The sequence below is a fragment of the Streptomyces sp. NPDC002324 genome (assembly GCF_053593335.1).
Window position 1 is genome coordinate 277,601 of record NZ_JBSFCF010000004.1, and the last position, 52,324, is coordinate 329,924.

69 protein-coding genes and 4 tRNA genes (2 of these 73 cut by a window edge) are annotated in these 52,324 nt (G+C 70.3%); 22 read left to right on the forward strand and 51 right to left on the reverse strand.

The annotated features are described in order from the left end of the window. From rpoB to ACWCRJ_RS08830, 9 genes are all read right to left on the reverse strand, one after another. A protein-coding gene (gene rpoB, locus ACWCRJ_RS08790) for a DNA-directed RNA polymerase subunit beta (protein WP_450938604.1) crosses the window boundary here: on the reverse strand, positions 1-800 show its beginning. It extends 2,686 nt beyond the left edge of the window; the window shows 800 of its 3,486 coding nt (coding positions 1-800); the start codon lies at positions 798-800; the stop codon falls past the left edge of the window. A 646-nt stretch (positions 801-1,446) separates the two neighbouring features. Beyond that, the gene (gene rplL, locus ACWCRJ_RS08795; protein ID WP_107118189.1) at positions 1,447-1,830 is read right to left on the reverse strand and encodes a 50S ribosomal protein L7/L12; all 384 of its coding nucleotides are present in this window, start codon (positions 1,828-1,830) and stop codon (positions 1,447-1,449) included. A 120-nt stretch (positions 1,831-1,950) separates the two neighbouring features. After that, on the reverse strand, positions 1,951-2,481 hold the full coding sequence (gene rplJ, locus ACWCRJ_RS08800; RefSeq protein WP_020113849.1) for a 50S ribosomal protein L10: 531 nt from the start codon (positions 2,479-2,481) through the stop codon (positions 1,951-1,953). A gap of 292 nt (positions 2,482-2,773) precedes the next feature. Further along, complete coding sequence (locus ACWCRJ_RS08805; RefSeq protein ID WP_450938605.1) at positions 2,774-3,709, reverse strand: hypothetical protein; 936 nt, start codon at positions 3,707-3,709, stop codon at positions 2,774-2,776. A gap of 189 nt (positions 3,710-3,898) precedes the next feature. Continuing rightward, the gene (gene rplA / locus ACWCRJ_RS08810) at positions 3,899-4,624 is read right to left on the reverse strand and encodes a 50S ribosomal protein L1 (RefSeq protein ID WP_450938606.1); all 726 of its coding nucleotides are present in this window, start codon (positions 4,622-4,624) and stop codon (positions 3,899-3,901) included. A gap of 106 nt (positions 4,625-4,730) precedes the next feature. Next, on the reverse strand, positions 4,731-5,165 hold the full coding sequence (gene rplK, locus ACWCRJ_RS08815; RefSeq protein WP_005481290.1) for a 50S ribosomal protein L11: 435 nt from the start codon (positions 5,163-5,165) through the stop codon (positions 4,731-4,733). A gap of 179 nt (positions 5,166-5,344) precedes the next feature. Continuing rightward, positions 5,345-6,220, reverse strand: coding sequence for a transcription termination/antitermination protein NusG (nusG, locus tag ACWCRJ_RS08820; RefSeq protein WP_450938607.1), 876 nt, complete (start codon positions 6,218-6,220; stop codon positions 5,345-5,347). A gap of 76 nt (positions 6,221-6,296) precedes the next feature. Beyond that, positions 6,297-6,584, reverse strand: a complete 288-nt coding sequence (gene secE, locus ACWCRJ_RS08825) for a preprotein translocase subunit SecE (RefSeq protein WP_005481294.1) — start codon at positions 6,582-6,584, stop codon at positions 6,297-6,299. A 114-nt stretch (positions 6,585-6,698) separates the two neighbouring features. Beyond that, positions 6,699-6,771: transfer RNA gene (locus ACWCRJ_RS08830), tRNA-Trp, on the reverse strand. Between the two features lie 251 nt (positions 6,772-7,022). Between ACWCRJ_RS08830 and ACWCRJ_RS08835 the strand changes: the two genes are divergently transcribed. Further along, positions 7,023-8,249 (forward strand): pyridoxal phosphate-dependent aminotransferase, encoded by a 1,227-nt coding sequence (locus tag ACWCRJ_RS08835; protein WP_450938608.1) that lies wholly within the window; start codon positions 7,023-7,025, stop codon positions 8,247-8,249. Between the two features lie 123 nt (positions 8,250-8,372). Continuing rightward, positions 8,373-9,413 (forward strand): adenosine deaminase, encoded by a 1,041-nt coding sequence (locus ACWCRJ_RS08840; protein WP_450938609.1) that lies wholly within the window; start codon positions 8,373-8,375, stop codon positions 9,411-9,413. Positions 9,414-9,422: 9 nt separating this feature from the next. On the opposite strand, the gene ACWCRJ_RS08845 is transcribed toward ACWCRJ_RS08840, so the two are convergent. The 6 genes from ACWCRJ_RS08845 to ACWCRJ_RS08870 form a co-directional block, all read right to left on the reverse strand. Then, positions 9,423-10,478: a UDP-N-acetylmuramate dehydrogenase gene (locus ACWCRJ_RS08845; protein WP_450938610.1), complete on the reverse strand. Its 1,056-nt coding sequence runs from the start codon at positions 10,476-10,478 to the stop codon at positions 9,423-9,425. Positions 10,479-10,553: 75 nt separating this feature from the next. Continuing rightward, the gene (locus ACWCRJ_RS08850; RefSeq protein WP_450938611.1) at positions 10,554-10,982 is read right to left on the reverse strand and encodes a MaoC family dehydratase; all 429 of its coding nucleotides are present in this window, start codon (positions 10,980-10,982) and stop codon (positions 10,554-10,556) included. Between the two features lie 7 nt (positions 10,983-10,989). After that, positions 10,990-11,442 carry a MaoC family dehydratase N-terminal domain-containing protein gene (locus tag ACWCRJ_RS08855; RefSeq protein ID WP_005481302.1) on the reverse strand — a complete coding sequence of 151 codons (453 nt, stop codon included), beginning with the start codon at positions 11,440-11,442 and terminating at the stop codon, positions 10,990-10,992. A gap of 137 nt (positions 11,443-11,579) precedes the next feature. Continuing rightward, on the reverse strand, positions 11,580-11,744 hold the full coding sequence (rpmG, locus tag ACWCRJ_RS08860) for a 50S ribosomal protein L33 (RefSeq protein WP_003948671.1): 165 nt from the start codon (positions 11,742-11,744) through the stop codon (positions 11,580-11,582). A 91-nt stretch (positions 11,745-11,835) separates the two neighbouring features. Further along, positions 11,836-11,908, reverse strand: a tRNA-Met gene (locus ACWCRJ_RS08865). A gap of 46 nt (positions 11,909-11,954) precedes the next feature. Beyond that, a tRNA-Thr gene (locus tag ACWCRJ_RS08870) sits at positions 11,955-12,027 on the reverse strand. Between the two features lie 356 nt (positions 12,028-12,383). Here ACWCRJ_RS08870 and ACWCRJ_RS08875 point away from each other — a divergent pair. Continuing rightward, positions 12,384-13,649, forward strand: coding sequence for an amidohydrolase family protein (locus tag ACWCRJ_RS08875; protein WP_450938612.1), 1,266 nt, complete (start codon positions 12,384-12,386; stop codon positions 13,647-13,649). Between the two features lie 149 nt (positions 13,650-13,798). Here ACWCRJ_RS08875 and ACWCRJ_RS08880 read toward each other — a convergent pair whose 3' ends face one another. Further along, positions 13,799-14,833: a hypothetical protein gene (locus tag ACWCRJ_RS08880; RefSeq protein WP_450938613.1), complete on the reverse strand. Its 1,035-nt coding sequence runs from the start codon at positions 14,831-14,833 to the stop codon at positions 13,799-13,801. A 120-nt stretch (positions 14,834-14,953) separates the two neighbouring features. Here ACWCRJ_RS08880 and ACWCRJ_RS08885 point away from each other — a divergent pair, with 120 nt between their 5' ends. Continuing rightward, entirely contained in the window at positions 14,954-15,610 is a 657-nt protein-coding gene (locus tag ACWCRJ_RS08885) for an SDR family oxidoreductase (protein ID WP_450938614.1), read from the forward strand. Positions 15,611-15,635: 25 nt separating this feature from the next. Here ACWCRJ_RS08885 and ACWCRJ_RS08890 read toward each other — a convergent pair whose 3' ends face one another. Both ACWCRJ_RS08890 and ACWCRJ_RS08895 read right to left on the reverse strand, forming a co-directional pair. Beyond that, positions 15,636-15,842, reverse strand: a complete 207-nt coding sequence (locus tag ACWCRJ_RS08890) for a hypothetical protein (RefSeq protein ID WP_450938615.1) — start codon at positions 15,840-15,842, stop codon at positions 15,636-15,638. A 102-nt stretch (positions 15,843-15,944) separates the two neighbouring features. Continuing rightward, positions 15,945-16,026 (reverse strand) — tRNA-Tyr (locus ACWCRJ_RS08895). A 166-nt stretch (positions 16,027-16,192) separates the two neighbouring features. Here ACWCRJ_RS08895 and ACWCRJ_RS08900 point away from each other — a divergent pair. Continuing rightward, entirely contained in the window at positions 16,193-16,681 is a 489-nt protein-coding gene (locus ACWCRJ_RS08900; RefSeq protein ID WP_318812825.1) for a YajQ family cyclic di-GMP-binding protein, read from the forward strand. 19 nt (positions 16,682-16,700) lie between these two features. Here the strand turns inward: ACWCRJ_RS08900 and ACWCRJ_RS08905 are convergent, their stop codons facing one another. Both ACWCRJ_RS08905 and ACWCRJ_RS08910 read right to left on the reverse strand, forming a co-directional pair. Next, positions 16,701-18,059, reverse strand: a complete 1,359-nt coding sequence (locus ACWCRJ_RS08905) for a tyrosine-type recombinase/integrase (protein ID WP_450938616.1) — start codon at positions 18,057-18,059, stop codon at positions 16,701-16,703. Continuing rightward, positions 18,052-18,675 (reverse strand): helix-turn-helix transcriptional regulator, encoded by a 624-nt coding sequence (locus tag ACWCRJ_RS08910; RefSeq protein ID WP_450938617.1) that lies wholly within the window; start codon positions 18,673-18,675, stop codon positions 18,052-18,054. The genes ACWCRJ_RS08905 and ACWCRJ_RS08910 overlap by 8 nt, the downstream gene beginning before the upstream one ends. Before the next feature lie 136 nt (positions 18,676-18,811). On the opposite strand from ACWCRJ_RS08910, the gene ACWCRJ_RS08915 reads away from it, so the two are divergent. The 13 genes from ACWCRJ_RS08915 to ACWCRJ_RS08975 all read left to right on the forward strand — a co-directional run bounded on the left by ACWCRJ_RS08915 (position 18,812) and on the right by ACWCRJ_RS08975 (position 26,379). Beyond that, entirely contained in the window at positions 18,812-19,027 is a 216-nt protein-coding gene (locus ACWCRJ_RS08915) for a helix-turn-helix transcriptional regulator (protein WP_450938618.1), read from the forward strand. Between the two features lie 150 nt (positions 19,028-19,177). Further along, positions 19,178-19,393, forward strand: coding sequence for a hypothetical protein (locus ACWCRJ_RS08920; protein ID WP_450938619.1), 216 nt, complete (start codon positions 19,178-19,180; stop codon positions 19,391-19,393). 229 nt (positions 19,394-19,622) lie between these two features. Continuing rightward, positions 19,623-21,974: a DUF3987 domain-containing protein gene (locus ACWCRJ_RS08925; RefSeq protein WP_450938620.1), complete on the forward strand. Its 2,352-nt coding sequence runs from the start codon at positions 19,623-19,625 to the stop codon at positions 21,972-21,974. Positions 21,975-22,128: 154 nt separating this feature from the next. Continuing rightward, a complete protein-coding gene (locus tag ACWCRJ_RS08930; RefSeq protein WP_450938621.1) occupies positions 22,129-22,515 on the forward strand; it encodes a helix-turn-helix domain-containing protein in 387 nt (128 codons plus the stop codon). Then, a complete protein-coding gene (locus ACWCRJ_RS08935; RefSeq protein ID WP_450938622.1) occupies positions 22,512-22,736 on the forward strand; it encodes a hypothetical protein in 225 nt (74 codons plus the stop codon). Before ACWCRJ_RS08930 ends, ACWCRJ_RS08935 begins: the two co-directional genes overlap by 4 nt. Next, entirely contained in the window at positions 22,733-22,903 is a 171-nt protein-coding gene (locus ACWCRJ_RS08940; protein WP_450938623.1) for a hypothetical protein, read from the forward strand. Before ACWCRJ_RS08935 ends, ACWCRJ_RS08940 begins: the two co-directional genes overlap by 4 nt. Then, positions 22,900-23,208, forward strand: a complete 309-nt coding sequence (locus ACWCRJ_RS08945; RefSeq protein WP_450938624.1) for a hypothetical protein — start codon at positions 22,900-22,902, stop codon at positions 23,206-23,208. Before ACWCRJ_RS08940 ends, ACWCRJ_RS08945 begins: the two co-directional genes overlap by 4 nt. Beyond that, a complete protein-coding gene (locus ACWCRJ_RS08950) occupies positions 23,205-23,402 on the forward strand; it encodes a hypothetical protein (protein WP_450938625.1) in 198 nt (65 codons plus the stop codon). Before ACWCRJ_RS08945 ends, ACWCRJ_RS08950 begins: the two co-directional genes overlap by 4 nt. 41 nt (positions 23,403-23,443) lie before the next feature. After that, positions 23,444-23,923: a hypothetical protein gene (locus ACWCRJ_RS08955; RefSeq protein ID WP_450938626.1), complete on the forward strand. Its 480-nt coding sequence runs from the start codon at positions 23,444-23,446 to the stop codon at positions 23,921-23,923. 26 nt (positions 23,924-23,949) lie between these two features. Further along, positions 23,950-24,210 carry a hypothetical protein gene (locus ACWCRJ_RS08960; protein WP_450938627.1) on the forward strand — a complete coding sequence of 87 codons (261 nt, stop codon included), beginning with the start codon at positions 23,950-23,952 and terminating at the stop codon, positions 24,208-24,210. A gap of 68 nt (positions 24,211-24,278) precedes the next feature. Continuing rightward, a complete protein-coding gene (locus ACWCRJ_RS08965) occupies positions 24,279-24,764 on the forward strand; it encodes a hypothetical protein (protein WP_450938628.1) in 486 nt (161 codons plus the stop codon). 121 nt (positions 24,765-24,885) lie between these two features. Next, the gene (locus ACWCRJ_RS08970; RefSeq protein ID WP_450938629.1) at positions 24,886-25,407 is read left to right on the forward strand and encodes a hypothetical protein; all 522 of its coding nucleotides are present in this window, start codon (positions 24,886-24,888) and stop codon (positions 25,405-25,407) included. A 309-nt stretch (positions 25,408-25,716) separates the two neighbouring features. Continuing rightward, the gene (locus ACWCRJ_RS08975; protein WP_450938630.1) at positions 25,717-26,379 is read left to right on the forward strand and encodes a hypothetical protein; all 663 of its coding nucleotides are present in this window, start codon (positions 25,717-25,719) and stop codon (positions 26,377-26,379) included. 44 nt (positions 26,380-26,423) lie between these two features. On the opposite strand, the gene ACWCRJ_RS08980 is transcribed toward ACWCRJ_RS08975, so the two are convergent. From ACWCRJ_RS08980 to ACWCRJ_RS09005, 6 genes are all read right to left on the reverse strand, one after another. Further along, positions 26,424-26,708 (reverse strand): hypothetical protein, encoded by a 285-nt coding sequence (locus tag ACWCRJ_RS08980; protein ID WP_450938631.1) that lies wholly within the window; start codon positions 26,706-26,708, stop codon positions 26,424-26,426. A gap of 175 nt (positions 26,709-26,883) precedes the next feature. Further along, on the reverse strand, positions 26,884-27,111 hold the full coding sequence (locus ACWCRJ_RS08985; protein WP_450938632.1) for a hypothetical protein: 228 nt from the start codon (positions 27,109-27,111) through the stop codon (positions 26,884-26,886). Next, on the reverse strand, positions 27,108-27,308 hold the full coding sequence (locus ACWCRJ_RS08990; protein ID WP_450938633.1) for a hypothetical protein: 201 nt from the start codon (positions 27,306-27,308) through the stop codon (positions 27,108-27,110). Before ACWCRJ_RS08990 ends, ACWCRJ_RS08985 begins: the two co-directional genes overlap by 4 nt. Beyond that, positions 27,308-27,772, reverse strand: a complete 465-nt coding sequence (locus ACWCRJ_RS08995) for a hypothetical protein (protein ID WP_450938634.1) — start codon at positions 27,770-27,772, stop codon at positions 27,308-27,310. Before ACWCRJ_RS08995 ends, ACWCRJ_RS08990 begins: the two co-directional genes overlap by 1 nt. Before the next feature lie 87 nt (positions 27,773-27,859). After that, positions 27,860-28,708 carry a helix-turn-helix domain-containing protein gene (locus ACWCRJ_RS09000; RefSeq protein ID WP_450938635.1) on the reverse strand — a complete coding sequence of 283 codons (849 nt, stop codon included), beginning with the start codon at positions 28,706-28,708 and terminating at the stop codon, positions 27,860-27,862. Further along, complete coding sequence (locus ACWCRJ_RS09005) at positions 28,705-29,445, reverse strand: DUF6879 family protein (RefSeq protein ID WP_450938636.1); 741 nt, start codon at positions 29,443-29,445, stop codon at positions 28,705-28,707. Before ACWCRJ_RS09005 ends, ACWCRJ_RS09000 begins: the two co-directional genes overlap by 4 nt. Positions 29,446-29,676: 231 nt before the next feature. On the opposite strand from ACWCRJ_RS09005, the gene ACWCRJ_RS09010 reads away from it, so the two are divergent. Then, the gene (locus ACWCRJ_RS09010; RefSeq protein WP_450938637.1) at positions 29,677-30,174 is read left to right on the forward strand and encodes a hypothetical protein; all 498 of its coding nucleotides are present in this window, start codon (positions 29,677-29,679) and stop codon (positions 30,172-30,174) included. Here ACWCRJ_RS09010 and ACWCRJ_RS09015 read toward each other — a convergent pair. Together ACWCRJ_RS09015 and ACWCRJ_RS09020 are read right to left on the reverse strand one after the other, a co-directional pair. Then, complete coding sequence (locus ACWCRJ_RS09015) at positions 30,146-30,352, reverse strand: hypothetical protein (RefSeq protein ID WP_450938638.1); 207 nt, start codon at positions 30,350-30,352, stop codon at positions 30,146-30,148. The two genes, ACWCRJ_RS09010 and ACWCRJ_RS09015, sit on opposite strands and share 29 nt — an antisense overlap. Next, positions 30,349-30,573, reverse strand: coding sequence for a hypothetical protein (locus ACWCRJ_RS09020; protein WP_450938639.1), 225 nt, complete (start codon positions 30,571-30,573; stop codon positions 30,349-30,351). The genes ACWCRJ_RS09015 and ACWCRJ_RS09020 overlap by 4 nt, the downstream gene beginning before the upstream one ends. Before the next feature lie 768 nt (positions 30,574-31,341). Here ACWCRJ_RS09020 and ACWCRJ_RS09025 point away from each other — a divergent pair. Beyond that, complete coding sequence (locus ACWCRJ_RS09025) at positions 31,342-31,782, forward strand: excalibur calcium-binding domain-containing protein (protein ID WP_450938640.1); 441 nt, start codon at positions 31,342-31,344, stop codon at positions 31,780-31,782. 130 nt (positions 31,783-31,912) lie between these two features. Here the strand turns inward: ACWCRJ_RS09025 and ACWCRJ_RS09030 are convergent, their stop codons facing one another. The 11 genes from ACWCRJ_RS09030 to ACWCRJ_RS09080 all read right to left on the reverse strand — a co-directional run bounded on the left by ACWCRJ_RS09030 (position 31,913) and on the right by ACWCRJ_RS09080 (position 38,515). After that, a complete protein-coding gene (locus ACWCRJ_RS09030; protein WP_450938641.1) occupies positions 31,913-34,108 on the reverse strand; it encodes an FtsK/SpoIIIE domain-containing protein in 2,196 nt (731 codons plus the stop codon). A gap of 85 nt (positions 34,109-34,193) precedes the next feature. Further along, positions 34,194-34,367 (reverse strand): DUF6257 family protein, encoded by a 174-nt coding sequence (locus tag ACWCRJ_RS09035; RefSeq protein ID WP_450938642.1) that lies wholly within the window; start codon positions 34,365-34,367, stop codon positions 34,194-34,196. A 16-nt stretch (positions 34,368-34,383) separates the two neighbouring features. Then, on the reverse strand, positions 34,384-34,632 hold the full coding sequence (locus ACWCRJ_RS09040) for a hypothetical protein (RefSeq protein ID WP_450938643.1): 249 nt from the start codon (positions 34,630-34,632) through the stop codon (positions 34,384-34,386). Between the two features lie 96 nt (positions 34,633-34,728). Further along, positions 34,729-35,055: a hypothetical protein gene (locus tag ACWCRJ_RS09045; protein ID WP_450938644.1), complete on the reverse strand. Its 327-nt coding sequence runs from the start codon at positions 35,053-35,055 to the stop codon at positions 34,729-34,731. Next, a complete protein-coding gene (locus ACWCRJ_RS09050; RefSeq protein WP_450938645.1) occupies positions 35,052-35,225 on the reverse strand; it encodes a hypothetical protein in 174 nt (57 codons plus the stop codon). The genes ACWCRJ_RS09045 and ACWCRJ_RS09050 overlap by 4 nt, the downstream gene beginning before the upstream one ends. Next, positions 35,222-36,208 (reverse strand): DUF2637 domain-containing protein, encoded by a 987-nt coding sequence (locus ACWCRJ_RS09055; RefSeq protein ID WP_450938646.1) that lies wholly within the window; start codon positions 36,206-36,208, stop codon positions 35,222-35,224. Before ACWCRJ_RS09055 ends, ACWCRJ_RS09050 begins: the two co-directional genes overlap by 4 nt. Beyond that, positions 36,205-36,399: a hypothetical protein gene (locus tag ACWCRJ_RS09060; RefSeq protein ID WP_450938647.1), complete on the reverse strand. Its 195-nt coding sequence runs from the start codon at positions 36,397-36,399 to the stop codon at positions 36,205-36,207. The genes ACWCRJ_RS09055 and ACWCRJ_RS09060 overlap by 4 nt, the downstream gene beginning before the upstream one ends. A 73-nt stretch (positions 36,400-36,472) precedes the next feature. Then, a complete protein-coding gene (locus ACWCRJ_RS09065; protein WP_450938648.1) occupies positions 36,473-36,841 on the reverse strand; it encodes a DUF6907 domain-containing protein in 369 nt (122 codons plus the stop codon). Then, entirely contained in the window at positions 36,838-37,386 is a 549-nt protein-coding gene (locus ACWCRJ_RS09070; RefSeq protein ID WP_450938649.1) for a hypothetical protein, read from the reverse strand. The genes ACWCRJ_RS09065 and ACWCRJ_RS09070 overlap by 4 nt, the downstream gene beginning before the upstream one ends. Further along, entirely contained in the window at positions 37,383-38,009 is a 627-nt protein-coding gene (locus tag ACWCRJ_RS09075; protein ID WP_450938650.1) for a hypothetical protein, read from the reverse strand. Before ACWCRJ_RS09075 ends, ACWCRJ_RS09070 begins: the two co-directional genes overlap by 4 nt. Positions 38,010-38,023: 14 nt before the next feature. Continuing rightward, positions 38,024-38,515 carry a hypothetical protein gene (locus ACWCRJ_RS09080; protein WP_450938651.1) on the reverse strand — a complete coding sequence of 164 codons (492 nt, stop codon included), beginning with the start codon at positions 38,513-38,515 and terminating at the stop codon, positions 38,024-38,026. Positions 38,516-38,665: 150 nt separating this feature from the next. Here ACWCRJ_RS09080 and ACWCRJ_RS09085 point away from each other — a divergent pair, with 150 nt between their 5' ends. Beyond that, on the forward strand, positions 38,666-38,956 hold the full coding sequence (locus ACWCRJ_RS09085) for a hypothetical protein (RefSeq protein ID WP_450938652.1): 291 nt from the start codon (positions 38,666-38,668) through the stop codon (positions 38,954-38,956). A 214-nt stretch (positions 38,957-39,170) separates the two neighbouring features. On the opposite strand, the gene ACWCRJ_RS09090 is transcribed toward ACWCRJ_RS09085, so the two are convergent. Further along, positions 39,171-39,437, reverse strand: a complete 267-nt coding sequence (locus ACWCRJ_RS09090) for a GlsB/YeaQ/YmgE family stress response membrane protein (RefSeq protein ID WP_059079086.1) — start codon at positions 39,435-39,437, stop codon at positions 39,171-39,173. A gap of 150 nt (positions 39,438-39,587) precedes the next feature. Here ACWCRJ_RS09090 and ACWCRJ_RS09095 point away from each other — a divergent pair, with 150 nt between their 5' ends. Beyond that, a complete protein-coding gene (locus tag ACWCRJ_RS09095) occupies positions 39,588-40,844 on the forward strand; it encodes an APC family permease (protein WP_450938653.1) in 1,257 nt (418 codons plus the stop codon). Positions 40,845-40,864: 20 nt separating this feature from the next. Here ACWCRJ_RS09095 and ACWCRJ_RS09100 read toward each other — a convergent pair whose 3' ends face one another. The 11 genes from ACWCRJ_RS09100 to ACWCRJ_RS09150 form a co-directional block, all read right to left on the reverse strand. Then, positions 40,865-41,263 carry a YccF domain-containing protein gene (locus tag ACWCRJ_RS09100; RefSeq protein ID WP_450938654.1) on the reverse strand — a complete coding sequence of 133 codons (399 nt, stop codon included), beginning with the start codon at positions 41,261-41,263 and terminating at the stop codon, positions 40,865-40,867. After that, positions 41,260-42,123, reverse strand: coding sequence for a zinc metalloprotease HtpX (gene htpX / locus ACWCRJ_RS09105; protein WP_450938655.1), 864 nt, complete (start codon positions 42,121-42,123; stop codon positions 41,260-41,262). The genes ACWCRJ_RS09100 and htpX overlap by 4 nt, the downstream gene beginning before the upstream one ends. A 160-nt stretch (positions 42,124-42,283) precedes the next feature. Then, positions 42,284-43,864: an NADH-quinone oxidoreductase subunit N gene (locus ACWCRJ_RS09110; RefSeq protein ID WP_450938656.1), complete on the reverse strand. Its 1,581-nt coding sequence runs from the start codon at positions 43,862-43,864 to the stop codon at positions 42,284-42,286. Then, entirely contained in the window at positions 43,861-45,468 is a 1,608-nt protein-coding gene (locus ACWCRJ_RS09115) for a complex I subunit 4 family protein (protein WP_450938657.1), read from the reverse strand. Before ACWCRJ_RS09115 ends, ACWCRJ_RS09110 begins: the two co-directional genes overlap by 4 nt. Positions 45,469-45,474: 6 nt before the next feature. After that, positions 45,475-47,469, reverse strand: coding sequence for an NADH-quinone oxidoreductase subunit 5 family protein (locus tag ACWCRJ_RS09120; protein WP_450938658.1), 1,995 nt, complete (start codon positions 47,467-47,469; stop codon positions 45,475-45,477). Beyond that, a complete protein-coding gene (gene nuoK / locus ACWCRJ_RS09125) occupies positions 47,466-47,888 on the reverse strand; it encodes an NADH-quinone oxidoreductase subunit NuoK (RefSeq protein WP_450938659.1) in 423 nt (140 codons plus the stop codon). The genes ACWCRJ_RS09120 and nuoK overlap by 4 nt, the downstream gene beginning before the upstream one ends. Then, positions 47,888-48,556 carry an NADH-quinone oxidoreductase subunit J family protein gene (locus ACWCRJ_RS09130; RefSeq protein WP_450938681.1) on the reverse strand — a complete coding sequence of 223 codons (669 nt, stop codon included), beginning with the start codon at positions 48,554-48,556 and terminating at the stop codon, positions 47,888-47,890. The genes nuoK and ACWCRJ_RS09130 overlap by 1 nt, the downstream gene beginning before the upstream one ends. A 47-nt stretch (positions 48,557-48,603) precedes the next feature. Continuing rightward, on the reverse strand, positions 48,604-49,296 hold the full coding sequence (locus tag ACWCRJ_RS09135) for a NuoI/complex I 23 kDa subunit family protein (protein ID WP_450938660.1): 693 nt from the start codon (positions 49,294-49,296) through the stop codon (positions 48,604-48,606). Between the two features lie 2 nt (positions 49,297-49,298). Next, the gene (locus tag ACWCRJ_RS09140; protein ID WP_450938661.1) at positions 49,299-50,267 is read right to left on the reverse strand and encodes a complex I subunit 1/NuoH family protein; all 969 of its coding nucleotides are present in this window, start codon (positions 50,265-50,267) and stop codon (positions 49,299-49,301) included. Then, positions 50,264-51,898 carry an NADH-quinone oxidoreductase subunit C gene (locus tag ACWCRJ_RS09145; RefSeq protein WP_450938662.1) on the reverse strand — a complete coding sequence of 545 codons (1,635 nt, stop codon included), beginning with the start codon at positions 51,896-51,898 and terminating at the stop codon, positions 50,264-50,266. The genes ACWCRJ_RS09140 and ACWCRJ_RS09145 overlap by 4 nt, the downstream gene beginning before the upstream one ends. Continuing rightward, positions 51,895-52,324, reverse strand: the 3' portion of a protein-coding gene (locus ACWCRJ_RS09150; RefSeq protein WP_450938663.1) for an NADH-quinone oxidoreductase subunit B. The gene runs 305 nt beyond the window's last position; the window shows 430 of its 735 coding nt (coding positions 306-735); the start codon falls outside the window, past its right edge — the gene reads right to left on this strand; it ends in the stop codon at positions 51,895-51,897. Before ACWCRJ_RS09150 ends, ACWCRJ_RS09145 begins: the two co-directional genes overlap by 4 nt.

Here is a 52,324-nt window from a genome sequence, read left to right on the forward strand (position 1 = left end):
CGGTAGATGTCGAGCAGCGCGTCGTCCTGCCCCTGGGTGTGGTCCTTCTCCAGAGTGGCGCGCATGGACTCGTACTCGCCGAACTCCTCCAGGATCTGCTCGGTGGTCCAGCCGAGTGCCTTGAGGAGGACGGTCACGGACTGCTTGCGCTTGCGGTCGATACGCACACCGACCATGTCGCGCTTGTCGATCTCCATCTCCAGCCAGGCACCCCGGGAGGGGATGATCTTGGCGGAGAAGATGTCCTTGTCGGACGTCTTGTCGATGGAGGAGTCGAAGTAGACACCCGGCGAACGGACCAGCTGCGACACCACGACACGCTCGGTGCCGTTGATGACGAAGGTGCCCTTGTGGGTCATGAGCGGGAAGTCGCCCATGAAGACCGTCTGGGACTTGATCTCGCCGGTCTCGTTGTTGGTGAACTCGGCGGTGACGAAGAGCGGGGCCGCGTACGTGAAGTCGCGGTCCTTGCACTCGTCGATGCTGTTCTTCGGCGGCTCGAAACGGTGGTCGCGGAACGTCAGCGACATCGACCCGGAGAAGTCCTCGATCGGGGAGATCTCCTCGAAGATCTCCTCCAGACCGGACTTGGTGGGGACGTCCTGTCCGTTCTCCAGAGCCTCCTCGACCCGACTCTGCCAGGCGGTGTTGCCGAGCAGCCAGTCAAAGCTCTCGGTCTGCAGCGCGAGCAGGTTGGGAACCTCGAGAGGCTCCTTGATCTTTGCAAAAGAGATGCGCAGCGGGGCAGTGCTGGCGGCGGGGTTCGTATTCGCGGTCGAGGCGTTGCGCGAGGCGGCCAAGAGGGGGTCCTTCCGAGGGCTCGGACTCACTACGCGCGTACCGGCCCCTCTTATGCGCAAAGAGAGCAGGGTGTTCCTGATCTGACGGAAAGGCCAGGTCGGGAATGATCTGTTCGTCGATGCTCAAGCGAGGGCATGCCCCTGGTGACGGGCAGGGGACAGCTAACAGGCAGCGCAAAGGGTCAGTGTAGCCAGTTGGCACACTGATGTCCAGTGCGGGTTTTTTGAGACCCTCGTTGTTCTCGACACCTATGCAAGCCCACGCCCTCAACGCACGTTGATACTGCCCTCTTCGCCGTCGATCCATGCCTCGGAGTTCGGATCGGTGTGACGACGCGTCCTGAGAATTGCGCGCTGCGTGCAGTTCGTCAAGGCCTCTCATGCCCGATCCGGGTGCCGCGATCGTCACTCGCGGCTCGTCACCCGGGGCGGCGGAGGCACGACGAAGATCACCATACTCGTCGCCACCGACAGTGCAAGGCAGCCGTCCGCCGACGTCCCGGAACGCCGAAAGGCGACCACCCAGTTGGGTGATCGCCCTTCGGTACGTTCGCGTTACAGCCTCGAACAAATTTTTGACTCTTGTCTCGAAACCGTCCCGCACGGATCCTCGCGGATCCAGGAGTGCCGGCGGACCAGCGAGGCCTTACTTGACCTCGACGGAGGCGCCGGCGGCCTTGAGGGACTCGGCAGCCTTCTCGGCGGCCTCCTTGGCGACCTTCTCGAGAACGGGCTTCGGAGCGCCGTCCACGAGGTCCTTGGCCTCCTTCAGGCCCAGCGAGGTCAGCTCACGCACGACCTTGATGACCTGGATCTTCTTCTCGCCGGCGCCGGTGAGGACGACGTCGAACTCGTCCTGCTCCTCAGCGGCCTCGGCCGGGGCGCCGGGGACGGCGGGGCCGGCAACGGCGACGGCCGCGGCGGCGGTGACGTCGAACTTCTCCTCGAACGCCTTCACGAACTCGGAGAGCTGGATGAGGGTCATGCCCTCGAACTCGGCGAGCAGTTCGTCCTGGGTGAGAGCCACGATGGCTTCCTTCCACTAATTCGGCAGGTGCCGGATGTACATGTCTGGCGGGCGTACGACGGCCCGCTACGACCGCTGTTCCGAGGCGGACTGCCTCAGGCGGCGGTCATTTCGCGAGCCGAGTTACTCGGCACCGCCCTGCTCTTCTTGCTTGGCACGGAGCGCGTCCACGGTGCGGACGAGCTTCGAGGGAAGCGCCTGGAAGAGCTGCGCAGCCTGAGACTGCTTGCCCTTGAAGGCACCCGCCAGCTTGGAGAGCAGAACCTCGCGGGACTCGAGGTCCGCGAGCTTCTTGATCTCGTCGGCGGACAGCGCCTTGCCGTCAAGGACACCGCCCTTGATGACGAGGTTCGGGTTGTCCTTGGCGAAGTCACGAAGACCCTTCGCCGACGTCACCGGGTCACCGGTGATGAAGGCGACCGCCGTCGGACCGTTGAACAGGTCGTCGAGCGTCGAGATCCCGGCCTCGTTGGCCGCAATCTTGGTCAGCGTGTTCTTCACCACGGCGTACTGGGCGTCCTCACCGAGTGAACGACGCAGCGTCTTGAGCTGCGCCACGGTGAGACCCCGGTACTCGGTCAGCACGGCGGCGTTCGAGCTACGGAACTGCTCCGTGAGCTCGGCCACCGCGGCAGCCTTGTCGGGCCTTGCCATAGAGCGTCGGCCTCCTTCCGGGTGATGAGGACCGCTCAGAAGGGGCTGGAGAAAACGAAACGCCCCGGCGCAGGCGCTCGGGGCGTGGCTCGACCGGACGAATCCCGTACGAGACGGAACCGGACCAGGAGCAACTTCCACAGTCACCTGCGCGGGTCGTCCGCAGTTCAGCGGATCCTTCGGCCACCGCGCCCTCTTGTGAGCACACGGCAACGACCAGCGGTCTTTGGCTTCCTCGGAAGAGTACGGGACCGTGTCCCTGTCGGGCAAATCCGCTCCCGGAGGCCGCCGCTCAGCCCTCGCCGGCCCCGTCCACCCGCTCGGCGAGGTCGACCGTGTCGTCGGCCGCCGGGGGCTCGACGGTCACCGGCCGGTCGACGTCCAGGAGGGTGACGGTCAGGTCGAGCGGGCCTCCGTCGACCATGCGCCCCTCCCGCAGGGCGTAGGTCTCGCCCCTGAGCCGGTACCGCTTGGCCCGGCCGTCGTCGTCGACCCACAGGTCCACGGTGAGCGTCTCCTCGATGCCCAGCATCATGAACTGGTCCAGACTGGTCGTCCGCAGCTCCCGGGTCGCCTTGTCCCGGGCGGCAGCCTGAGCGGCCCGCAGGCTCTTCGTGGTGACCGTGCCCCGGTAGTGCGTGGCCTCGCTGCCGTCGACCGTCTCGGCACCGACCTCGCCGACCTTCTTCGCGCCGGTGAGGAGCGTGGACTGCGCGAGCGGGCTCGCCTCCAACGGACCGGGCAGGACGCGGTAGGTGTTGTTGTCCGCCGCGCCGCGTCCCCACACGGCCGGCCCGGCGCTGATCCATTTCTTGTCCGCCGGGGCGCCGATGGCGGCCGCGTCCCCCTCGGCGTAGATCACTCCGTCGGCGAACCGCACCGCCAAGGCCTTGTCCTCGCTCGGGCCCCACCCGGTCAGTTCCATGCGCATCGCGGTCGGCCGCGCGGTCATCGCCGCCTCGACCCGTATCTTCCCGTGCTCCGGCAGGGTCCCCGACACCCGGTAGCGCAGCGACGCGATGTCCGTCGTGCGCTCCGCGGCCCGGGCCACGGCCTCGGCGGGCGTCGCGGGCTTCGCCTCGGCTTCCGCGGGCGTCTTCGGCTTCGCCTCGGCCTCCGCCCCCGCCTCCGTGCCGCAGGCCGTGGTGGCGCCGCCCAGCAGCGCGGCCACGACGGCGATGCCGACGCCTCTACGACGACGTACGGAGCCGTGTTCGGCCAACCTCATCTGTCCCCCTGGAACCTCACGCCCCACCCATGTGGGACGGCAGGGACACTAGCGCCGCCGGGTGACGACTGTCGTGCGCGTTTCCGGCTACCGCCCCGGCGAGAAAGAGACGAGCCCCGCAGCCTCGAAAGGCTGCGGGGCTCGTCCTCGGGTGTGCGACCGCGACGCGGCTGCCGGTGAGCGTCAGGCTCAGACGGCGGCCGGGTCCTCCTCGACGAGGAGGTTGCGGGTGCGGTTCGAGTCGATCGGGATGCCGGGGCCGATCGTGGTGCTGATCGCGGCCTTCTTGATGTAGCGGCCCTTGGCGGCCGACGGCTTCAGACGGAGGATCTCGTCCAGCGCCGCGGCGTAGTTCTCCACCAGCTTGGTGTCGTCGAACGACGTCTTGCCGATGATGAAGTGCAGGTTCGAGTGCTTGTCGACGCGGAACTCGATCTTGCCGCCCTTGATGTCGTTGACGGCCTTCACGACGTCCGGGGTCACGGTGCCGGTCTTGGGGTTCGGCATGAGACCACGGGGACCGAGCACGCGGCCGAGGCGGCCGACCTTGCCCATGAGGTCCGGGGTGGCGACGACGGCGTCGAAGTCCAGACGGCCCTTCGCCACCTCGTCGATCAGTTCGTCGGAGCCGACGATGTCGGCGCCGGCGGCGGTCGCGGCCTCGGCACGGTCACCGGTCGCGAAGACCAGGACCCGGGCGGTCTTACCGGTGCCGTGCGGGAGGTTCACGGTGCCACGAACCATCTGGTCGGCCTTGCGCGGGTCGACACCCAGACGGAAGGCGACCTCGACGGTGCCGTCGAACTTGGACGTGGAGGTCTCCTTGGCGAGACGGACGGCCTCGAGCGGGGCGTAGAGCTTGTCCCGGTCGACCTTGGCGTCCGCAGCGCGGAGAGCCTTGCTGCGCTTGCTCACAACTGCTCCTGTGTGTGCTTGAAAAGGAGTCGTGGTACGGGCCGAGCAGGCCCTGCCACGCGCGGCTGCCGTGTACGGCCGCCGCGTGATGCTACGAAGGTGGGACTCAGCCCTCGACCGTGATGCCCATGGAGCGGGCGGTGCCGGCGATGATCTTCGACGCGGCGTCCAGGTCGTTGGCGTTCAGGTCGGGGAGCTTGGTCGTGGCGATCTCACGGACCTGCGCCTCGGTGATCTTGGCGACCTTGGTCTTGTGCGGCTCGCCGGAGCCCTTCTCGACACCCGCGGCCTTGAGGATCATCTTCGCGGCCGGCGGCGTCTTGGTGACGAAGGTGAAGGAGCGGTCCTCGTAGACCGTGATCTCCACCGGGATCACCCAGCCACGCTGCGACTCGGTCGCGGCGTTGTAGGCCTTGCAGAACTCCATGATGTTGACGCCGTGCTGACCGAGCGCGGGGCCGACCGGCGGGGCGGGGTTCGCCGCACCGGCGTTGATCTGGAGCTTGATGAGCCCCGTGACCTTCTTCTTCTTGGGAGGCATTGCTCTCCGGGTCCTTTCGATTCGAGTGCGCCCCCATCCAGGTCGCGTCCCGGATGAAGGCATACCGCACAACGATAACGGGTATGGATGCGCGGCCAAAAACCGAGCAGGTCAGACGAGCTTTTGACAGCCCGTCTGACCTGGTCGGAAGCGGTGGTCCAGGAAGGAGCCGGTGACGGCTAGTTCTTCTGGATCTGGTCGAACGACAGCTCGACCGGCGTCTCGCGGCCGAAGATCTCCACAAGACCCTTGACCTTCTTCGAGTCCGCGTTGATCTCGTTGATGGTCGCCTGCAGCGTGGCGAACGGGCCGTCCGTGACGGTGACCGAGTCGCCGACCTCGAAGTCCAGCACCTGGACCTCGACCTTGCGGGCGGGAGCCGGCTTGCCCTCGGCCTCGGCCGCCTCACGGGCGGCCTTCTCCTCGGCCTCCGGCGCGAGCATCTTGACGATCTCGTCCAGGGTCAGCGGGTACGGGTCGTAGGCGTTGCCCACGAAGCCGGTGACGCCGGGGGTGTTGCGGACGACGCCCCAGGACTCGTTCGTCAGGTCCATGCGGACGAGGACGTAGCCGGGGAGCTTGTTCTGGCGAATCGTCTTGCGCTCGCCGTTCTTGATCTGCGCGACCTCTTCCTGCGGCACCTCGGCCTGGAAGATGAAGTCCTCGACGTTCAGCGAGACGGCACGCTGTTCGAGGTTGGTCTTCACGCGGTTCTCGTAACCGGCGTACGTGTGGATGACGTACCACTCGCCGGGCAGGGTCCGCAGTTCCTCGCGCAGGGCCTCGACGGGGTCGACCGGCTCGGTCTCCTCCTCGACGGTCTCTTCGGCGTCGTCGTCCTCGGAGTCCTCGACGTCGGCGTCCTCGTCGTCGGAGTCGTCCTCGACGTGCACGGCCTCTTCCTCGGCCGACTCCCCCGCCTCGGCCTCGGCAGCCTCGAACTCGTCGACGCCGTCCTCGGAGTCTGCTCCCTCGACGATGTCGAGTTCGTCATCCACGGACTCGGCACCTTCACCGCGAGGCTCCATGGCGTCCTTCAGGTTCGGGTCAGACACGTGGCTGCTTCTTCCTGGATCATGGGGGTGGAACATGCGAAAGGGGCGCCAAGTCGCGGCGCCCTTCGCTTTCGGCTCAGCCGAAGACGTACTTGGCGGCCTTGTCGAGGCCGAAGTCAATCACGGTGACGAGACCGATCATGACGACGACGAAGACGATGACCACCGAGGTGTAGGTCGTCAGCTGGGAGCGGGTCGGCCAGACGACCTTGCGCAGCTCCGCGACGATCTGCCGGTAGAAGAGCGCGAGGCGCTTCAGCGGGCCCTTCTTGGCCCGCTTGCCGCCCTTGCGGGTCTTCTTCTTGTCCTCGGGCACCTCGTCCTGGGCATCAGGCGTGTCGATGGAGCCCACGGCGTCCGTCATTCATCCTCACCTGATTCCGGTCCGGGTCGTGGCCGTGCCGCGCCCGGTCTGAGCCGCACGGCGGAACATTGCTGTACGTACATGCGCACACATCCTGGCGTGAGGAGTGTGTAGCAGGGCCGGAGGGACTTGAACCCCCAACCGCTGGTTTTGGAGACCAGTGCTCTACCAATTGAGCTACGACCCTTTGTGGTTCTCCCCCAACGTACCGCATCCGAGCGAGTGCACGGTGTGCACCTGACGGGCGCGGCCGGTGAAGGCCAACGAGGACAGAGCATACGTGGTCCGAGAGCTGTCGTCGAACAGAAAGCGTCCGTAGGGACGTTGTCCGTCGAAGATCGACCGTTTCCGGCCGCGGAGGCGGGCGGTTGTTCCGTCGCTGTTCAGTCTGTGAAACCCGCGTGCCCGGCGCGTTTCCGGTCTGAAACGATGGGGCCCATGAGCGCTGCAACCCCTCCCACCGAGCGCCGGGTCTCCGCGCGCATCGGCGCGATCTCCGAGTCCGCCACCCTCGCCGTGGACGCCAAGGCCAAGGCCCTCAAGGCCGCCGGGCGCCCGGTGATCGGCTTCGGCGCCGGCGAGCCCGACTTCCCGACTCCCGACTACATCGTCGAGGCGGCCGTCGAGGCCTGCAAGAACCCGAAGTACCACCGGTACACGCCGGCCGGCGGTCTGCCCGAGCTGAAGGCCGCGATCGCCGCGAAGACCCTGCGCGACTCCGGCTACGAGGTCGACCCGTCGCAGGTCCTCGTGACCAACGGCGGCAAGCAGGCCATCTACGAGGCCTTCGCCGCGATCCTCGACCCGGGCGACGAGGTCATCGTCCCCGCTCCGTACTGGACGACGTACCCGGAGTCGATCCGTCTCGCCGGCGGTGTCCCGGTCGAGGTCGTCGCCGACGAGACCACGGGCTACCGGGTCTCCGTCGAGCAGTTGGAGGCGGCCCGCACGGAGAACACGAAGGTGCTCCTCTTCGTCTCCCCCTCCAACCCGACCGGCGCGGTCTACACGCGCGCGCAGATCGAGGAGATCGGCCGCTGGGCCGCCGAGAAGGGCCTGTGGGTCCTGACCGACGAGATCTACGAACACCTGGTCTACGGCGACGCGGAGTTCCACTCCCTGCCGGTGGTCGTGCCCGAGCTGGCCGACAGGACCATCGTGGTCAACGGTGTCGCGAAGACGTACGCGATGACGGGCTGGCGCGTGGGCTGGGTCATCGGACCGAAGGACGTCGTCAAGGCCGCGACCAACCTCCAGTCGCACGCGACCTCGAACGTCTCCAACGTGGCCCAGGTCGCCGCGCTCGCCGCCGTGTCGGGCGACCTGTCGGCCGTCGAGGAGATGAAGGAGGCCTTCGACCGGCGCCGCAAGACGATCGTGCGGATGCTCAACGAGATCGACGGCGTCCTGTGCCCGGAGCCCGAGGGCGCGTTCTACGCGTACCCCTCGGTGAAGGCTCTGGTCGGCAAGGAGATCCGGGGCAGGCGCCCGCAGGACACGGTCGAGCTGGCCGCGCTGATCCTGGAGGAGGCCGAGGTGGCGGTCGTCCCCGGCGAGGCCTTCGGCACCCCCGGCTATCTGCGTCTGTCGTACGCCCTCGGTGACGAGGATCTCGTCGAGGGCGTCTCGCGCCTCCAGAAGCTGCTGGCGGAGGCCCGGGACTGACGTCCGTCCCCAGGGGGGCCGCCCACCGATGTCGGTGGGCGGCCCCCCTGTCGTTTGTGCGAGCAAGACCACGTTCGAGGATTCCGCTACCGGGACGGCACGGGCGTGCGGCAGGATCGGGCGATGGAGCGTGTACGTGATCTCTCTGAACTGCCCAAGGCCCATCTGCATCTGCACTTCACCGGATCGATGCGGCCCATGACCGTGCTGGAGCTGGCCGACAAGTACGGGGTGCGGCTGCCCGAGGCGCTCACCGAGGCGCTGACCAGCGGGGAGCCGCCGAAGCTGCGGGCGACGGACGAGCGGGGGTGGTTCCGCTTCCAGCGGCTGTACGACGCGGCGCGCTCGTGCGTCAGGGGGCCCGAGGACATCCAGCGGTTGGTGCGGGAGGCCGCGGAGGAGGACGTGCGGGACGGCTCGGGCTGGCTGGAGATCCAGGTGGACCCCACGTCGTACGCGCCCCGGCTGGGCGGACTGATCCCGGCGCTGGAGGTCATCCTGGACGCCGTGGACACGACCGTGCGGGACACCGGGCTCGGGATGCGGGTGGTGGTGGCCGCGAACCGGATGAAGCACCCGCTGGACGCGCGCACGCTGGCCCGGCTGGCGGTGCGATACGCCGACCGGGGCGTGGTGGGCTTCGGGCTCTCCAACGACGAACGCCGGGGCATGGCGCGGGACTTCGACCGTGCCTTCGCGATCGCCCGCGAGGGGGGCCTGCTGTCGGCGCCGCACGGCGGCGAGCTGACCGGCCCCTTCTCGGTGCGTGACTGCCTGGACGATCTGCACGCCTCGCGCATCGGGCACGGGGTTCGCGCGGCGGAGGACCCGCGGCTGCTGAAGCGCCTCGCGGACCGGGGCGTGACGTGCGAGGTCTGCCCCGCCTCGAACGTGGCGCTCGGCGTCTACGAGAAGCCCCAGGACGTCCCCCTGCGCACTCTGTTCGAGGCGGGTGTGCCGATGGCGCTCGGCGCCGACGACCCGCTGCTGTTCGGCTCCCGCCTCGCGGCCCAGTACGAGATCGCCCGGCACCACCACGGCTTCACGGACGCGGAACTGGCGGAGCTGGCCCGGCAGTCGATCCGGGCGTCGGCGGCGCCGGAGGACGAGCGGGCGAAGCTGCTGTCCGGGGTGGACGACTGGCTGGCCCGCCCGGCCGGATAGCGGCTCGGGTCAGAGGCTGACGCCGACCGTCACCGGCTCGTTGACCAGGGTGATGCCGAAGGCGTCCCGGACTCCGGTCACGACCTCGCGGGCCAGCGCGAGCAGGTCCTCGGTGGTGGCCGCGCCCCGGTTGGTGAGGGCCAGGGTGTGCTTGGTGGAGATCCGGGCGGGGCCGGTGCCGTACCCCTTGGTGAAGCCCGCCTTGTCGATCAGCCAGGCGGCGGAGGTCTTGGTGTGCCCGCCGCCGGCGGCGTACGCGGGCGGGGTCACGTCCGCACCGAGCCGCTCCCGCACGCGCGCGTGGAACGCGGCGAACTCCTCGTCGGTGAGGATCGGGTTGGTGAAGAACGACCCGGCGGACCAGGTGTCGTGGTCCTCCGGGTCGAGGACCATGCCCTTCCCGGCCCGCAGCTTCAGCACGGTCTCGCGGGCCCGCGCCAGGGGCACCCGGTCGCCGGGCTCGACACCGAGCGAGCGGGCCGTCTCGGCGTACTTGACCGGTCCCGACAGGCCGCCCGCGTCCTCCAGTTCGAACCGGACGCGCAGGACGACGTACCGCTCGGGCTCGTCCTTGAAGCGGCTGTGGCGGTACGAGAAGGCGCACTCGGCGCTCGGGACGGTGACCGTCTCGCGGGTGCGGCGGTCGTAGGCGACGACCTCGGTGATGGTGGAGGCGACCTCCTGGCCGTACGCCCCGACGTTCTGGATCGGTGTGGCGCCGGCGGAGCCGGGGATGCCGGCCAGGCACTCGATGCCGGCCAGCCCGGCCTCGACGGTGCGGGCGACCGCGTCGGTCCACACCTCGCCGGCGGCCAGTTCCAGCCTCGTCGCGTCGAGCCTGTAGCCCTTCGTGGCGATGACCAGCGCGGTCCCGGGGAAGCCCCGGTCCCCGACGACCAGGTTGGAGCCGCCCCCGATGAGCAGCAGCGGCGTACCGGTGTCGTCGGCCTCGCGGACCGCGGCGATCACCTCGTCGTCGGTGGTCGCGGTGATCAGCCGCCGCGCGGGCCCGCCCAGCCGGAAGGTGGTCAGCGGGGCGAGGGGGGCGTCGTGGAGTTCCTGCACGGGCTCAAGAGTACGAGACCCCCGCACCCGGGAGGGGCGGGGGACCGTGCCGGTGCGGCTCGGCCGCGCGGGCCCTCAGGCCAGTCGTACGACCGCTCGGGACATGCCGAGGATCTTCTGGCCGGCGCTCATGGCCGTGAGGTCGACGCGGACGGTGTTGTCGTCGAGCTTGGCGCCGATCTTGGCGCTGACCTCGATGGTGGCGCCCTCGTCGTCGTCGGGGACGACGACGGGCTTGGTGAAGCGGACGCCGTACTCGACGACCGCGCCCGGGTCGCCGGCCCAGTCGGTGACGACGCGGATCGCCTCGGCCATGGTGAACATGCCGTGCGCGATGACGTCCGGGAGGCCCACCTCCTTGGCGAACCGCTCGTTCCAGTGGATCGGGTTGAAGTCGCCGGAGGCGCCCGCGTACCGGACGAGGGTGGCTCGGGTCACACCGAAGGTCTGCGCGGGCAGTTCGGTGCCGACCTCGACGTCGTCGTAGGAGATCTTCGCGGTCATCGGGTCCTCACGCCTCCTCGGCCGCGCGGGCCACGAGCTTGGTCCAGGCGGTCACGACGTGTTCGCCGGACTCGTCGTGGACCTCGCCGCGGATGTCCAGGATGTCGTTGCCCGCCAGGGACTTGATCGCCTCGATGGTCGAGGTGACCGTGAGCCGGTCACCGGCGCGCACCGGGCGCCGGTGGGCGAACTTCTGGTCACCGTGCACCACCCGGCTGTAGTCGAGGCCCAGCTGGGGGTCCTGGACGACCTGTCCGGCCGCCTTGAAGGTGATCGAGAACACGAAGGTCGGCGGGGCGATCACATCGGCGTACCCGAGCGCCTTGGCGGCCTCCGGGTCGGTGTAGACGGGGTTGGTGTCCCCCACGGCCTCCGCGAACTCGCGGATCTTCTCCCGGCCGACCTCGTAGGGGTCGGTGGGCGGGTAGGAACGCCCCACGAAGGACTGGTCGAGCGCCATCGGCTCGGCACCTCCTGGTTGCTCGGCGGATATGGCGGTACGGCGGTACTGATACGGCGGTACTGACCGGTACGGGTGGTGCAACGACGCGAGGCCGCCCCCGATCTCTCGGGGACGGCCTCGCGTACGAGCCTGATTTATCGCGTTTCGCGGTGCGCGGTGTGCGCGTTGCAACGCGGGCAGTGCTTCTTCATCTCCAGTCGGTCCGGGTTGTTACGCCGGTTCTTCTTGGTGATGTAGTTCCGCTCCTTGCACTCCACGCAGGCCAGCGTGATCTTCGGGCGGACGTCGGTGGCAGCCACGTGAGTGCTCCTTGACGAACGGATGGGACAGGGTTGAACGCATAAAAGAGTAGCCGATCGAAGGACCGACCCCGCAATCGGCTACCGTCAGTAGCGGTGACCGGACTTGAACCGGTGACACAGCGATTATGAGCCGCTTGCTCTACCGACTGAGCTACACCGCTGTGATGCGATCGGTTCCCGCCTCGCGGCGGGAACCTTTCACACCAGAGCCCCAATACGGAATCGAACCGTAGACCTTCTCCTTACCATGGAGACGCTCTACCGACTGAGCTATTGGGGCGAGCGATGAAGACATTACACGCCCCACCGCCGATCGCCCAAATCCGTTTCCGCGCCCGCATCCATGGGCCGTCCACCGGTCGCGCGGGGATCTTCCGGGAGCCGTCCGGCGCTCGCCCGGAGCCCGCGTCCATGCCGTTTCCCCAGGCCACATGAGCCCCGCACGCCCCTTCGCCACCGGCCTTCCCCGGCGTCCCTCCGGCAGCCGCACCACACCGGTACGACTATTGCGCTCCTCCGCGACGGGGCGGGGCGGCCCGCCTAGGCTCGTCTCACTCTGCGTGATCTTGTGTCCCCTGCTGTTCCTCCCCCATGTGCGTCACCGCGCAGCCGTCGTCGAGCCACCGGGAGAGTGCGATGCCCGACAGCCAGCCGCAGCCGTCCCACTCCTCCGGCCCGCCGTCCGGCCCGGACGAGGCAGGCGCCCTGCTGCTGTGCGGGGCGCGGCTGACCGACGGCCGTGTGGTGGACGTACGGCTGGGCGGCGGGCGTATCGAGGCGGTCGGCACGGCCGGCAGCCTGGGCGCGGGGCCCGCCGCGTCCGGGGCGCCCGCCACCCGGGTGGATCTCGGCGGCCATCTGCTCCTGCCGGCCCCCGCGGAGCCGCACGCCCACGGCGACACGGCCCTGTCGGCCGACTTCGAGGGCCCGGTCCCCTACGACGGCCAGGACGTCCAGCGGCGGGCCACGGAGGCCGCGCTGCTGCAGCTCGGGCACGGCGCCACGGCGGTGCGCTCGCATGTGCACGTGGGCGACGTCCAGGGTCTGGAGGCGTTGGCGGCGGTGCTCCGGGCGGGGCAGGCGCTGCGCGGGCTCGCCGAGCTGACGACGGTGGCGATGCCCCGGGTGCTGACCGGGGTGGCCGGCGCGGACGGGCTCGCGATCCTGCGGGACGCGGTGAAGATGGGCGCCTCGGTGGTCGGCGGCTGTCCGGATCTGGACCCCGATCCCACCGGATACGTGGAGGCGGTCCTGGAGATCGCCTCCGAGCACGGCTGCCCGGTCGACCTGCACACCGACGGCGACGACCCGGCCCGGCTCGCCCGGCTCGCGGCCATGGCGGGCGGTCTGCGGCCCGGCGTCACCCTGGGCCCCTGCGGCGGGCTCGCCCGGCTTCCCGGCCAGGCCGCCGCCCGCGCCGCCGACCGGCTCGCGGCGGCCGGTGTGACCGTCGTCTGCCTTCCGCAGGGCGGCTGCGGCACCGTGGACGGCCGGGACACCGCCCCCGTACGGCTCCTGCGGGCGGCCGGGGTGCGGGTCGCGGCGGGCAGCGGGGCACTGCGGGACGTGTCGAACCCCGTCGGGCGCGGGGACCCCCTGGAGGCCGCGTTCCTGCTCGCCTCCCGCTACGGACTGCGGCCCGAGGAGGCGTACGACGCCGTCAGCGGGGCAACCCGCGCCGGGCTCGGTCTGCCCGAGGTGCGGGTCGAGGCCGGTTTTCCCGCCGAACTGCTCGCCGTGCGGGGCGCCCGGCTCGCGGGAGTGCTGTCGCTCGCGTACAGCCGCATCGTCGTGCACCGGGGGCGCGTGGTGGCGCGGACCAGCGCGGTACGGGAGTACTGCGGCTCGGTGACGGGCACGGCGGTGGATCTGCCTCGGCAGGGGCGGGGCGAGCCGTCCTGAGGGTGTGCGTGGCCGCGCCGGGGCGTGCGGGTGGGCGGCGGGGCGGGTGGGCGGCGGGGCGGGTGGGCGGCGGGGCGGGTGGGCGGCGGGGCGGGTGGGCGGCGGGGCGGTGCCCGACCGGGCGGACGCCCGACCCGCCGCCGGTGTGATCAGACGCCGAACAGACCGCCGCCGATCGGGTCGCTGAACTCGCCGGACGGGATCTCGGCGGCACCCTTGGGAGCGCTGACGTCACCGGCCTTGCCGAAGGTGAGGACCAGGGAGGCCTTGGCGCCCTTGGGATCGTCGGCGAGGGCGGCGAGGTCGGTCTCGATCCGGGTCAGGTCACCGTTCTTGAGGGTGAAGTCGACCGCGACGTTCTTGTCCGGGGCGTCCTTCATGTCCTTGGCCGTGGGGAGTTCGGCTCCCGGCGGCAACTCGCCCTCCAGCGGCTGGAGCTTGTCGACGATGCCGGTGAGCAGGTCGCGGAAGTTGGCCTTGGCGGTGACGACCTCGGTGCCGTCCTTGCCGTCCTTGGTCTTGAAACCGACCTCGCGGGCGACGACACCGCGGACGGCGTCGAGGATCTTCTTCTGGGTCCTGGCGTCGATCTCGTCGGAGCCCTTCGAGCCACCGGCTCCCTCCTCCCCGGCGGCGTCCTGCAGCTCGGCGGTGTTCACCTTCACCCAGTCGCCCTCCAGGGCGGGCCGCAAGTGCTTCTCGCTCTCGGGGAGTTCGTCGGCCGTCGGGAACGGGATGCCCATCGCGTCGCCCATGGCCTTCATGTCGGCGCGGTAGTACGTGTAGTCGCCGACGACCCGGTACTCGACGAGCACACCGTCGTCACCGGAGATCTTCATGCCGACTCCGGCGATGTCCTTCTCACCGGACTCGGCCAGCGCCTTCTTCGACTTGACCGACACGTCGACGCGCAGCCCGGTGAAGAACTCCGCCATCTCCGGCGGCACTTCCTCGCTGTCCTCGCCCATCAGCGCGGTGAGGTCGTCCGGGTCGGCGTCGAGCCGCATCCCGAAGGCCAGCGACTTCTGCTCGCCCAGCCGCTCGACGGCACCGTCGACCTTCTGGCCCGCGGTGAGGTTCTCGACGGTTCCGCACGCGGCCACCGTGACGAGCACGGCCGCGGCGCAGCCGACACCGGTGCAGGCGCGGCGTACGACGTTCTTGTTGCGTGTGGCGATACGCATGGCGGTGATGTTTCCCCCCGTGGTTCCGGCGTCCGCCGACACGGCGAACATGGGTGAGACACCTGGGACGGCGGGATGGTTGCGCGGCAAACGCGTCCGTTCGGGCGTACGGTCGAAGTCATGCGCATTGTCATCGCCGGAGGTCATGGTCAGATCGCGCTGCGGCTGGAGCGACTGCTCGCCGCGCGCGGTCACGAGGTCGCGGGGATCATCCGCCGCGCCGAGCAGGAGGACGATCTGCGCGCGGCCGGTGCCGAACCCGTGCTGTGCGATCTGGAGTCGGCGTCGGTCGAGGAGGTCGCCGCCCATCTGCGGGGCGCGGACGCCGCCGTGTTCGCGGCGGGCGCCGGGCCGGGCAGCGGGGCGGGCCGCAAGGACACGGTCGACCGCGCGGCCGCGGTCCTGTTCGCCGATGCCTCGGTGCGCGCGGGCGTGCGCCGCCACCTCGTCGTCTCGTCCATGGGCGCGGACCCGGCGCACGAGGGCGACGAGATCTTCGACGTCTACCAGCGGGCCAAGGGCGAGGCCGACGCGTACGTCCGCGGGCTGGAGGCGCTGGACTGGACGATCCTGCGCCCCGGCATGCTGACCGACGACGCCGGCACCGGCCTCGTCCGTCTGGAGGCGTCCACCGGCCGCGGCCCGATCCCCCGTGACGACGTGGCCGCCACTCTCGCCGAACTCCTGGAAACCCCCGCGACCGCCGGTCTGACCCTGGAACTCGTCAGCGGCTCGGCGCCCGTCTCCGTGGCCGTGAAGTCGGTGGCGGGCAACTGAGGCACCGACAGGGACGTGCCGGAGGTCAGAACAGCGGTAGCTGACCGGGGAATTCGGGTACGACGAAGCCGTCGAGCGCGGGCTGGGCCGCCCCGATCCAGGCCGGCCTGCGCGACCCGGGGCACGACACCAGGTCCCCGCTCGCTCCGGGCGGATCGTGCCGCGCGAACCGCCCCGCCACGACGGCGATCTCACGACGGCACTCGGGGCAGTTCCTGCGACGCGATGACATGCGGTCAGTGTGCCTCGCCGCACTGACACCCGAAGAAGCCCTCCGGCACACGAAGAAGCCCCTCCGAACTGCTCTCACAGTCCGGAGGGGCTTCCCTCCACGTGGCGGCGCCAGGATTCGAACCTGGGTAGGCTAAGCCGACGGATTTACAGTCCGTTCCCATTGGCCACTCGGGCACACCGCCTGGGATGCTGCCCTTCGAACCGCTTTTCGGCGGTGCTCTGTGGCAACGACGTAAACGATACCTGATGCCCAGGGGTGCTCCGCCACCTGATTGATCAGTACTCGCGGTGGCCGGGGTGGCTAGGCTTGTCGCCCCCCGATACCCCGATTTCAAGGAGCCACAGGACATGGCCGACTCCAGTTTCGACATCGTCTCGAAGGTCGAGCGGCAGGAGGTCGACAACGCCCTCAACCAGGCCGCCAAGGAGATCTCGCAGCGCTACGACTTCAAGGGCGTCGGCGCCTCGATCTCGTGGTCCGGCGAGAAGATCCTGATGGAGGCGAACTCCGAGGACCGGGTCAAGGCCATCCTCGACGTCTTCCAGTCCAAGCTGATCAAGCGCGGGATCTCCCTGAAGTCGCTGGACGCGGGCGAGCCCCAGCTGTCCGGCAAGGAGTACAAGCTCTTCGCGTCGATCGAGGAAGGCATCTCCCAGGAGAACGCCAAGAAGGTGGCGAAGATCATTCGCGATGAGGGCCCCAAGGGCGTCAAGGCCCAGGTCCAGGGCGACGAGCTGCGCGTCAGCTCCAAGAGCCGGGACGACCTGCAGGCCGTGATCAGCCTCCTCAAGGGCCAGGACTTCGACTTCGCGGTGCAGTTCGTCAACTACCGGTGATCGGAGCCTCTGACCTGCACTAGCGAGAAATCGTTGCAGCCGGAGGGCACAACGCGGGCACATCACCGAGGACCGCCTCGATCGCAGCCCGCGTTGTGTCCTCGTCGTCCGGCCAAAGGTGGGTGTAGGTGTCGAGCGTGATCGACGGCTTCGAGTGGCCGAGCCGCCGCTGAACCGTCTTCACGCTCTCCCGGTTCTTGATCAGCGCCGAGGCGTAGAAGTGCCGCAGGTCGTGCATGCTCGCCTCCCCCGGCACCTGGACGAGTGCGGGCTCGGCGCCCTCCGGCCGACCGCGCTGCACCCACGCCGCGTACGACTCGGCGTACGCCTTGGCGAGCGCTTCGTTCGCCTTCGTCTCCATCCGCGCCCACGTGCGCGACCAGCCGGAGCGCTTCAGTACGTCCTTGCGCTCGGTGGAGAACAACATCTGTGCCTTGCGCCGCTTCGGCTTGCGCGGGTCCGTCCGGTCCTCGATCTCCACCGTCGCGGCCGGGTGCAGCTGAAGGTGCGCCGCGAGGGCGTTGACCGCCTGCGTCGCCAGGGGCACCGTGCGGTAGCTCTCGTGCGTCTTCGGCTCGCCGAGGTAGCTCTCGGGCGTCTCGCCCTCCTCCGCCTCGGTGTCCTTGTCCGGGGTGACGAGCTGCTGCCGAACGGTCACCTCCCGGCGAAGGAAGTCGATGCAGTCGACTTCCAGGCCGAATACCTCGCCCTGCCGGAGCCCCGACGCCACGGCGAAGAGGATCATGGCGCGGTACCGGGACGGGGCTGCCTCGATCAGGGCGTGGACGGCGTGCCTGTGCAGGGGCACGATCTCCGGGCGGCGCGCCTCGGGCAGCTTGATGCCGGCGCACGGGTTCAGGGCGATCGTCCGGTCCCGTACGGCGGTGTGCATGATCGTGACCATGTAGGCGAACGTCACCCGCAGCGTGGTCGGCGCGAGGACCTGCGACCGGTCCTTGACCCAGGCCTGTACCTCCGACGGGCGAATGGTGACGATGGGCCGGTCGGCGAACGTCGGGTAGAGGTGCAGCCGTAGGGCCCGCTCGACGCGCGAGGCGGTGCCGTCGCGGTGTACGGCGGAGGTGCGGTAGCGCTCGGCGACCGCGCGGAAGCTCTCCTTGCCGGCCGCCGGGTCGACGTAGAGGCCGCGGGCGAGGTCGGCCCCGATGGTGTCGGCGCGGGTGTCTGCCTGGCTGCGCTTGGCGAAGTTCTCCTTCTGCTGCTCGCCCGCAGCGTCACGCCAACGGACCTGCCAGCGCTTCCCCTTGCCGTGGTCGGCGGACGGTACGAGGGTGCGAGTTCGACTGGAGTGCTCGGCGCACGGCTCTGCGCCCTTCTTCGGACGGCTCAAATGCCACCGGTCGTAGACGCTAGCCATCCACCTCAACCTCTCCGGAAGCAACCTTGAGTGCGACCTTCAGACGTTCCATGGCGGCATAGCGCTCCTCGTCGCTCCGGGTGCGCCCGATCAGGTCCGCCAGCGCGGTTGTGAGTTGCGTCCGGAGCTCGACATGCTTCTTCGCTGCTCCCGTAAGCGATTCCGGGTTCTCAACAGCGGCCCGCTCTTCCTCGTCCGCCAAGATGCCCTGCAAGCTCGCCTGCAGGATCTGAAGGGTCTGAATCGCGCCTCCGAGCATCGGCGTGATGTCGGCGACCATCCTCATGTTCGCCCTGCGCTCCCACACTCCTGGCGGTTCCGGGGCGACGATGCCCGCGAGCTGCTTGGCAGTGATGGCACCGCCGGGAAGCTCGACGCTCTCGTGCTTCTGCTGGATACCTGGCGCCATGAGGTCAGGAACCTCCACCTCAAGGACTAGAGCAAGCGCCACCAATTCGGCGGCCGTGAACGCGCGCTTGCCCTTCTCCGCTGTATAGACGGCTTGCCGACTCCAGGGCTTTTCGAGGTACGTCGCCAGGGCCTCGCCAAGCTCGGCCTGAGACATCTGCCGGTCCGCACGGATACCGGCGATTCGCTCGCCGATGACCTCTTCCAACCTCACAACCATCACCCTTCTGTCATTCCTGACGATGACACAAGGCGTCGAGGTAAGGCAAGCGTTGACAGGCAGCGCGAGCGACTGTCATTCTCTGGAATGTCAGTCATTCCACACAGCTACATGGAGGGCTACGGTGCCCCGTGTTGCCTTGCCTCAGGTCACCGACCAGCAGAGGCGCAAGCTCGCCACCGCCGAGGAGATCGCCAAGTACCTGGGCGTGCCGCTCGGCACCGTCTACCAGTGGAGTTCGAGGGGCGGCGGTCCACGGCTCATCAAGGTTGGCCGACACCTACGTGCCCGCTGGTCTGACATCGAGGCCTACCTCGACGCTCAGACGATCAGCGCTTAGGACGGCCCCTCGCGTGTGCGCCGGTGTTAGCCGCACCGACGAGAACCGCGAGGGGCCCAACGCCCACCCATCCGAAATCGACGAAGCCCCGGCGATCCACCGCCAAGCAGATCCGGGGCTTGCGTCACCACATCGACTGGAGAAGACGCTATGACCATCGTAGGCCAGCAGGCCCACGCCGACATCAGGCAGCGCGCGGGCGTTCCAAAGGACCGCGGCGGCCGTAAGCGTCACGGGTTCCGGCCGAACCGTGCGGGTGACCGGCGGGCGCCGGCGAAGCCGCCGCTGTACGACCCGCACGTTCCGGACCGCCTCCAGGCCCGCGCCGAACTGCGTGCCGTCCGAGTCATGGCGAGGCCTGCGTGAGCGCCCGTACTACCGCCAATCAGACGGCACTCTTCCCCGCCGGCTCCAACAGCGACCGCCTGCCGATCGTGCACCCCATCGTGCTCACCACGCGAGGGCGGGTCGAGTTCGCGGGACGCTGCCCGAAGTGTGGCCAGATGCATCGGCACGTGCACCTCGGCAAAACCACTGCACCTTGCGGTGCCAGATACCAGCTCCAGCCTCGCCGCGAGCGGATGCGGAAGGCGGTATGAGCAACTTCAGCGCCGCCTGGGTCCGCGTCACTCTGGCCCTGGAACAGCAGGGCAGCAGGGGACGAGGCTCGGCGTGGCAGTGCCCCGCCCACGAAGACCGGGCGCCTTCCCTGTCCGTGCGGAAAGGCAACAGCGGCGTGATCCTCAAGTGCCACGCCGGATGCGCCACCGAGGACGTCGTCGCCGCCCTGGAACTCACCATGGCCGACCTCTTTGATGAGCCCCTGGAGCAGCGCGTGCGTCCCCAAGTCGTCGCCGAGTACCCCTACGTCGACGAGCACGGCGAGGTGCTCTACGTCGTCCGCCGGCTGGAGCCCGGCTACGACGGTGAGCGCAAGACCTTCCGCCAGTTCCGGCCCGACGGCCGCCCCGGAGTCTCCGGTATCCGCCGCGTCCTGTTCCGCCTGCCCGACGTCATCCGGCAGGCGGAGGCCGGTGGAGTCGTCATCGTCTGTGAGGGCGAGAAGGACGCCGAGAACCTCGCGGCCTTGGATGTCGTCGCCACCTGCAACGTGGGCGGCGCGGGCAAGTGGAGTGAGGACTACACGGCGGCCCTGCGCGGGGCGTCCGAGGTCGTCGTCATCGCCGACCGGGACGAGCCAGGCCGCAAGCATGCCGCCGCCGTGGCCGACTCCGTACAGCGTGCTGGGATCCCCGTGCGCGTCCTGGAGCCAGCCCGCGGCAAGGACGTGTCCGACCACTTGGCGGCGGGTCTCGCGTTCGACGATCTGGTGCCCGCAACACGGACCGCCCACGCCCAGAACGATTCCAGTAATTCCAGCGAAGCCCTCTGGGGGCCGGAAGACGCCTCCGCTGGAATAAGTGGAACGGAAAATGAAGGGGGCGGTCCGTGTTGGGACCCTCCCCTCTCCGTCCCCAGGACCACGCTGCCGCCGTTCCCCACCGATCTCCTCGGCGACTCCCTGGCCCGCTGGGTCCGCGCCCAGGGCGCTTCCCTGAACGTCTCGGACGATCTCCTCGGCCTGTCCGCCCTCGGTACGGTCTCCGCCGCCCTCGGGGGTCGCGTACAGGTGAACGTCAAGGACGGATGGGACGCCGAGAACGTCTGCCTGTACCTTCTCGGCCTCGCCGACTCCTCGGCCCGTAAGACCCCCGCTCTCGATGCGGCCTCGGCCCCCATGCGAGGTCGCATCGGCGAACTACGGGAAACGCTGCGGGCCGAGGTCGACGAGATCGAGCAGGAGATCCGCATCACGGAGAAGGAACTCGCCGCTGTCGAGAACGACGTCTCTCGCGGCAAGGCGGCCAAGGAAGACGCACGCGCCGTCCTGGAGTCCCTGCGCGACCTACGACAGAAGCCCGGCCTGCCCAAGGCATTCGTCGGCGACGTCACCCTCGAAGCACTCGGCAAGGTCATGGGAGAAAACAGCGGACGCATGGCCCTGCACGAGTCAGAGGCCGGATTCTTCAAGGCCTGCGCCGGCCTGTACGGCAACGGCCGCGCGGACATCACCCTCGTACTGAAGGCGTACAGCGGCACCGCGCACGAGATCGACCGTGTGGGGCGCGGCAACTCTTGGATGCCGCGAACCGCGCTGACCATCACCCTGATCATCCAGCCCGGCGTGGTCGAGCAGATGGAGAAGGACAACCCGGAGTTCAAGTCGTCCGGGTTCCTGAACCGGTTCCTGTACGCGCTGCCCCAGCCCATGCCGCCCGGCTCGTTCGACACCCCCGCAGTCCCCACCGGCATCGCCACCGACTACAACCAGCGCATCGCACGTCTGGTCGACGACATCTGGACGTCCGAGAACGTCCGCACGCTCACACTCACCACGCAGGCCCGCAAGGTGTTCGCCGAGTTCTACAACCAGACCGAGCGGGACAAGGTCGACGATGGCGCCCTGAACGACGTCGCGGAGTGGGCGGGCAAGATGTGCGGCCAAATCATCCGCGTGGCCGCCTGCCTGACCCTCTACGACAACCCGGCCGCCGCCGAGATCGGCGAGCACGCCATGACCCGCAGCGTCGCCCTCGCTCCCTACCTCGTCGCACACGCCCGGTCAGCGTTCGCCCTCATGTCCCGTGACGGTGACGGTGGCCGCAAGCTCCTGCGGGACGTCCTCGACCGCCTGCCGCAACTCCTCGACACCGAGCAGACGGTGACGCTGCGGAAGATCCGCGAGTCCTTCAAGGGCCGCCGCGCCACCGGTTCGGCCGGCGCGGTCGACGCCGAAGCCATCAAGGAGGCCATGGACGAGTTGGAGGAACTCGGCTGGGTCGCCGAGATCCCCGCACCGCCGAGGAAGCCCGGTCAGCGAGGGCAGAGGCCCTCACCCAAATACGACGTCCACCCCTGGATTTACGACCCGCCCACCGAGGCCTAGACACCCGTCCCTGGCCTTTGCCGCGGCCAGGGACACGGACCGCCCCCACCCATTCCGATTCCAGCAATCCCACCTATTGCCCACGTCGTCTGGCCGCAACCCGCGGCCGACCCTCACCCGGTGAAAGATCTGACCGCATTGGAGGAGTCCGCGAGTGACCAGAAATGACCTGACGGAACTCGACGCCAAAGCCCAGGCCGTCATCCTGCTCGCGCGCGGCATGAACAGCGACAAGGTCGGCGAAACCGTCGGGGTGTCGGGGCGCACCGTCCGCCGGTGGGCCGAGCAGTCCGACTTCAAGACCGACGTCGAAACGGCCCGACGGGCACTCCTCGACGAAGCCGTCCGGGCACTGTCCAGCGCCGCGCGGGATGCCGTGGACGTGCTCCACGCGAGCCTCACCGACGACAACGCCAGCATCCGCCTGCGCGCCGCCGTAGCCCTGCTCGGCGCCCTCCCGTCCATTAGTGAGCACGTCGCCCTGGAAGAGCGCATCGCGGCCTTGGAGGCCGCCATCGACCCCGAGAGGACAGCAGCATGAGGAAGATCAGCGCTCGTCTGGAGCGCCTCGAAGAGTGCATCGGGACCGCCCCGGACCTGGCGCGGGAGCGCGTCGAACACGGCGGGCTCATCTGGTCGGTGGCCGGCAGCCGCGCGTACGGCCAGGACACCCCGGCTGGTGCTCGTCTGGCGTTCGTCGGCCCGGCCGGGACCACCGTCGTGTACGAGGTCGCCGGCGTGACCCTGGCGGACCTGTCGTGAGCCGCCGCCTCCATGCCCGGCTGACCCGCCTGGAGAGGGGCACCCCGCAGGCCCAAGAACTGGGTCGTGAAGTCAACGCCCTGATCGACCAGTTCCTTGCCGACGGCGGCGACGTGGCCGAGCTGCTGCCGCTGTTCGGCCTCGACGATGGCGGGGACCAGAAATGAACCGGCGGCTGACGACCCGACTCATGCGCCTGGAGGAGGCGTTCCTCCCGGGGTCGGGTGACGGCCCGATGTGCGTTCATCACGGCAGCGCGTGCGGCCTCGGCACGAAGGAGCTGCCCGAGCTGTACCGGCTCGTCGTCGAGTCGAAGGAGCGGCAGGGAATGACGGTGCCGCCGCTGGACGAACACCGTGCGATGACTCCGGCGGAGCGGGCCCAGGACGCTGCGGAGTACGCCGTCCTGCTCGCCGACCTCAAGGCACGCAACGCCGCCATAGAGGCGCAGCTTCGGGCGGAGGGGTCATGACCGAGTCATCCGCCGTCGAGCAGGCCATAGCCGCCCGGATCGCGGCGGTCCGCCGCCGTGCCGAAGCGGAGAAGCAGCGCCGTGCCGAACTGGCCGAAGCCCGCCGTCGAGGTCTGGCTGCCCGGCACGCGCGGAAGTTGTTCAACCTCGCCCAGGCCGCCGACAACACCTCGTTCGCCGCATCCGGCGCATGACCCCGCACACCCGTACCCGACAACCTGAAGGGACCGACCCCATGACGACCATCAACCTGAAGCCCGAGCACCTGCCCGGCGACATCGCGACCCTGCTCACCGGCTTCCTCACCGCGCAGCGGGCCGCCGTCGAGGCGCAGCAGACTTTCGACCGCACACCCATCCAGCTGCGCGGCGAGCCGAAGGAGCACCTCGACCAGGCCAAGACGGCCGCGGCTGAATCCCTGGGCGCGCTGGAGGCTGCCACCGCGCGCAGCAACCAGCAGATCCTCGACTCCGCCGCTGGCGCGTTCTTCGCCCACGTCGAGGCGGCCCGTACGGCTCTCGCCACCGCCGAGACGGAGATGCGGAACGCCGCCGCCGCAGCTGCCCTGTACGCCACTGCTCAGGGTCGCGCCGGGCGTCGGGTCATGAACATCGAGTCGGAGTCCGCCGGGCGTTCCAAGGGCCGGCAGAGGGCGATGCTCGTCGTCTCCGAGATCCGGGACGTCGTGTCGATGCTGCCGGAGGACGTCGAGTGACCACCGGAAGGGAAGGGAGCAGCCTCATGGCTGGACAGAGGGATTGGGCGGAGCGGGTGGCGGCCCGCGCGGCAGGTCGACCCGCGCCCGTCGAGGAGCCGCCCGCGGTGCCTGAGCGGCCCGCGTGGGCGCGTGCGGCCGTCCACCGGGCCCAAGGTCGTACGCCCGACGCGGCGACCGTACGAGAAGCGCACGAGGGCAGCAGGCAGCCGCGGAAGCCGTGGGAGAGCGAACTCCTGCGGCGCCTCGGCCACGACACCGAGGACGACGGCCCCGACGCCGCATGAACCCACCGGGGGTACGGGCCAGTCCGTACCCCCTCCCCGCAGAACAGCAGCACATGGAGGAGACGACCATGACCAGTCGAATGGGGCCGCCCGTCACACCGAGCGCGGCCGCGCACGCCGAGCGGATCCGCGCCCGTACGGAAGAGCGGGCCGCCGAGCAGACCGAGACCACGGCCGGGCAGTCGACCGCCGAGCGGATCGCGGCGCAGGTCTTGCCTGGGTACCGGGCGGATGCGGCTCTGCGCGAGCAGGCGCGGCTGAGCGAGCTGCGGGCGCGCGGGGTGATCAGTGACGGCGCGGAGCCGGAGGACGCCGAGGAGGAGGTTCCCGTCGACGAGGACGAGGACGACGTCGAGGAGAACGACAAGCCGGTGTCGACGGCCGAGCGTTACGCCCGTCGGGAGCGGCAGCGGCAGCAGTCTGAGCGTGAGGCGAACCGTCGGGCTCACGAGGGGGCGGTCCGCGCGATGGCGCAGCCGTTGCCGCCTCAGTACCCGGCGATGGCCGCGCAGCCTCACCGGTTCGCCCACCTCTGCGTACAGCCGAAGCAGTAATTCACCGCACGCTGAATAGCGCCCGGTCACCTCCGCGGCGGCCGGGCGCAGTCGTGTTGCTTGCAGAGCCGATGACCTCGGCAAGCGGTACGTTTCCCCTGCCTACTGAAGGGAGGCCCGCATGGACGGATTCTTCGAGGGGCTGGAGCGGTCGGTTGAGAGCCGCAACTGGCACGCGACTCTCGTGATGGCGCTCACTCTGCCGGACATCTGCGTGAAGGCCAGCGACCCGTCAAAGAAGACAAATGCCAAGAGGTACGCAGCTTGGTTCGACGCACACGTCGGTCCCTCGTATACGCTCACCGTCGGGGCGCAGGAGTATCGACAGGAAACCAACTTCCTGTCTGGGAATGACTGCTACGCACTGCGGTGCGCACTCCTGCACGAGGGAGGTTCGGACACGTCCGGGCAGCATGCGCGTGACGTGCTCGACTACTTTCAGTTCTCTACCCCCGGCGCTGACGGCAACGTGAACCACATGAATCAGGTCGGCGGGAAGCTGTACCTCATGGTGGACATCTTCGCGATGGACATGCTGGCCGGGGCTCGCGCCTGGTGGGCTTCGCTGACGCCCACAGATCAGGCGGCGGTGAAAGCTCGACAGCTCACCTTGGTGACGACGGATGGCGGAATCACCATCTGACGGCTCCTTCTTTATGTTTCCCAGGAGTGAGTCCTGAGTGTTCCGCATGCACCCGCGCCGATCGCCCGGACAGCAGGTAGGTGACATCCATCGATCACAAACCTTTGATTCGAAGGCAGAAGAGGCTATCTGTGGGTGAATGGAAGGGTTTCATCTCGATGAGGGAGCGCGCCCTGCCGAGGGACCCACAGCCGCCTCCACCACGCATTCCTACGCGTTCAGGTCACGGAACCGCCACACGCCCCACGCGTCTCCGTAACCCCTCATACGCTGCCCCCTCACCGCAATCCGCACAACAGGGGGCACAGCATGGCCAACTGGAAAATCATCGGCGGCATCATCGGAGGCGTCCTCGTCCTCGGCGCCATCGGCAACGCCGTTGACGGCAACGACACGACCAGCGCGACTGGCACAGCCGCGAGCAGCCAGCCTGAGACGCCTACCGCCGACAGCAAACAGAGCGCAACCGCCGACGAGAAGAAGGCCGCAGAGAAGGCCGCCGTCCCCGACTTCGTCGGCATGGGCCTCCAATCCGCCCAAGACACCGCCCAGGAAGCCGGCTTCTACAGCCTGAATTCGCACGACGCTCTCGGCCGGGGGCGGCTGCAAGCCTTCGACCGGAACTGGCAGGTCTGCTCCCAGAACCTGAAGGCCGGCACCAGCGCGCAGACGGACACGATGCTGGACTTCGGCACCGTCAAGCTGGAAGAAGACTGCCCCGCTAAGGACCAGGCCGCGCCCACGACGGAGGGCGGGACGATGCCGGACTTTGCCGGGAAGTCGGTGAAGGCTGCCCGGTCCGCGCTCGACTCCAGCACGTCGATCACCGTCAAGGACGCGTCCGGCGATGACCGGTTCGTGTTCGTCGAGTCGAATTGGCAGGTGTGCAACCAGACTCCGAAGCCAGGCGTGGCGCTGAACGGGCAGCCGGTGAAGCTGACCGCAGTCAAGTTCGAGGAGAGCTGTCCCTGAACCTGCTGGGGCCCCGCCAGTTGGTGGGGCCCTTCGTGTGCGCCCTACTGCTCGTCATCGAGGGTGTCCTCCAGCATCTTGTTCTTGTCGAAGTTGCCCTCGTCGTCCGTCCACCCGAGGTCGTCGATGGTTTGCGACATCAGCAGCGCCTGGTAGTCGTCTTCCTTCAGCCCTTCGCAGGCTTCCGGCTTCTCCTTGTCGCCGTCCGCGCGGTCCTTCAGCGCGGCAACGCAGTCCTCGCCGATCTCGTCGTACGACTTCGAGCAGCCGACTGCGCCCCCGGCAAGCAGCAGGACGGAGGCAGTAAGCAGAGCGGTGGTGTGGCGCATGGTCCCCCCAAGGACGTGCGTGTGCGTGGAGAGCATCATGAGGCCAACGCGGAGCGTACGGGCCGGTATGGCCGTCCTGTGACCCTCTGGCGTGATGCGCCCGCTGGTCACCGCCAGGGGTGGGCACTGGTGCCCACCCTTTGTCCCCCAGCGGTGGCCTGCACCCGTCCGCCCCTCAAGCCTGGGGTGCGGGACGGACGGGCGTCTGAAGGGCGCGCGCATACCGCGCCCACAACTCCTGGGCCGTCGGGCAGCGGACCTCACCGAACTCGCAATCGTCACAGCCGTAGAAGTGCGTGGTGAAGGCCCGGTAGCGGGCGTACGCGCCATCCGACACGACAGCCTGGAGATGGCCAGGGCCGCCGCTGCCCGCGTCCTGGTACTGCCAGCCCACCCCGCTCACTGCGTTCCTGCCCTGGGGTGGGGGTGGCTACGGATCTCCATCTCGTACGTCGTGGCCTGCCGGATGTTGCCCCGCCCTTCGGCGTCCGCGCGCTGCCGGTCGAGAGCCGCACACACGTCACACCCGGGCACGGGCCGCGGTGGGCGCGTCGGGTCCGGCAGCATGACCGGCAGCTCTTGAGTCGTCTGCGGCTTCATCAGCAGGCCTCCGCGGGGAGTCGGGCGCCGCCACCCGGGCCGAGAGCGGCAGCGATCAGCGTGGGGTCGTTCAGCCGGCCGGTACCGTCCGGGCGGTGCAGCCACAGACGGCCGCACTGATACCAGCCCGTGGGCGGGCAGTGCAGCGGCCAGCCCTCGGGGCGTACGCGTACCTGCCGTACGTCGGCGAGATCCTCGGCGGCGTCCGGCGCGATCAGCCACCAGGCCCGCTCAACACCAGGGTCGGCCAGCACGGGGCCGAGACGCTCGGAACCGATCCGGGTGACGGCGTTCATCGTGTCGAGGAGCCGGGCCTCGACGGCGAGCCAGTGCTTGCCGGTGCCGATAGGGGCGAGGGCTTCCACATTCCACGCCTGGCGTACGAGGTCCGGGTGCGCGGAGCAGTCGGCGAGCCACGCGTCCCCGGCCTCGTAGAGCTGCGCGATGCCTGGCGAGGGGGTCATGGCCAGGACGGTAGGCAAGCCGGTTGCGGGCCTGTGCGCCGATTGCAGCGGATTGCGGGAGGCGGCGGCCCGGTTGCTGCAGCTTGCTTACGTGAGGTCCAGGGAGGCCCGTGCACGGCCGATCAGACGGCGGGCCGGTGTCCCGTACTCGGCGGCCTCGGCCAGCCAGTCCCACGCCCGCTCGTACAGGGCGATGTCGTCCTCGCCAGTGAGCCACAGTTCTTCGCTGATCGTCTCGACGATCACCAACCGGCGGTCGTAGACCCAGAACGCGTGCGGGGCGGTACGCCGCAGCTGCGCCCCGAACGGCAGGATGCCCAGCTCGATACGGCGCTGGCCGACGAGGTTGTACAGCCGGTCGAGTTGCTCGGCCATCACCTCCACGGGGCACGGCCGGTGGTACAGCGCGGCCTCGCACACGAGGAACCGGAACGTCTTCTCCGGGTCGTACAGCGACTCCTGGCGCCGCATGCGTGCCTCGACGGCGGCCTCGGTCGTCGGGGTGATGCCCCGGAACTCGGCGTTGCTGTCGAAGATGACGCGCGCGTACTCCGGTGTCTGGAACAGCCCGGGGATCCGCGACACCTCCAGGCCCCGGAGCATCGTCGTCGCCTCGGTCTGCCGAACGGCGATCTCCTGGCGGCCGCGGTGCCCGCCGGCCAACTGCCGTCGCCACGACCGGTGCCGCTGCTTCATGTCCAGCCCGGCGAGCAGACCGTGCAGCTCGGTCTCGGCGTCCGCCCGGTCGATGGCGTGGGCCCAGCCGGTGAGGTCCTCGCGGGTCGGGGTCTGCTTCCCGTTCTGCAGGCGGGACACCTTCGAGGGCTGCCAGCCCAGACGCTCGGCGAGGTCTTTGCCTTCCAGGCCGGCCTCGGCGCGGAGTTCACGCAGGCGCGCGCCGAGGGCCTCGCGGGCGGTCTGGAAGTCCGTGGTCACACGATGGAAGCTACCCGTCTGGCGAACTCCGTTGTAGGCACTGCGTGATGCCAGGCGGCGTCGCGGGCCTGGCAGGCGGCGAGGACTTCGGCGGGGTCCTCGGTGACGTACACACCGAGGGTGTTGTCCTCGACGTCGAACGCGAACCGGGCGACCACCTTGGAGTCGAACAGCCAGAAGTCGTAGTCGGGCAGGCGCAGCTGTTCGGCCTGGGCGCGGGTGAGGTTGCGGATGTCTTCCCCGGCGGCGACGTTGGACGGGGCGCTGGCGAGGAGGAACCGCTGCCCCTCGGTCGCGGGCTCGTCGACGAGACGGACCCGCTCGAATCGTTTCCCGGCCGCGGTCTGCGCGGCGACGTTGTCCCGCCAGGTGTTGGCCGGCTCGGCTGCGATGTCTTCGCCGTCCTGCCATCGCTGCCACTTGAGGCTGTTGCGGTCGGAGGCGTAGCCGCGGCGGGTCTCCAGCCGCCAGGCGGTGTGCCGGAACTCGCGGAACAGGTGGGCGATCGAGGAGAACGGCTGGAGTTCGGGTGCCTCGGTGCGGGGTGCGTAGCGGGTGAGGAGGGCGCGGGGGACGCGGACGAACGTCTCGGACGGCTTGACGTCGCGCAGCTGTACGAGGTGGGCGGGGTCGGTCTCTCGGTCGCCCTGGACGAGGATCTCGTCGGTGCCGTCGATCTCGTAGAGGGTGGGGCAGTCGCCGTCGTCGCTGGTGGTGCCGAGGAACCTGAGCGTCATGTCGTCTCCGCGTCCTGGGTGGTCGGAGGTCCAGGATGGAGGGCGGGTGCGTGGTGCCGCTCGGGGATTGCGGGGGATTGCCGGTGGAGGGATACGGCTGCGGATTGCGCGCAAGCGGGCCTGACGACGGCCCCGTCCTCGGTCGTGGCGGGTGCCGTACCAGGAGGGAGCGGTAGCCCGTGTGCCGCAATACGAGTGGCCGCAGATATCGCCGCGTGATGGCGTAGCCACATGACTGGTTCTGCTCTCATCGCTCTGATCTCTGCGGCTGCGGCCCTCGTATCGGCGGTTGTGGCGGTCATTGCCTACCGGTCCAGCAAGACGGTCCGGCGGCAAAGCGAGCAGGATGCAGAGAACCTGAACAAGCGCGACCTGTTTCTGTCCCTCCACGAGAAGCTGACCGCCCCTGAGCAGCTATGGGGCCGACGTGTCATTCGAGAGCAGATCAACACCCCGGAGGACGCGGAGAGGCTCCGGCAGTTGGATCGCGAAGACGGCCACGCGGCCGCTAGCGCTGTGGCCATGCTCGACATTCTGAGCCTGTATGTCGAGCGGGGCTTCGTAGAAAAGGATCTTGTCCTTGACGAGTGGGGCCACGCGCTGGCAGACCTCAATGGCAACGCGGCCATTTTCGTCAGGGACCGCACTGAGAACGGCCGGGCGCCGTGGTGCCACTTCCAGGATTTCTCGGCCGAAGCAGTTAAGTGGTCTCGCGACCGTCGCTGGTGAAAACCTGATTGGCGCCAGCAGCGGGCCGCACCACACGGCTGGCGGCGAACAACGCCCGCAAGGCCATGACCTGCTCGGGCGAGAACTTCGGAGCGGCGGCTACGTTCCGTGCGACCTGTTCGCAGGCTTCGGGGCCGAAACGGGCCTCCGCCGCAGCGAGGGAGAACGGCTCGCTCATGCCGAGTCCGGCGGGTCGCAGCAGATCTCCCGCCGCTTCTTCGGTGCGGTGCCGCCCGGCTGGGTGAAGATCCGGCGCAGTGCGTCAACCAGTTCCGGGGGAGGGGGCGGTGCTTCGGCCACGCGTTCGTGGATGTATGCGATGACGTCGTCGCCGAGAATCGCCCGGCGTCTTTCTGCTGGGGTCACGGCTGGGCAGTCTTCACAGGGGATCTTCTTCATGCCGTCAGGGCTGCCCTCAGGTAGCGGCTGCCGCTCCGCCTGATCGTGCGGTTTGTCGATGGCCTGTCACTCAGGTAGCGGTATGAGGGAATGGACTGCCACTGCCTTGATTGCCAAGGACAGCGCTGAGGGTGCGCGCCTCGTGGTGTGTACCCCTGCGTTACTCAGTCTGTGGGCCTGGGCGGAAGGCTTGCGCGATCATCGCGTAATGGGCGGCGATCTCTAGTTGGCGGTCGCTGCTTATCGCAGCCTCCGTGCTCTCTGCCCTGGCCAGGAACGCGCGGGAGCGTTGGAGGCAGTAGGCGCGCACTTCCTCGTCGCTGGCGTCCCCGACATTGAACCCGTCCGGCGCTGGCGGTGCGGTGTACTCCGCCCGGTTCCACGGTCGGTCTTTCGCCATGGCTTTCCCCTCCCACTGGATGCAGATGGACGTCCGCGCAGTGATCGGAATGTTGGCACGAGTCGGCGAGGACGGACAGGCGGACACTCACGCCCCGTCCTCGACCCGCCGAAGTGGGTGTCGCGGCCGTACCCCCCAAACCGCATAGGAGATGCGGTCTGTTGGCTGCGACCTGCGGGTTTGTGTGGGGGATGGCACCCATATGGCACGGCATGGGTCCGTGCGCCACAGAGTGCGGCCGGGGGGAGTGCGTGCTGCACTGGTGGCCAGCGGTTAGTTCGGCACGGGCGGTGGTGGTGGCTATGGCTGGCACTGGCGGGCGGCGAGGTCGGGGGCCTGTATGGCGGGCTCGGCGACGATGGGCCGCGATGGGGTGGCCGGGCCGGATCGGCAGTGTGGTCATCGGCCTTCTTGTGTTCTTCCTCGCCCTCGGAGCGGTCCTCACGTCGTGTGGGGTCGGGGAGGAGGCTCCCCGGTCGCCCTCTCCGTCGAGCGGGTCGCCGACGACTTTCCCGTCTGGTGTGCCGCCGTCAAGGCCAGCTGTGACAGAGACGGCCACGGTGACGGCCACGGCTGTTCCCGTCCCGGAGGAGACGGTCACTGAGACTGTGGACCAGGACCAGGAGCCTGCGGAGCCGGAAGCAGTCGAGCCGGAGCCTGCGGAGCCGACGACTGCGCCGCCTGCGGACGTGTACTACGAGAACTGTGACGCAGCGCGGGCTGCGGGGGCAGCGCCTGTGTATGCCGGGGACCCGGGGTACGGGCGGCACCTAGACCGCGACGGCGACGGCGTGGCCTGCGAGTCGTAGCGTCCGGGCATACGAAAAGGCCCCCGAGGATGGGTTCCTCGGGGGTCGTCCTGTACCCCTCTACGGGCATTACTTCGCAGGTGGGGGCCCTCTACCAAGGTCACTACCGGGGTAGCGGGGCCCCTCTACATCAGGCGCCCTCGTCGGTGTCCTCGACGGCCGTGTCCGTAGACGGGTCCGTAGAGAGGGCCGGGTCTACCCGGCGCGCGGCGAGCAGCAGTTCGGCGGGTACGGCGGCCTCCAGATCGGAGCGCCTCCACCCGGCGAGGTTCTTCCCGCCCACCTTCACCTGCTTCGTGGTGCGGTCGACGCCGGCGTTTTCCAGCTCGGCGGCCAGGCGTTCGCCGTCGAAGTCGCCGTACCGGTCCTCGTCGAGGTTCACGAGCCGGTCGAGGAGGTCGACGGTGTGCATGCGGTCGGCGTGCCGCATCACGTCGAGGCAGTCGGAGAGCACCGGCGCGATCGAGATCCCGGCGGTGTCTGCGGCGGCGGTGACGTCCCCGAGTGCGTCGCCGGTGAGCTGGCCGTGCTTCTGACGGAGGGCACGGCCGCGCTGGCAGAGTTCGGCGAACGCGGGCCCGTCGAGGAAGTCGGCGCGCACGGTCACGAACGAGGCCGGACCGGTGACCAGCACGCCGGTGCCCTTGTGGTCCTCCGAGAGGACGGAGGCGTCGGCGCCCTGGGCGGCCTTGCCCTTGCCGAGCACCATGTCAGAGGACGTCTGGTCGACGACCTGGGTGCAGTACCTCAGGGTGATGATCTCCCGCAGCTTGGTGGGCACGCTGTCGGCGTCGGGCCGCTGGCTCGCGAAGTTGGAGACGAATCCGGCGGCCGGCCCGCGGCGGGCGATGCGGCACAGGTCGTTGATGACCTGCTCGCGGTCGTCGCGCTCCATCGCGGTGAAGTACTCCTGCAGCTCGTCGATGGTGACGAAGATGACGGGGAGGTTGTACTTCTCCACGATGGCCGGGGTGAGCTTGCCCTCCGGGCAGACGGAGACGGGCAGGCCGCGCAGCAGCACGAACCGGCGCTCCATCTCGGCGATCAGTTCCTTCAGCATCGCCTTCAGCGCCTCGACGGCGTCGTCCTCGGCGCCCATCACCAGCCGGTGCGCCACCGCCTTCATCGGCATCCAGTCGGCTCCGCCCTTGCCGTCGGCGATGTAGTGCCGGACGTAGGCGTCGAGGAGGCCGGCGGCGGTCATGAGGCGCTGCGTGAACGTCTTACCCCGCCGGGGCAGCCCGCCGAAGAACAGGGACTGCCACATGATCGGGACGGTGATGCGGTTGCCGCGGGCGTCCTGCCCGAACGGGATCGGCTCCCACACCGTGAAGGTCTCGGCCTTGACCAGCGGCGACGGGTTCGGGTCACCGAGGTACGGGTCGTCGTCGGCGACCCACATCGACACCCGCCCGGCGTGTCCTCCACCGGCGGCGCGGACGCGGGCGGCGATGACCTGGATCTCGTCGACCCCCAGCTCGGCCGCGATCGCGGTGCGTTTGGCGAGGACGTCGGCGGCCGTCTTGCCGCCACCGCGAGGGAGGTCGAACACGACGGCCCAGCCGCGCCCGTCCCGCACGGGCCCCATGACGCAGGTGACGCGCGGGCCTTCGTCGTCGCCCTTGCCGGTCTTGAGCAGGCCGACGGCACGGAGGGCGTCGTTGAGCTGCTGAGCGCTCATGTCGACGCGCAGGGGCGGGGTCGGGTTGTCGAGGAGGACCGCGTCCTCGCCGCGGCCCAGGTAGGCGAGGGGGATGGCGGTGGCGGCGAGCATGCCGGCCTGGACGGGGAGCGGCGCGAGGTACCAGCCGATGGCGGTGGCGGCGACGGCCGTGGCGGCGGCGCCCCACCTCCAGCGTCGGGCGAGGGTGCGTTCGCGGTGGAGGAGGGCGTAGCGGACTGCGAGGTCGACGTCCTCGGGGCTGGCCTTCGTCTGCGCCTTGAGGGCCCGCACGGCGGCGCTCTGGTCGTGCGCGGACAGGGTGGGCCACAAGCCCTTGAGGCCGCGCCACAGGCCCTTGGTGGCCAGCCAGGTCATGCGGAACGTGTACTTGGGGACGCGCAGCAGGTGGTAGCGGGAGTGCCAGGCGCAGAGCCGGCCGAGGGCGGCGGTGTTGGCAGTGATCGCCTTCCAGGACCGGGCCCAGGTGGGGAGGATCGGCTGGTCGGGGACGGTGAGCCAGTCGGCGAGCGGGTTGTCCGGGCGGTCGACGGCCTCGACGACCTCGGTCTCTACGGGGTCGGTGGGCTCCGGGTCGGGGGCGAACTTGAGGAGGGACACGGCCGGTTCGGCGTGCCCGTTGATGCGCCTGATGGTGTCGGTCATGCTGGCGGTTCCGTCTCTCTGCGGAGGGGCTGGAGGCCCGGGGACGGCCGTGGCCTGGACAGTTGGGGCCGTCCCCGGGGCGTTGCTACTTCTTCTTGCGGCTGGCGGCCTGGCGCTCGATCCGCTCGACCTTGCGTTGCAGGTCGGAGATGTCGACGCCGTCACCGGCCAGGCCGCGCTTCGCCATGCGGGCGGTGAGGGCGGCGACGCGGAGCTTCTCGCTGGTGGTGAAGTCGCTGAACTTGGGGCCGTCGGCCATGACGTCTCCTCGCCGGTCAGAGCTGGTTGGGCTGGACGTCGAAGAACAGGACCGACGCGTCGCGGTACTCCGGGTTCTTGCTGGTGATGTCGCTGCGCAGCGCCTGGTAGACGTCGTGGCGGGTGGTGCCTTCGGGCGGGGTCCACGTGCCGGTCCAGCAGCCGGTGGAGAGACCGCCGCCCATGGGGACTTGGAGGGTGAGCAGGTACTGGTGGGTGCCCTGCGGTGCGGGGGCCTGGGCGGTGGTCTCGGTGCTGTTGCTCATGTCGGGGTCTCCCTGGGTTGCGGGCCGGCTGTCCGGCCCCACCGCGCCCCCGCAACCGTGTCGATATCGACACGGTTGCCGAGGACGGAGGGACCGTCAGCGGCGGCCCTTCTGCATGTCGCGCCACATGTCCCGCAGGACGAGGACGACGATCGCGGCGACCCCGCCGAGGATGGCGAGCGCGAGGGACGCGAACGCCAGGCCGATCGAGCCGACGCACACCGCGCACGCGATGCCGATCCACTCGCCTGCGCTGCGGCCGGTGCGTTGGTGGTCGTGCTGGCACTGCTGCGCCGGCGCCTGGGCCTGCTGCTGGGTGGCGAGCTTCGCCAACTCCATGGCCGCCATCGCCAGCTGAACCGCGGCGGTGTCGGTCTCGGCGGCGCGCACCGCCTGCTCGGCCTTGTCGAGGGCGTCGCTCATGCCGTCCACCTCCTCGGCCGGCGTACGTACGGGCGGGCGGCGAGGCCGAGGGCGAAGGCGATGGTGACCGGCTCGGCGAGGACGGGCAGCACGGCGGCGACGGTCACCAGCGGCGACCCGAGCAGCAGCCAGACGAGGGCCAGGACGGCACCCAGGGCGAGCGACCTCACGACCGCACCTCCCCCGGAACGAGTGCCACCGTGCCGACCACTTCGCGCCGCAGTTCGGTAGCCTCGCGGCGGCTGAGATTGAACTCGTCGCGGAGCCGGTCGATGGTCACCGGCCGGTTCGTCGAGGTGACCAACTCCCGGTTCAACTTGGAGGCCCTGCGCCGCAGCTCGGACGGGGTGAGCGTGACGACCTCGGTGACCACCTGCCGGGGGGCCTCGGCGGGTACCGAAGTGGTCACCAGGTCGGGCGCCTCATCGCTGGGGGTACCCGGCAGCGGGTACCCCTCGTCGTCGAGGTCGGGTGACCACTCCTCGTACGGGTCGGTGACCACCGGCTCCTCCTCGGCGGCCGGCCAGTCCACGTATCCGTTCGTGCTGCCGGAGGGCATGTACTGCTGCCGGGAGTGGTCGAAGACGAACGTCTTCCTCGGCTCCGAGCGTGCCACGAGCGGCAGCATCCGGGCCCCGGCCGGGACCACCTCGACGGGCTCGGGGAGCGCCTTCGGCTGGGCAGTTTCTGCCCGCTCCACGGTCACCTCGATGGCAGGGGTACTCACTGACGAGGACCCCTCCTCGTCGCGTCCGGCGAGGGCCTGGTGGATCTGCCTCATCAGTGCGCCGAACGCGAGCAGCGCGGCGGTGGGTGGTACGGCGGCGACCACGTAGTCGAGGGTCCCGGCGGCGGTACCGACCCCGGCCACGTTCAACGCGATCGACGAGCCGGAGCCGACGACCGTGAGCCCGATCGCCCACCGGTCGACGGTGCCGGCGAGCGCGGCCCGCAGCATGAGCAGTTCCCCGGCGACGATGAACAGGTCCAGGGTTGCGGGCCACGCCCACGCCCGGACCTCCTTGCCCTCCATGCCGTGGGCGAGGGCGACTTCGGCGAGGTGCGCGTACGAGAGCCAGAACGCGGCAGCGGTGAGCGCGATGATGACGACGCCGGCAGCGATGGCCAGGGCTCGGGTCGGGTTGGAGATCATTCGCCCACCTCCGGGGCGGCGGCGCGCACGACGAGGTGCGCGGCAAGCTGGACGCCTTCACGGTCCCGGCGGTCGTGTGCGACGAGCAGCGCGGCCATGAGGGCGGGGACGGGCGGGAGTCGCCGGGCCGACCGGGCGGCCGCGCGGAGGGCGGCGACCTCGGTCGGGCGGCGTACGGGACGGGCGCTCACCGGCCGGTTCCTTCGGAGGAGCGGCGGTTGGTCTCGGCGAGCTTCTTGTGGAGGGCGTCGCGCTCGGCGTCTGTCACTGGTCGCCCCCGTCGAGGAGGGCGGCGAGCTGGTCGGCGAACTCGCGCATGTGGTCGGCGGCACCGTCGAGGGCGGCGGCCAGGTCGTACAGGCCGGCGACGTCCAGGGAGCCGGTGTATCCGGTCTCCTCGACGTACGCGCACACCTGGCGGGACGCCCGGTCGGCGTACGGGGTCTGCGCCAGCATGAGCCGGAACAGCTCGATGCCGTTGAAGGTGAGCCGGTGCTCGTGCCCGTAGTGGGTGAGGTCGGTGCGGTAGGTGTCCGGCTGGTGGTCGGAGTGGCCGCGGCACCAGGCGGGTTCGGGCAGGGTGACCGGGCCGTGGTCCTCGGTGGGCAGGGTGATCGTGCGGGGCTCGGTCACTGCTGCTCACCGGCCTGACGGTTCTCGGCGCGGGAGAGCTGCTCGGGGCGGGTGCGCGGGCCGTCGACCCACGGGAACGGACGGACGGTGGCGGCGGCCTTGAAGACGCGGATGGCGGTGCCGGGCGTGGCGTGCGGCAGGCCGTACACCCTGCCCCCGTCCAGGCTGGCGAGGAGGCGAGCGGCGTGGTGCTGGCATCCGTCGGCGCCGGCGTTGTGCTGGTCGAGGACGGTTACGGTGGGCGGGCCGGTGCACGGGGTGGGGTCGTCGGGGTGAGCGGCCGGGCAGCGCTGGTCCGACTTCGGGTTCTCGGGAGACCGAAGTTCCCCGTCCGCCTCGGCGTCGAGGGCGCGCAGCAGAATCCGGAGCGCCTCGGCGAGACCGCCGTGGGCCTGGGCGAACGCGAAGACGTCGAAGCCGCTGGTGTCGCCGTAGACGGCGAGCATCTTCTGCCCAACACGGATCGCAACGGCGAGGTCGGTGGGCTCGGGGCGGGCGCCCACCCCGTCAAGGGTGGGCGCCTGCTCGGCGGGCTGGAAGCTCACCGGTTGCCTCCGGCCTGCTCGGTGCGGGCCTGGTGCATCAGGTCGGCGGCCTGGTCGAGGACGGCCTGCGGGTCGGCGCCCTTGTCGATCTCCGCGAGGAGAATGTCGAGGATCGCGGTCCACGGCCCTTCGACAGCGTCGCGGGCCTCCCAGAGACGGCCGACGATGCGGGAGGCTCGGATCTTCTCGACCACGCGGGGCACCTCGTCGCGGACGGCCTGAGGGTCGCGGCCGTGCCGGACGTTGTCCGCGAGGATGTCGAGGACGTAGCCGTAGTCGTCGCCGACCTCGGCGCGGGCGTACGCAACGATCACGAAGGCCCATACCCTGTCGGCGACCTCGGGCAGCAGCGTGTCGGTGGCGCCCATCTCGGCGAAGACCGCGGGGAGGGCGTCGGCGATGTCGTCGAGGGTGGCGGCCGGGTTGTCCTCCTTGAGGGCCTGGGCGTACAGCTGGTTCGCGAGGTAGACCGCGACGGCCTTGTTGGTGGTGTGGGTGTCGTCGGCGAGGGGCCGGTCCGCGCGGGGGTGGGTCGGGTCGATCTTGATGCGGGGCCGGGTGTTGCGGACGCAGCCCGCGGTGGTGGCGAGAAGACCGGCGTGGATGCGGATGCTGTTCTTCATGGCGGTCAGTCCCCTCAGACGGCGGCGAGTTCGGCGGCGATGGCGGTGGTGTCGGCCGGGACGATCTCGGCGCGGCGGACCTTCAGCGAGGGGGCGTTCGACTTCATCGGCACCGGGCCGAGGTTGTTGGCCTTGAAGATCGCCCTGATCTGGTCGAGGTCTGCGGTCTGCCGGCTGGAGGTGACGCGCTCGACGATCCACTGGCCGTAGGTGCCGGCGGGGAGCCGGTCGAGGATCTTGCGGGCGGCGCGCTTGGCGCGGTCGGCACGGCGGGCGTTGTCGTTGGCGAGGTCGAGGCTGAGCGCGGCGCGCTCGATGACGACCAGCTCGGGCATGTCGGCCTCGGTGTAGACGTCCGCCGGGTCGGTGGCGGGCTCGGGCGCCTCGGTGGCGGTCTGCTCGACGAGCGTCGCGGGGGCGACGACGGAGCGGACGGCGTCGGCAACGGTGCCGAGCAGGCTGCGCACCGTACGGCGACGGCTCGGGGTCATGAGAAGGTTCAACACAGCGGTTCTCCTGTTGACGCAGGTGATTCCGTCAGGCCCTCGTTCGGTGCGCTAACACCGGCGGGGGCCGCTTGCGTCAGTGCTGATGAGGTCACTCACCTTGTCGCTCTGACATTGACAAAGTTACCCACCGTCGGGAACCTTGTCAACATGAATGCAGCGAAGTTGCGGAACGTCGACGTGGCAACCTGGTTGGACTTTGTCCACACCACGAAGACGATGAGGCAGGACATGGCCGACCCGAACGCGGACTACTGGAGCATCGGCGACGTCGCCGACTACTGGGGCGTGACGTCGCAGACCATCCGTACGTACCGATCCCGCCGGCGCGGCGAGTTGCCCGAGCCCGATGCGGTGTTCGGTCGGTCCCCGGTCTGGAAGCCGAAGACCATCATCGACTTCGAGCGGCCGGGGCAGGGAAAGCGCACGGACCTGGCATAGGTCTCCGGCGCTTAGAGGCCAGGGCACAGTCGGGGCACAAGGTCCCGAATAACGATGTGCAACGTTGGCAAGTACTGACAGTAGTTTCCGCACGTCAACCCCCCTTCCAGGGGCCACGTGCAGGTCAGAGGATCAACCGGACGGTACGTCAACTACCGGTGATCGTCCGCACGCGAACCCGGGCCGGACCCGGGTTCGCGTGCGACGGGCGTGCTCAGCGGCGGGAGTGGCCGAACAGGATGCGGTAGGCGATCAGCAGGACGAGGGAACCGCCGATCGCGGCCGCCCAGGTGGCGCCGTCGTAGAAGTCCTCGGAGATCGGGCGGTCCAGCCAGCGGGCGGAGATCCAGCCGCCGATGAAGGCACCCGCGACGCCGATGAGGGTCGTGCCGATGAAGCCGCCCGGGTCCCGGCCAGGCAGCAGGAGTTTGGCGATGGCGCCGGCCAACAGCCCCAGAACGATCCAGCCGATGATGCTCATGCCGAGAACCTGCCCTTTCGTGCCGTCCCACTGCTCTGATCGTGCTGTGTTTCCCCCCGCAGGGACCAGGCATCATGCCGTCCCGCCCTGTTGTCCGGGAGGACGCCCGGGCGACATCCGGTGGTTGCGGAGGTCAGTAGGGTGCGGCGCATGACACAGGCCGGATCGGGCGCCGCACTGCGCCGCACGCTCGGGGTGGGGGACGCCGTGGTCGTCGGCCTCGGGTCGATGGTCGGCGCGGGGATCTTCGCCGCGCTGGGCCCGGCCGCGCGCGCGGCCGGGTCGGGGCTGCTGCTCGGGCTCGCGCTCGCCGCCGTGGTCGCGTACTGCAACGCGATGTCGTCTGCGCGGCTGGCGGCCCGGTACCCGGCGTCCGGTGGCACGTACGTGTACGGGCGTGAGCGGCTCGGCCCCTTCTGGGGGTATCTGGCCGGCTGGTCGTTCGTCGTCGGCAAGACGGCCTCGTGCGCGGCGATGGCGCTCACCGTGGGGGCGTACGTATGGCCGGGGCAGGCGCACGCCGTGGCGGTGGCGGCCGTGGTCGCCCTGACGGCGGTGAACTACGGCGGCGTGCAGAAGTCGGCGTGGCTGACGCGGGTGATCGTGGCGGTGGTACTGGCGGTCCTCGCCGCCGTGGTGGTCGTGTGCCTGGGGTCGGGCGAGGCGGACGCCGGGCGGCTGGGCGGCGGCGCGTCGGAGGGCGTGGGCGGGGTGCTGCAGGCGGCCGGGCTGTTGTTCTTCGCGTTCGCCGGGTACGCCCGGATCGCGACCCTCGGCGAGGAGGTGCGGGATCCGGCGCGCACCATCCCGCGTGCGATCCCGCTCGCGCTGGGCATCGCGCTGGTCGTGTACGCGGCCGTCGCCGTGGCGGTTCTCGCGGTGCTGGGCTCCGGCGGGCTGGGGCGGGCCGCGGCTCCGCTGGCCGAGGCGGTGCGGGCGGCCGGGGTGCCGGGGCTGGTGCCCGTGGTGCGGGTGGGAGCCGCCGTGGCCGCGCTCGGTTCGCTGCTGGCACTCATCCTGGGCGTCTCCCGCACCACCCTCGCCATGGCCCGTGACCGGCATCTGCCGGACGCCCTGGCCGCCGTGCACCCACGCTTCCAGGTACCGCACCGGGCGGAACTGGCCGTCGGTGCGGTGGTCGCCGTGCTGGCCGCCACGGTCGACGTCCGGGGCGCGATCGGCTTCTCCTCCTTCGGCGTCCTCGCGTACTACGCGGTCGCCAACGTGTCTGCCTGGACGCTGAGTTCCGCGCCCCTCTCGCGCGTGGTGCCGGTGATCGGGCTCGTGGGGTGCGCCGTCCTGGCGTTCGCGCTGCCCGCGTCGTCGGTGGGCACGGGCGCCGCCGTCCTCGGCGTGGGGGCGGCGGCGTACGGCGTACGGCGGTGGTGGGCGGGGCGGAGCGGTTAGCGCGCCCGTGTGCCTGCCGGCTAGAAGCGCTGCTGGGCGAAGGGCTGGTCGGAGCGGACGATCTCGCGGCCCAGGGGCATCAGTGAGACCGGGACGAGCTTGAAGTTGGCGATGCCGAAGGGGATGCCGATGATCGTGATGCAGAGCACGAGGCCCGTGACGATGTGCGTCAGCGCCAGCCACCAGCCCGCCAGGAGCAGCCACAGGATGTTGCCGAGGCAGGAGGGCGCGCCCGCCTCACGGCGCTCGACGGCGCTGTATCCGAAGGGCCACAGGGCGTAGATCCCGATGCGGAACGACGCGATCCCGAACGGGATGCCGATGATCGTGATGCACAGAAGCAAGCCTGCGAACAGATAGCCGACGAAGAGCCAGAATCCGCTGAGTATCAGCCAGATGATGTTCAGAATGGTCTTCACTGGGGGCGACCTGCCATCTTCTCGAGTCGGGCGATGCGTTCCGCCATCGGCGGATGTGTCGAGAACATCTTGGAGAATCCCTGGCCCGGCCGGAAGGGGTTCGCGATCATCATGTGGCTCGCGGTCTCGATCCGGGGCTCCGGGGGCAGCGGCAGTTGCTTGGTGCCTGTTTCCAGTTTGCGAAGGGCGCTGGCGAGGGCAAGTGGATCACCGGTGAGGTGGGCGCCGGAGGCGTCCGCCTCGTACTCCCGGGAGCGGCTGATGGCGAGCTGGATGAGGGACGCGGCGAGCGGGCCCAGGATCATGATCAGCAACATGCCGAGGAGGCCGGGGCCGTCGTCGTCGTCCGAGCGGCCGATGGGGATCAGCCAGGCGAAGTTCACCAGGAACATGATCACGGAGGCGAGGGCGCCGGCGACCGACGAGATGAGGATGTCCCGGTTGTAGACATGGCTCAGTTCGTGGCCGATGACGCCGCGCAGCTCGCGCTCGTCGAGCAGGCGCAGGATGCCGTCGGTGCAGCACACGGCCGCGTTGCGCGGGTTGCGGCCGGTCGCGAAGGCGTTCGGGGCGTCCGTCGGCGAGATGTACAGGCGGGGCATGGGCTGTCGGGCCTGCATGGAGAGTTCACGGACCATGCGGTACAGCGCCGGGGCCTCGAACTCGCTGACCGGGCGGGCGCGCATCGCGCGTAGAGCCAGCTTGTCGCTGTTCCAGTACGCGTACGCGTTCGTGCCGAGGGCGACGACGACCGCGATGATCAGGCCCGTACGGCCGAAGAGGCTTCCGATGACGATGATGAGTGCGGACAGTCCCCCGAGGAGTACGGCGGTCCTGAGCCCGTTGTGCCGGCGGTGCACGGTACGCCCTCCAAGTCGTGCGGCAGGGGAACCCTTTGCTTGCTGTCGCTGTTGACTCCACCTCTCAGTGGACCCTCCCGTACTGGTCAACGCCAGGCGGGAGGCACTAGTTCCCTTGTGCGCGCGGACCGCCGCTGGGCCGTCCGGGTGGGCGGGCCGGCTAGAAGAGACCGATGCCGGCGAAGCGCAGGACGAGCTGGGGCGCGCCGGACAGCGCGATGCCGAAGATTCCGGTGAGGGCGAGGGCGGCGGTCAGGGGCGCCGGGACGCGGTGCGGGAGGGGTGCTCCGGCCGTCGCGCCCTCGGTCGCGTCCGCGCGCGTGCGGAACAGCAGCGCCGTCCACCGGAGGTAGTAGAAGAGGGCGATCACCACGTTGACGGCCATCACGACGGCGAGCCAGCCGAGGCCCGCGTCGACGGCCGCCGAGAAGACGGTGACCTTGGCGAACAGACCGATGACGCCCGGCGGCAGTCCCGCGAGGCAGAGCAGGAAGAAGGCCAGGAGCAGGGCGGAGAGGGGGCGGGACGCGTAGAGACCCTGGTAGTCGCTGACGCGGTTCAGGGTCTTCGTACGGCCGACCAGGGCGGCCACGGCGAAGGCGCCCAGGTTCACCACCGCGTACATCAGGGCGTACGCGACCGTCGAGCCGACGGCCTTCCGCGCGTCGTCGGTGTTGTCCGCGTACGCGGCCGCCGCGATCGGGACGAGGAGGTAGCCGGCCTGGCCGACGGAGGACCAGGCGAGCAGCCGGACCGCGCTGTACGCGCGCGTGGAGCGCTGTCCGAGCGCGCCGAGGTTGCCGACGGTCATGGTGAGGGCGGCCAGGGCGACGAGGGCGGGGCCCCAGACGTCGGCGTACGACGGGAGGGCGACGACCGTGAGCAGGATGAGCCCGGAGAAGCCGACCGCCTTGCCGACGACCGACAGGTAGGCCGCCACCGGCAGGGGGGCGCCGACGTAGGTGTCGGGGACCCAGAAGTGGAACGGGACCGCGGCGGTCTTGAAGGCGAAGCCGATGAGGGTGAGGACGACGCCGGCCTGGGTGACGGTGTGCAGCTGGGCGTCGACGTTCTGGATGCGGTCGGCGATCTCGGTGAGGTACAGGGTGCCGGTCGTGGCGTAGACGAAGCTGATGCCGAGCAGGCTGACGGCGGTGGCGGTGACGGACGACAGGAAGAACTTCAGGGCGGCCTCGGAGGAACGCCTGTCGCCGAGCCGGATGCCGACGAGCGCGAAGGCGGGCAGCGAGGCGACCTCCAGGGCGACGACGAGCGTGGCGAGGTCGCGGGAGGCGGGCAGGAGCGCGGCGCCCGCGGCGGACGACAGCAGCAGGAACCAGAACTCCCCGGCGGGCAGGGCCTTCTTGTCGTCGTTCAGGGCCGTCATCGACAGCAGGGCGGTCAGGAGAGCGCCGCCGAGGACGAGGAACTGGACGACGAGGGTGAAGCGGTCCGCGGTGTAGCTGCAGACGTCCGGGGCGCCGGTCAGGCAGAAGGTGGCGCGGTCGCCGTCGAGGAGGGGCAGCAGGGCCACCAGGGAGGCCGTGAGGCCCGCGACGGAGGTCCAGCCGAGCGCCGCCTTCCTGGTGTCGCCCACGAACAGGTCGGCGACGAGTACGGCGAGGCCGACGACCGCGGCGATCGTGGGCGGCGCGATCGCGAGCCAGTCGACGGACTGGACGACGGACTCGGCCAGGGTCTGTGCCTGGGCGTGGACCGGCGGCTGGGCCAAGGGGCTCAACGGGTGCCTCCTGCGAGGAGCTGCTGCACGGCCGGGTCGGTCAGACCGAGGAGGGCCGCGGGCCAGAGGCCGGCGAGGACGGTGAGGGCGACGAGCGGGGTCCAGGCCGCGAACTCGTACGGCTGTACGTCCGCGAGCCGCGGCACGTCCTGCGCGTCCTGCGGGACGGCGCCCATGCAGACCCGGCGGACCACGATCAGCAGGTACGCGGCGGTGAGGAGCGTGCCGAACGCGGCGATCGTCATGAAGGTGAGGAAGGCCGGGCGGCTGAGGCCCTCGGCGGGCTCGAACGCGCCGAACAGCGCCAGCATCTCGCCCCAGAACCCGGCGAGTCCGGGCAGTCCGAGGGAGGCGACGGCGGCGAAGGCGAGCAGGCCGCCGAGGCGCGGGGCCCTGCCGTAGAGGGCGGCGCCGGTCTCCCGCGCGAGGGTGTCGAGGTCGGTGGTGCCGGTGCGGTCCTTGAGGGCGCCGACCAGGAAGAAGAGCAGGCCGGTGATGAGGCCGTGGGCGATGTTGGCGAACAGCGCGCCGTTCACGCCGGTCGGGGTCATCGTGGCGATGCCGAGGAGCACGAAGCCCATGTGGCCGACGGAGGAGTACGCGATGAGGCGCTTGAGGTCGCCCTTCGCGCCCTGCTTGGCGAGGGCGAGGCAGGCGAGCGAGCCGTAGATGATGCCGACGACCGCGAAGGCGGCGAGGTAGGGCGCGAAGGCGCGGAACCCGTCCGGGGTGATCGGCAGCAGGATGCGCACGAACCCGTACGTGCCCATCTTCAGCAGGACGCCGGCCAGCAGGACCGAGCCGACGGTCGGGGCGGCGGTGTGGGCGTCCGGCAGCCAGCTGTGCAGCGGCCACATCGGGGTCTTGACGGCGAGCCCGATCCCGATGGACAAAGCGGCGACGACCTGCACGGATGTGGTCAGTTCGGGGTGATTGTCAGTGGTGAGTGCCACTATGTCGAAGGTGCCGGCCCTGAGTCCGATCAGGAGCAGGCCCAGCAGCATGACCACGGATCCGAGCAGGGTGTAGAGGATGAACTTCCAAGCGGCCCGTGTGCGTTGCTCACCGCCCCAGCGGGCGATGAGGAAGTACATCGGGATGAGCACCATCTCGAACGCGAGGAAGAACAGCAGCAGATCGAGGACGGCGAAGGTCGCGAGGGTGCCGGACTCCAGGACGAGCACCAGCGCGACGAAGGCCTTCGGGGACGGGCCCGTGGCCCGCGGCTTCAGCTGCTGATGTTGCTGTTTGAAGTAGGAGTAGAGCGCGCAGAGGAAGGTCAGCAGCGCGGTCAGGACCAGGAGGGGGAGGGAGATGCCGTCGATGCCGAGGTGGATGCGCACGTCGAGTGCCGGGATCCAGCTGATGTCCGTGCCGGCCTGCATCTTCGACGGCTGGTCGTGGTCGAAGCCGAGCGCGAGGACGATCGCGGCGATGAGGACCGCGCCGGTCACCACGATCCCGTGGCGGAGCACGGCCTGCTCGGGTGACTTCCCCTTCAGTCCGGGCGGGGCCGGGAGGAGAGCGGCGGCGGCACCGATGAGCGGGCCGACGACGATCAACGCCAGAAGGACCTGCATCACGGACTCGTTGATATCGATCACGCCTGCTCACGCTCCCGTGGCGACGACGAGGGCGGCGACCACCAGGACGACGGTGCCGGCGAGCAGCGCGCTCACATAGGTCTGGACATTGCCGGTCTGCGCCCGGCGTACGGCCGCGCCCAGCAGGCGGGGCAGGGCGCCCGCGCCGTTCACGTAGGTGTCGACGACCTCGCGGTCGAGGAACCGGACGAGACGCGCGCTGGCCTGGACCGGGCGGACGAAGAGAGCCGCGTACACGGCGTCGAGGTGGAAGCCGGCGGCGGCGTGGCGGTGCAGCGGGCCGAGCAGACGGCGGCCCGGGTCCGCCGGGTCGGGCGCCGAGGCCACGTCCCCGTAGGCCGGGGTGTGGCCGGCGATGGCCTCCGCCTCGACCGTGCCGGCGTCCGCGTCCGGATGGGCCGCGACGGCGCCCAGGGGGACACGGGCGGCCTCGGCCCTGGTGGAGCGCCAGGCCGCGTACGTCAGCAGGGCGCCGATCAGGGCGGCGCCCGTGCCGAGGACGGACGTGGTCAGGGTGGGGGCCAGGCCGTCGCCGTCGAACCAGTCGGGGAGCCTGCCGTAGGCGAACCCGCCGAGGGCGAGGGAGGGGACGGCGAGCACCCAGAGCACGACGGTCATCGTGCGGGGCTGTCGGCCGTGGTCGGGCGCTTCGGTTCCCTTGCCGCGGAAGGCGAGCAGCCACAGGCGGGTCGCGTAGGCGGCGGTGAGCAGGGCCGTGGCGACACCGGCGACCAGGACGGTCCAGCCGGCGGCGCCGGGGACGGGCTGGGCGTGGCCGCCGGCGGCGTGCTCGGCGGCTCCGAGGACGGACTCCTTGGAGAAGAAGCCGCTGAAGGGCGGGATCGCGGCGAGGGCGAGCAGCGCCACGGTCATCGTCCAGAAGGCGTCGGGGACGCGGGCGGGCAGGTGGCTCATGCGGGACATGGCGGCCAGGGAGTTGGTGCCGGCGGCGTGGATGATCACGCCGGCCGCGAGGAACAGCAGCGCCTTGAAGGCGCCGTGGGAGATGAGGTGGAAGACGGCGGCACCCCGGTCGCCGACGGCGAGGGCGCCGGTCATGTAGCCGAGCTGGCCCATCGTCGAGTAGGCGAGGACGCGCTTGATGTCGTCCTGGGCGAGCGCGGCGAGGGCCGAGCCGGTCATGGTCACCGCGGCCATGACGGCGAGGACGAGCAGGGCCGCCGAGGAGGCGGCGAAGACCGGCAGGAGGCGGGCGACGAAGTAGACACCGGCGGCGACCATCGTCGCGGCGTGGATCAGCGCGGAGACGGGCGTCGGGCCCGCCATCGCGTCGGGGAGCCAGGTGTGCAGCGGGAACTGGGCCGACTTGCCCGCGACGCCGGCGAGGAGCAGGAGGGCGATCGGCGTCGGGTGGTCGAGGCCGCCCTCGGTGACGGTGGCCAGGATCCGGGTGATGCGGAAGGAACCGGCGTCGGTGGCGAGGGCGAACAGACCGATCAGGAAGGGGACGTCGCCGAGCTTGGTGACCAAGAAGGCCTTGAGGGAGGCGGCGCGGGCCTCCGGGGTCTCCCAGTAGTGGCCGACCAGGAAGTACGAGCAGATGCCCATGATCTCCCAGCCGACCAGGAGCACCATCAGGTCGCCGGAGTAGACGACGAGCAGCATGGCGGAGGTGAAGAGGGAGACGAGAGCGGCGTAGGAGGGGTAGCGCGGGTCGTCGCGGAGATAGCCCGTCGAGTAGATCTGCACACAGGTCGCGACCAGGCCCACCAGGACGGCGACCAGGGCGGCGAAGCCGTCGATGTACAGGGCGAGTTCGACGGGGACCGAACCGGTGGGGGTGAGCTGGGTGGCCGCGTCGACCGGGGCGTCGCCCCCCTGGCGTACGGCGACCAGCACGGCGAGGACGAAGGCCGTGAGGGTGGGCAGGACGGCGAGGGGGCGGACGAAGCCGGGGGCGGTGCGGCCGAGGAGGAGGCCGGTCGCGGCGCCGAGGAACGGGAGGAGGGGGACGAGGACGGCGAGAGTGGTCGTGGTCACGTGGTGGCCTCAGCCTTCTCGCTCCGCTCGGGTCGGCCGGGTTCTCCGGCTTCGGCGGGGTCTTCGGGGCCGTCGGGGTTGTCGGGGCCGTCGCTCTCGTGGCCCTCGGCGGTGTCGCGGAGCTTGTCGATGTCGGCGGTGCCCCGGTTGCGGTGGACGGCGAGGACGATCGCCAGGCCGATGCCGATCTCGGCGGCGGCGATGGTGATCGTGAACAGGGTCAGGGCCTGGCCGGAGTGCAGGGTCTCCTCGGCGGCCCTGCTCAGCCAGACGTCGAAGGCGACGAGGTTCAGGTTGACGGCGTTGAGCATCAGCTCGACGGACATCAGGACGAGGATCGCGTTGCGGCGGGCGAGGACGCCGTAGAGGCCCGTGCAGAAGAGGAGGGCGGAGAGTACGGCGGGGTAGGCGAGGTGCATCAGCGGACGCCTCCGTTGCCGGTGGGGGTGCTGGTGCCTGTGCCGGTGCGGGTGCCGTCGGCGTTGCGGAGGCCGTCGCCGTTGCGGGGGCGAGGGGTGGGGGCCGGGGTCGGGGGGTCCTGCTTCGCCTTGCGGGAGAGGACGATCGCGCCGACCAGGGCTGCGAGCAGGAGGACGGAGAGGGCCTCGAAGGGGAGGACCCAGTGCTGGAAGAGGCTCTCGCCGGTGGCCTCGGTGGAGCCGGCGGCGGGGCCGTCGAGGTCGATCCAGGTGGTGCGGAAGGCGTCGACGACGACCCAGACGAGGGCGGCGGCCGAGGCGAGGGCCACGGTGAGGGCTGCCCAGCGGTTGCCGGAGTCGGCGTCCGGGGAGCGGCCGATGGGGGCCTTGGTGAGCATCAGACCGAAGAGGAGGAGGACGACGACGGAACCGACGTAGATGAGGACCTGCACCCAGGCGATGAACTCGGCGGTGAGCAGGAGGTACTCGACGGCGAGCCCGCCGAGGGCCACCACCAGCCACAGGGCGGCGTGCACGAGCTGCCGGGTGGTGACGGTGACGATCGCGGCGCCGAAGGTGACCAGACCTACGAGGAGGAAGGCGATCTCGACGCCGGTCGGGGAGAGGAAGCCGCGGGTCTCGACGGCGGCCAGGGTGGTGGAGGCCAGGGCGGGGTGCGTCGTGGTGACGGCGGCGGCCGAGGCTGCGGCGAGGCTCACGCGTCTCCCTCCGGTGGCTCGGCCGGTGTGGTCGGTGGCTTGGGCGGTGCGGTCGGCGGGGTGGGTGTTCCCGTCGGTGGGGTGGCTGGGGTGGTCGGTGGGGCGCCCGGGGTGGCCGGTGGTTCGGGGGGCTGGGTCCGCGGGGGTCGTGGTGTCTCGGTGGCCTGGGCGGTGGCCAGTTTTTCGGCGGTCTTGCGGGCGGCGGCCAGTTCCTTGGGCTCCTCGGCCGAGGGGTCGAGGGGCGGTGGGGAGGGGACGGTCCACATCCACTCACGGAGCTTGTCGCGCTCGTGGGTGAGTTCGTGGATGTCGGTCTCGGCGTACTCGAACTCCGGGGACCAGAAGAGGGCGTCGAAGGGGCAGACCTCGATGCAGATACCGCAGTACATGCAGAGGGAGAAGTCGATGGCGAAGCGGTCGAGGACGTTGCGGCTGCGTTCGCGGCCGCCGGGGGCGGCGGGCGGGACCGTCTCCTTGTGGGAGTCGATGTAGATGCACCAGTCCGGGCACTCGCGGGCGCACAGCATGCAGACCGTGCAGTTCTCCTCGAAGAGCCCGATGACGCCGCGGGTGCGGGGCGGGAGTTCGGGCTGGACGTCCGGGTACTGCGCGGTGACGGTCTTCCTCGTCATCGTGCGGAGGGTGACGGCCAGGCCCTTCGCGAGGCCACTGCCGGGAATGGGGGCCATGGCTACTGGATCACCACCTTGACGACGCCGGTGAGGGCGATCTGGGCGAGGGAGAGGGGGACGAGGAGGGTCCAGGAGAGCTTCTGGAGCTGGTCCTCGCGCAGCCGGGGGTAGGTCACGCGGAGCCAGATGACGACGAAGGCGAGGACGGCGGTCTTCAGGAGGGTCCAGACCCAGCCGAGGCCGTCGGCACCCCAGGGGCCGTGCCAGCCGCCGAGGAAGAGGACGGTGGTCAGGCCGCACAGGACGACGATGCCGGCGTACTCGGCGAGGAGGAACAGGGCGAAGCGGAGGCCGGTGTACTCGGTGTAGGCGCCGAAGATGATCTCCGAGTCGGCGACGGGCATGTCGAAGGGCGGGCGCTGGAGTTCGGCGAGACCGGCGACGAAGAAGACGATCGCGCCGACGATCTGCCAGGGGAGCCACCACCACTCGAAGGCGTCGAGGATGCCGACGAGGGAGACCGTGCCGGCCGCCATCGCCACGGAGGCGGCCGTGAGCAGCATCGGGAGTTCGTACGCGAGGAGCTGGGCGGCGGTGCGGAGGCCGCCGAGGAGGGAGAACTTGTTGGCGGAGGCCCAGCCGGCCATGAGGGAGCCGAGGACGCCGACGCCCATCACGGCGAGGACGAAGAAGACACCGGCGTCGATGACCTCGCCGACGGCGCCCTCGCCGGGGCCGATCGGGATGGCGAGGAGGACTAGCAGGTACGGGAGGAGGGCCACGGCGGGGGCGAGCTGGAAGACGCGGCGGTCGGCGCCGGCCGGGACGATGTCTTCCTTCTGTGCGAACTTGACGCCGTCCGCGATGAGTTGGGCCCAGCCGTGGAAGCCGCCGGCGTACATGGGGCCGAGGCGGCCCTGCATGTGGGCCATCACCTTGTGCTCGGTCTGGCCGATGATCAGGGGGAAGGTGAGGAAGACGACGAAGACGATGAGGAGTCGCAGGGCGACGTCCAGAGCGTCGTTCACTGCGAGCCTCCCGTGGGGCGTTCGGGGTCAGGGGTGTCGCGGGGGGTGACTTCGGTGGGGGTGCCGTTGTCCTCGGGTGCGTCGTCGTCCGGGGGTGCGTCGTCGTCCGGGGGTGTGCCGGGCGACGCGGGTTGCTGTGGCTCGGGGTGCGGGGCGGGCTCGGGCTCGGGCTGCGGGGCGGGCTCGGGCTGCGGGGCGGGCTCGGGCTGCGGGGCGGGCTCGGGCTCGGGCTGCGGGATGGGCTCGGATTCGCGCTCGGGCTTGGGCTCCGGCTCCGGCTTCGGCTCGTCGAAAGCCGGGCGGGCGTGGTGCCAAGGGGCGTCCGTGCTGCGGGGGGCGGGCCGGGTGGGGCCGGGCTGCGGTGCGGACTCGGCGGTGCCGGGGGTGTCGTCCGGGGTCGCGTCGCGCTGACTCGCCGAGCCTCCTGACGCGCTGCGGGCGCGGCGCGGTCCGGCGGGAGATGTCGGCTCGGCGGGAGACGTCGGCTCGGCGGGGGCGGTCGTCTCGGCGGGGGTGGTCGCGGGGCCGGAGGGGCGCTGCTGGTCGGAGGCGGCCCGGCTCTCAGGTGCGGCCGGCTCCTGCGAGGCGGGCAGGCCGGCGGCGGACGGGGACCCGGAGGCGCTGGGCGCGGCCGGAGAGGGCCGGCTCTGCGGCTGGGTGCGCTGCGTGGCAGACCCCTCGCTCGCGCTCCGGGCGCGGCGCGGGGCCGAGGGACTACTGCCCGCGTCCGGCGCCGGACCAGCGGGCGTCTGGCCAGCGGGCGTCTGGCTCGCCGAACCCTGCGCTGCCGTGCGGGCGCGGCGCGGGGCCGAGGCACTGCCGCCCGCGTCCGGCGCCGGACCGGCGGGCGTCTGGCCGGCGGGCGTCTGACTCGCCGAACCCTGCGCTGCCGTGCGGGCGCGGCGCGGGGCCGGGGCGGCGGCGCCCGCGTCCGGTGCCGGACCGGGAGTCGGCTGGTCGGCTGCGGCCTCGCTCGCGGTGCGGGTGCGGCGGGGTGGGCGGTCGCCGGCTGCTCGCGGGGCCGCGCCTCGGGTCGGGCGGGTCGGGGCCGGGGGGAGTTGGCCCTTGAGGGGGCCCCATTCGTTGGGGTCGGGCACGCCGGGGGGAAGCATCTGGCGGCGCTTGGGGCCGCCGTGTGCCGCGCCCGCCGCAGGCTCCCCGGGCTCCTTGGCCCCGGGCCAGGCCTTGGCCACGCGGGCGGCGAGGACGAAGTCCTTGCGGAGGGGGTGGCCCTCGAAGTTCTCCGGGAGGAGGAGGTGGTCCAGGGCGGGGTGGCCCTCGAAGCGGACGCCGAACATTTCGTGGGTCTCGCGTTCGTGCCAGGCCGCGCCGGCGTAGATGTCGACGGCGGTCGGCAGGACCGGGGACTCGTGGGGGACCGTCGTGCGCACGAGCAGACGGCGGACCGGGGCCAGGGCCACCACGTGCGCCGCCACGCGGAAGCCCGTGCCCGGTTCGTCGACCGCGCTCAGCCAGTCGAAATAGGTGCAGCCCAGGGTGGAGCGGGCCGTGCGCAGCGCCTCGGTCCAGGATGCGGGCGGGACGTCCACGGTGAGGACGCCGTACGACTCCTCGGCCGTGGCCTCCGGGCCGAAGAGTTCCTCGGCGGGGGCGGGCAGCCAGCCGGTCACTTGTCTCCCACTTCCACTCCGGTGGCGCCGCCGGGAGCCGTTCCGGTGTCGGTCGTGGCGGCGGGCGGCTTCACCAAGCCGCTCTGCAGGGCCGCCGTGGAGGGGCGGGACCCCGCCGCCGGGCCGGTCGTCGTGCCGGGGCCGCCGCCGTTGCCGTACCGCTCCCCCAGGGACTCCCGGGCGATCTTCTCCTGGAGTTTGAGGATGCCCTGGAGCAGGGCCTCGGGGCGGGGCGGGCAGCCGGGGACGTAGACGTCGACGGGGATGATCTGGTCGACGCCCTTGGTGACGGAGTAGGAGTCCCAGTAGGGGCCGCCGCAGTTGCTGCACGCGCCGAAGGAGATGACGTACTTCGGCTCCGGCATCTGTTCGTACAGGCGCTTCACCGCCGGGGCCATCTTGTCCGTCACCGTGCCCGAGACCACC

Coding starts and splice junctions, on each gene's coding strand:
- ACWCRJ_RS08850 (WP_450938611.1), bottom strand. CDS start 10,982: ATGACCGCGAAGATCTCCTACGACGACGTCGAGGTCGGCACCGAACTG.
- ACWCRJ_RS09010 (WP_450938637.1), top strand. CDS start 29,677: ATGACTGGTTCTGCTCTCATCGCTCTGATCTCTGCGGCTGCGGCCCTC.
- ACWCRJ_RS09030 (WP_450938641.1), bottom strand. CDS start 34,108: ATGACCGACACCATCAGGCGCATCAACGGGCACGCCGAACCGGCCGTG.
- ACWCRJ_RS08805 (WP_450938605.1), bottom strand. CDS start 3,709: ATGAGGTTGGCCGAACACGGCTCCGTACGTCGTCGTAGAGGCGTCGGC.
- rplJ (WP_020113849.1), bottom strand. CDS start 2,481: ATGGCAAGGCCCGACAAGGCTGCCGCGGTGGCCGAGCTCACGGAGCAG.
- ACWCRJ_RS09075 (WP_450938650.1), bottom strand. CDS start 38,009: ATGAAGAACAGCATCCGCATCCACGCCGGTCTTCTCGCCACCACCGCG.
- nuoK (WP_450938659.1), bottom strand. CDS start 47,888: ATGCACCTCGCCTACCCCGCCGTACTCTCCGCCCTCCTCTTCTGCACG.
- ACWCRJ_RS08920 (WP_450938619.1), top strand. CDS start 19,178: ATGACCATCGTAGGCCAGCAGGCCCACGCCGACATCAGGCAGCGCGCG.
- ACWCRJ_RS08855 (WP_005481302.1), bottom strand. CDS start 11,442: ATGGCGCTCGACCAGTCCTTCGTGGGGCGTTCCTACCCGCCCACCGAC.
- ACWCRJ_RS08970 (WP_450938629.1), top strand. CDS start 24,886: ATGGACGGATTCTTCGAGGGGCTGGAGCGGTCGGTTGAGAGCCGCAAC.
- ACWCRJ_RS09055 (WP_450938646.1), bottom strand. CDS start 36,208: ATGATCTCCAACCCGACCCGAGCCCTGGCCATCGCTGCCGGCGTCGTC.
- ACWCRJ_RS09045 (WP_450938644.1), bottom strand. CDS start 35,055: ATGAGCGACGCCCTCGACAAGGCCGAGCAGGCGGTGCGCGCCGCCGAG.
- ACWCRJ_RS09035 (WP_450938642.1), bottom strand. CDS start 34,367: ATGGCCGACGGCCCCAAGTTCAGCGACTTCACCACCAGCGAGAAGCTC.
- ACWCRJ_RS09005 (WP_450938636.1), bottom strand. CDS start 29,445: ATGACGCTCAGGTTCCTCGGCACCACCAGCGACGACGGCGACTGCCCC.
- ACWCRJ_RS08980 (WP_450938631.1), bottom strand. CDS start 26,708: ATGCGCCACACCACCGCTCTGCTTACTGCCTCCGTCCTGCTGCTTGCC.
- ACWCRJ_RS08880 (WP_450938613.1), bottom strand. CDS start 14,833: ATGCGTATCGCCACACGCAACAAGAACGTCGTACGCCGCGCCTGCACC.
- ACWCRJ_RS08925 (WP_450938620.1), top strand. CDS start 19,623: ATGAGCAACTTCAGCGCCGCCTGGGTCCGCGTCACTCTGGCCCTGGAA.
- ACWCRJ_RS08890 (WP_450938615.1), bottom strand. CDS start 15,842: ATGTCATCGCGTCGCAGGAACTGCCCCGAGTGCCGTCGTGAGATCGCC.
- ACWCRJ_RS09085 (WP_450938652.1), top strand. CDS start 38,666: ATGAATGCAGCGAAGTTGCGGAACGTCGACGTGGCAACCTGGTTGGAC.
- ACWCRJ_RS09090 (WP_059079086.1), bottom strand. CDS start 39,437: ATGAGCATCATCGGCTGGATCGTTCTGGGGCTGTTGGCCGGCGCCATC.
- ACWCRJ_RS08965 (WP_450938628.1), top strand. CDS start 24,279: ATGACCAGTCGAATGGGGCCGCCCGTCACACCGAGCGCGGCCGCGCAC.
- ACWCRJ_RS09020 (WP_450938639.1), bottom strand. CDS start 30,573: ATGAAGAAGATCCCCTGTGAAGACTGCCCAGCCGTGACCCCAGCAGAA.
- ACWCRJ_RS09025 (WP_450938640.1), top strand. CDS start 31,342: ATGGGGTGGCCGGGCCGGATCGGCAGTGTGGTCATCGGCCTTCTTGTG.
- ACWCRJ_RS09015 (WP_450938638.1), bottom strand. CDS start 30,352: ATGAGCGAGCCGTTCTCCCTCGCTGCGGCGGAGGCCCGTTTCGGCCCC.
- ACWCRJ_RS08990 (WP_450938633.1), bottom strand. CDS start 27,308: ATGAAGCCGCAGACGACTCAAGAGCTGCCGGTCATGCTGCCGGACCCG.
- ACWCRJ_RS08960 (WP_450938627.1), top strand. CDS start 23,950: ATGGCTGGACAGAGGGATTGGGCGGAGCGGGTGGCGGCCCGCGCGGCA.
- ACWCRJ_RS08885 (WP_450938614.1), top strand. CDS start 14,954: ATGCGCATTGTCATCGCCGGAGGTCATGGTCAGATCGCGCTGCGGCTG.
- ACWCRJ_RS08875 (WP_450938612.1), top strand. CDS start 12,384: ATGCCCGACAGCCAGCCGCAGCCGTCCCACTCCTCCGGCCCGCCGTCC.
- ACWCRJ_RS09135 (WP_450938660.1), bottom strand. CDS start 49,296: ATGGCCCCCATTCCCGGCAGTGGCCTCGCGAAGGGCCTGGCCGTCACC.
- ACWCRJ_RS09040 (WP_450938643.1), bottom strand. CDS start 34,632: ATGAGCAACAGCACCGAGACCACCGCCCAGGCCCCCGCACCGCAGGGC.
- rplK (WP_005481290.1), bottom strand. CDS start 5,165: ATGCCTCCCAAGAAGAAGAAGGTCACGGGGCTCATCAAGCTCCAGATC.
- ACWCRJ_RS08950 (WP_450938625.1), top strand. CDS start 23,205: ATGACCGAGTCATCCGCCGTCGAGCAGGCCATAGCCGCCCGGATCGCG.
- ACWCRJ_RS08945 (WP_450938624.1), top strand. CDS start 22,900: ATGAACCGGCGGCTGACGACCCGACTCATGCGCCTGGAGGAGGCGTTC.
- ACWCRJ_RS08995 (WP_450938634.1), bottom strand. CDS start 27,772: ATGACCCCCTCGCCAGGCATCGCGCAGCTCTACGAGGCCGGGGACGCG.
- ACWCRJ_RS08955 (WP_450938626.1), top strand. CDS start 23,444: ATGACGACCATCAACCTGAAGCCCGAGCACCTGCCCGGCGACATCGCG.
- ACWCRJ_RS08900 (WP_318812825.1), top strand. CDS start 16,193: ATGGCCGACTCCAGTTTCGACATCGTCTCGAAGGTCGAGCGGCAGGAG.
- ACWCRJ_RS09095 (WP_450938653.1), top strand. CDS start 39,588: ATGACACAGGCCGGATCGGGCGCCGCACTGCGCCGCACGCTCGGGGTG.
- ACWCRJ_RS08840 (WP_450938609.1), top strand. CDS start 8,373: ATGGAGCGTGTACGTGATCTCTCTGAACTGCCCAAGGCCCATCTGCAT.
- ACWCRJ_RS08935 (WP_450938622.1), top strand. CDS start 22,512: ATGAGGAAGATCAGCGCTCGTCTGGAGCGCCTCGAAGAGTGCATCGGG.
- ACWCRJ_RS08975 (WP_450938630.1), top strand. CDS start 25,717: ATGGCCAACTGGAAAATCATCGGCGGCATCATCGGAGGCGTCCTCGTC.
- ACWCRJ_RS08835 (WP_450938608.1), top strand. CDS start 7,023: ATGAGCGCTGCAACCCCTCCCACCGAGCGCCGGGTCTCCGCGCGCATC.
- ACWCRJ_RS08905 (WP_450938616.1), bottom strand. CDS start 18,059: ATGGCTAGCGTCTACGACCGGTGGCATTTGAGCCGTCCGAAGAAGGGC.
- secE (WP_005481294.1), bottom strand. CDS start 6,584: ATGACGGACGCCGTGGGCTCCATCGACACGCCTGATGCCCAGGACGAG.